This window comes from Aquabacter sediminis (assembly GCF_028863665.1).
GTDB lineage: Bacteria > Pseudomonadota > Alphaproteobacteria > Rhizobiales > Xanthobacteraceae > L1I39.
Map to the genome: position 1 here is coordinate 56483 of NZ_JARBFX010000009.1, position 54856 is coordinate 111338.

A 54856-nucleotide genomic window follows, 5' to 3' on the forward strand; every position below is an offset into this window, starting at 1 on the left:
CGGCTCGTATAGGCATCGAAGGCGGTCTTCAGCGGACTGGCATGAGCATAGTCGAACGCGATGTGGCCGTGCACGAAATCGCAAATGGCCTGCACCAGCGGCCAGCCCTTTGCCACATGGCCGAAGGTGGACCAGGCAAAGGGGCTCAGGCGATCGGTCTCGCAATAGCGGCTGCCCAGGAGATAGATGAGCACCTCCACGGGCAAGTCGCCGAGCGCGTGCTGGGGCGCGGCGGGGGCAATGTCGTCGGGCAGGCCGCTGTCGCGGATGACGAAGTCCGCGCGCAGGGTGAGCGGACCTGCGGGAGCCTGGATCACATGACAGAAATTGCCAAAGCTGTCGTGATAGGTGTTGGCGTCGAGCGGCGGGTCGAAATGCGCCCGGTCGAGACTGACCAGATCGTTGATCCGCGAGGGATGAACGCTCAGCGTCAGGATCATGGGCGTCGGCTGGGGGCAGGTGTAGGCAATCTCGTAGCCGGCGTGGATGAGCATCTGGGCCTCTGGAGCGGGCGGGCGCGGCCCACCCGGTGCGGATATGGTGCGTGCGACGGGACGGGCAGAGCCACCCGCGCGGCGTGAAACGGAACGCTGACGTGGGGCGAGCCCCGCCCCTTAAAGTGCGGCCGGCGGGCGCGCGTTCCGCGCCTTCCGATCCGGCCATATGGAAACCCCGGTCCCTTCGCCTGGGGCGCGCGCCAGAGGGCGCTGCGCATTCGCGGCGGATGGCGTCCGCCCTTGGCCTTCCGCCAAGTTTCTGTCTGCGCCTTTGCGGCCAGACCTATCCCAGAAGCGCAGGCTTCGACAGGCCAAAAGGTGAGCAGGTCGGGAGGCGCGTCATGTGGCTCGGCCCTTGGCCGCGACGCCGGCCGCCGTTCGAGCGGTTGGGAGGGCGGGAGGGGGGCGTGTCGAAGGGCGTGCGGACGGCTCCCGCGGGGCCATGGCGCTGGGATGCGAGCTTTTGTTATTGAAGAGAAATTTCAGAAATGAATTGAAAATCGCTTCACTGAAATGTAGCTTCCCGTCATACAATCAGAAAATATGGAGGATCCTTTGTCTCGTCGTCTCATCGATATATCGATACCGCTCCAAAATGACGTTCCGGCTGATCCGCCTGGCGGTCATCCGGTGATCGAATATTTGGATCATCAGGCCAATCTTGCCAGGATGCTGTCTTTCTTTCCGGGTCTGAAGGCCGAGGATTTGCCGGAAGGGCAGGGCTGGGCGGTGGAGCGTGTGACCCTATCCACCCATAACGGCACTCATCTGGATGCGCCCTGGCACTATCACCCCACCATGAACCGGGGGGAGCGGTCGGCCACCATCGACGAGATCCCGCTCGACTGGTGCCTTCAGCCCGGCGTGAAGCTGGATTTCCGGCATTTCCCCGACGGCTATGTGGTCACCGCCGCCGACGTGGAGGAGGAGCTCAAGCGCATCGGCCATGAACTGCAGCCGCTCAACATCGTGCTGGTGAACACGTCCGCCGGCGCCAAGTTCGGGCAGGCCGACTATGTGGCCTCCGGCTGCGGCATGGGCTACGAGGCCACCATGTACCTGCTGGAGCGCGGTGTGCGTGTCACCGGCACGGACGGCTGGAGCTGGGACGCCCCCTTCGTCCACACCGCCCGCAAGTACAAGGAGACGGGCGATGCGGCCCTGATCTGGGAGGGGCACAAGGCCGGGCGCCACATCGGCTACTGCCATATCGAGAAGCTCCACAAGCTGGAACAGCTCCCGTCCACCGGCTTCACCGTGTCCTGCTTCCCGGTGAAGATCGAGCGCGCCTCCGCCGGATGGACGCGGGCCGTGGCCATCATCGACTGACCGCAAGGCGTGGCGGCGTGACCCGCCGCCACGCCCGCGGGCGGTGCTCAGGCCGCCGCGCGCGCCTCCTGGACCTTCACGCTATTGGCCAGGATGCCGATCTTCTCGATTTCCAGCTCGATCCGGTCGCCATCCTTCAAGAGATGGCCATTCTCCAGCCCGCAGCCGAAACCCACCGTGCCCGAGCCGATGAACTCGCCGGCCATGAGGGTCTCGTCCTGCGACATATGGGCGATGATCTCCTCGAACGAGAACAGCATGCCGCGCGAGACGTTGTCGCACACGGTCTCGCCATTGATCCGCGCCTGCATGCGCAGGCTGTAGGGGTCGCCAATCTCGTCGGTGGTGACGATCCAGGGCCCGAACACATTGGAGCCGTTGAAGCTCTTGCCCTTGGCGGGGCCGAGGCGGCCGGCCATCTCCACGCGCTGGATGTCACGGGCGGAGAAGTCGTTGAAGATGGTGAAGCCGAATATGTGCTCGCGGGCCCGGGAGGCGGGAATGTCTGAGCCCTTGCGCGAGGTGATGCAGGCCAGTTCCAGCTCATAGTCCATCACGCGGCTGTAGCGCGGCCACATGACGGTCGAGCCCGGCGCGCCCACCGCGAAGCGATTGGTGATGTAGTAGATGGGCACCTTGCGATAGACCTCCGGCAAGTCGCCCAAGGGCTCGCTGGCGATCCGCTCTGCCTCCTCCAAATTCCCCTGCAGGCGCGCCTGCATGGCGGCACTGCCCCGCGGCGACTGGAGGATGTGCTGGGGAAAAGACATGCCGTCCCGCATCTGGCGCGGCACCGGCAGCGGCGCCAGGAGGCGCGCGTCGGCGAGGGCGAAGGACAGGTCCTGTTCGGCGGCATGCGTGGCGAATACCGCGCGGGCGAGGTCGAGGGCGCGCTCGCCGCCGTCGATCAAATCGAGCATGGAGGCAAAGGCCTGCGTGGGGCTGCCGCCCCGCTCCGCTGCCGCCGCCAGATCGAACAGGCGCGTATCGCCGTCATGGACGACGGCCACTTTCTCCAGGCCCTGGTGGACCACGGTGGCGAGTTTCATGCTTGCTTCCTTCCCCAAAATATAGAACAACAAAATATCGATAAAAAAGCCAAGTCAAGACATCCGTCGGGGCATTGGTGGCATAGGGAGTGAGGCATGAAGCGCGCATTTGGCGTGATCGCGGCGTCATTGGCCATGGTGCTGACCGCAGGCGCGGCGAGCGCCCAGCACAAGATCAAGATCGGCTGCACGGCCACCTCGGACTGCGTGTCCGCCATGGTGGCCACCGACGAAGGCATCTTCCGCAAGCACGGCATCGAGGCGGAGATGGTGCGCATCGGCATCAACTCCAACATCCCCGCCGCCATCCTGTCCAACTCCATCCAGGTGGGCGGTCCCACCTCCACCGTGTTCCTGCAGGCGGTGGATGGCGGGCTGCCCCTGGTGGCTCTGGCCGGCGCTTCCGTCATGTCGCCGCGCACCAATCCCAATGTGGCGGTGTTCGTGCGCAACGGGCTCACCATCACCAAGCCGCAGGATTTCGTGGGCAAGAAGGTGGGCGCGCCCGGGCTTGGTGCCTATCTCCACGTGCTGTTTGTCAAATGGCTGATGGACAAGGGCGTGGACCCCAACAAGGTCAATTTCGTCGAGGTCACCTTCCCCACCATGCCCGACGTCATGCGCTCGCAGGCGGTGGATGCGGTGGTCAGCTCCGAGCCGACTGTCACGCGCATGACCAATGCGGGCGTCGGTGCGGTGGCCTTCCGCTATGCGGCGGAACTGGATCGCAAGGACCCGGTGATCTTCTACGCCGCCGCACGGACCTGGGCCGAGCAGAACAAAGAGGCCGTGGCCGCCTTCCGCGCCGCCATCGCCGAGGGCGCGGTGATCGCCAATAATGACGAGGACAAGGCCGTGGCGGCGGTGGCCAAGTTCACCGGCCAGCAGCCAGAGCTGGTGCGCTCGGTGACGCGCAATCTCGCCGACCCCAACCTGAAGCCCGAGGATCTGCTGTGGTGGATCGATGTCATGAAGCAGCAGCACCTGCTCCAGGGCACGCCCAACGTGAAGACCCTCATCTTCCCCTGAGAGAGACCGCATGAGGCCAGCCCCCGTCCCCCCTCCCGCACCCGTCCAGGGTGAGGAGACGCTCACGGCGCGCGCCATCGTCGCGCTGGAACGGGACATCCTGTCCGGCGCGCTGGTGCCGGGCAGCCGTCTGGGGGTGGTGGAATTGGTCAAGCGCTATGGCATCGGGGCCACCCCCATGCGCGAGGCGCTCTCGCGGCTCACGTCCACCGGCCTCATCCTCGCCATCGGGCAGCGCGGCTTCCGCGTCGCGCCGCTGGAGCGCAGCGATCTGGCTGACATCACCCATGTGCGGGTGACGCTGGAGACCGAGGCGCTCCGGCTGTCCATCGAGCGGGGCGGCGATGGCTGGGAGGCGGACATCGTGGCGAGCCTTTACCGGCTCAAGCGTTATGTGGAACGCCATGGAACGGCCTTTGGCGAGGGGGCGGAGGAGTTCGACGCCCACCACAAGACCTTCCATTCCACCCTGGTGGGCGCCTCCGGCTCGCCACGTCTCACCCAGTCCATCTCCAACCTCTATGACCAGGCCTATCGCTACCGGCGCGTGATGATGCGGCGCTTTTCCGATCCGGCGCGCTTCAACACCTCTCACGAGACCCTCGCCCGGCTGGTTCTGGAGCGCGATTTCGAGCCGGCGCGCACGGCGCTGGCCGCTCATATCCGGTCGACCCTGAGATACATCTATCCCGAGGCGGACAAGACATGACCCTTGCCGGCGCGGCCCCGTCCGCCCCCTCTTCGCTCTACCGCTTCCAGAACGTGGATCTCTCGCTCGGCGGGAAGCTGATCCTCAACGATATCGCCATCGAGGTCCGCAAGGGCGAGATATTGTGCATCGTGGGCGCGTCCGGATGCGGGAAGACCACGCTGTTGCGCCTCGCCGGCGGCCTGTTCAAGCCGTCGCGCGGGGCCGTGCTGTTCGACGATGCGCCCATGACGGCGCCCCGGCAGGACGTGGCCATCGTGTTCCAGGACTATGGCCGCGCGCTGCTGCCCTGGCGCACGGCCACGGGCAATATCTCGCTGGCGCTGGAAGCGGCCAAGGTGCCCGCCGGGGAGCGCCCGCGGCGCATCGAGGCCTGCCTCGGCAAGGTGGGCCTGGCGGGACATGCGGATAAATATCCCACCCAGATGTCGGGGGGCATGCAGCAGCGCCTCCAGATCGCCCGGTGCCTTGCCCAGGAGCCACAGGCTTTGCTCATGGACGAGCCCTTCGGCGCCCTCGATGCCATGACGCGTCAGTCACTCCAGGACGAGGTGCTGGCACTGCATGCCGAGACGGGGGCGACCATCGTCTTTGTCACCCATGACCTGGAAGAGGCCATCTATCTGGGCGACCGGGTTGTGGGGCTGCTGCCCCATCCGGGCCGTGTGGGGATCGAAGTGCCCATCCATCTGCCGCGCCCGCGCAACCAGTTGGCCACCCGCGAGGAGCCCGAATTCCTGCGCCTGCGGCGGGTGCTGTTCGACTTCATCGAGACCTCCGAGGGTCACCGCGCATGAGGAGCGATCGCCTCAAGGGGCTGCTCCTGCCGGCCGCCTGCGTGCTGGGCATGGAGGTGTGGCTGCGCCTTTTCCCCATCGCCTCGGACTCGCTCGCCCCGCCTTCCGCGGTCCTGGTGGCGCTGGCGCGGGGGCTGGCGGACGGCTCCATCCTCGCCGCCACCGGCCAGACCCTTGTGGGGGCGGTCAGTGGCCTCTTCATCGGCGGGGCCATCGGTCTGGTCCTGGGTATCGCGCTCGGCCTGATGGGCTGGCTGGACCGACTGCTGGAAGTGACCATCGAATCCGTGCGCCCCATCCCCTCCGTGGCCTTGCTGCCCATCGCGCTCATGATCTTCGGCTTCGGCTATGCGATGGAACTGTCCATCGTCGCCAAGACCTGCCTGTTCACCACGCTCATCTTCACCCGCGCGGCGGTTCAGGGGGTCGAGCCGCGCCTCCTGGAGGTGGCCCGCGTGCTCAGGCTCTCGCGCTTGGCCACCGTCACCAAGATCATCCTGCCGGCCGCCTTGCCCAACATCTTCGTGGCCTTTCGCCTGGCCGCCGGATCGGCGCTCATCGTGGCGGTGACGGTGGAGATCACGCTCAATCCACAAGGTCTCGGCTATGGCATCATGACCGCCCAGCAGGCGCTTCGGCCGGACCTGATGCTCGGCTATCTCGTGTGGATCGGCATCGTCGGCTATGGCTGGAACGCTGTTCTCCTCTTCGCCCAGCGCCATCTGTTCGGTCGCGCCGCTCTGTCGGAGGCGATGCAATGACCGCCACGTCCAAAATCGTCTGGCGTCTCGCCAGCTTCGCCGTCGCGGCTGGGCTGATCGTGGTCTGGCAGATGGTCGCCAATGCCCAGCTCGTCTCGCCCATCTTCCTGCCCGGTCCCGACAAGGCGTGGGCGGCGCTGGTGAACGGGTTCGCCAATCGCGGGCTGGGCGACAAGCTCATCGGCACGATCCGCCATATGACGTTCGGCTGGTTCGCGGCCTCCATCGCAGCCGTGGTGCTGGGCTCGCTCATCGGCACGTCGCGCCGCGCGCGCCTCTATGTGGCGCCGGGGCTGGAATTCCTGCGGCCCTTGCCGGTCTCTGCCATCATTCCGGTGGCCATCGCGCTCTATGGCCTGTCCGAGAGCATGGCCATCTTCGTCATCGCCTTCGGCACGCTCTGGCCCATGCTGCTGGCCACCATTCACGGCTATGGGGGCGTGGAGCCGCGCCTCCTGGAGGTGGCGCAGGCGCTCAATCTGTCGCGCCTGAAGACCATCACCAGCATTTCGCTCCCCTCGGCCTTGCCGGACATATTGGCGGGCATGCGGGTGAGCCTCACCGTGGCTCTCATCCTCTCTGTGGTGTGCGAGATGGTGGCGGGGCTCGACGGGCTTGGCCAGTGGATCCTGGTCTCTGCCCGCATGTTCCGCGCGCCGGACCTGTTCGCCGGCGTCATCCTGCTTGGGGCCCTCGGCTATGTGGCCGCGACCCTCATCGGCGAGGTGGAGCGCCGCCTCCTCGCCTGGCGCCCGACCCGTTGATCGGGCGCCAGACAAGCCTCATAAGAGCCAGCCTTACAGAGGCAGGCCTTCGCTCTGGGCGATGGCGATCATGACGCCGCGCATCTCGGCAAGGCCGCGCAGGCGGCCGATGGCCGGATAGCCGGGATGGGTGGGCTTGCCCACATCGTCCAGCAACTCATGTCCATGGTCCGGTCGGAAGGGAATGCGCCAGTCGGCAAGGCCGGCGTCCTTGCGCCGCTTCTGCTCCCGCAGGGCTGCGCGCACCACGCCCACCATGTCCACGTCGCCGTCCAGGTGATCGGCTTCCATGAAGGAGCCGTCGGGACATTTCACCACATTGCGCAGATGCAGGAAGTGGATGCGGTCGGCGAAGCGCTCGGCCATACGCACGAGGTCATTGCCGGGGCGGGCGCCCAGCGATCCCGTGCACAAGGTCAGGCCGTTGCTGCGCGACGGATGGAGCGCGAGGATCGCCGCCAGGTCCTCTTCCGACGAGACGATGCGCGGCAGGCCGAGCAGGGGACGGGGCGGGTCGTCGGGATGGATGCCCATGCGGATGCCCACCTCCTCGGCGGTGGGGATCACTTCGTTGAGGAAGCGGCCGAGATTCTCCCGCAGCCGCTCCGCCGACACGTCCTTGAAGCGCGCCAGCATGCGGCGCAGGCCCGGCAGGTCGTAGCGGTCGAAGGCACCGGGCAGGCCGGCCATGATGTTGGCCAGCAGCTTGTCCCGGTCCGCCTGGGTGGAGGCCTCGAACCAGGCCTTGGCGCGGGCGAGCACGGCGGGGTCGTGGTCCGCCTCAGAGCCTTCGCGCTCCAGCATGAAGACGTCGAAGGCGGCATATTCGTCTGAGTTGAAGCGCAGCGCATTGGCGCCGCCGGGCAGGGGATGGCGCAGTTCCGTGCGCGTCCAGTCCAGCACCGGCATGAAATTGTAGCAGACCGTGGTGACGCCCTCGGCCGCCAGGTTGCGCAGCGAGGTGCGGTAATTGTCGAACAGCGGCTTCAGGTCGCCTTTGCCGATCTTGATGGGCTCGGCCACCGGCAGGCTTTCCACCACGCTCCAGCGCAGGCCGAGTGAGGCATCCGCCGCGATGAAGGCCTTCCGCGCGGCGATGGCCTCCCGCGTCCACACCTCGCCCGCCGGCACCTCATGCAGGGCATTGACGATGCCCGTGGCGCCGGCCTGGGTCACGTGCTCGAGGCGGATGACGTCATTGGGTCCCCACCACCGCCAGGTCTGTTCCATGGCGTACACTCCTTTGGCGCGTCCCGCCGGGGACGCTCAGATGTCGTTGACGATCAATTCGGCATGGGTGGCGGCGAGCGTGTCGGCCACCTTCAGCACTTCGGACAGATGTTCACGGGTGGCCCGCTCAGCCTGCGCCACGTCGCCGGCCTTCACCGCCGCCAGCATGGCCTTGTGCTGGGCGATGAGCGTGTCCACCGGGGTGACATTGGGCAGGGACAGGAAGCGCAACCGGTCGAACTGCACCTTCTCGCGCTCCAGCACGGACCACACATTGCCCACGTCGATGCCATCGGCGAAGGCGCGGTGGAAGGCATCATCCGCCAGGGTGAAACGGGCGGCGTCGTCACGGGCGGCCTCCTGGTCGGCGAGGGCCTCGTCGAGACGGGCAAGCGTGGCCGGCGAGAGGCCGCTTTCCGCCGCCTGGCGCAGGATCGCCACCTCCATGGCCTCGCGCACGAAACGCGCCCGCCGCACGGCGGAAAGCGAGATGCGGGTGATGAAGGTGCCGCGCTGGGGCCACACCTCCACCAGGCCTTCCTCCACGAGGCGCAGCAGCGCCTCGCGCACCGGCGTGCGGCTGGTGCCGAAGCGGCGCGCCAGCTCGTTCTCGGAGACCCTAGTGCCCGGCTTCAGGCGCAGCACGATGATGTCGGTGCGCAGGGCGTCATGGATGGCCTCCACGCTCATGGGCTGCATCGACCCGCGCGGCATCTCCTTCGCCGGCGACGTCTGCAGGGAGCGGGAGGGGCCGGTAGACATGGGGAAATCCTGCTCAGGCGTCCCAGCCAAGATGGCTCAGGAAGTCACGGGTGCGCGCGGCGAGCGGCGCCTCGAAGATCTGCTGCGGCGGCCCCTGTTCGATGATGGCGCCCTTCTCGAATACCACGACATGATCCGCCACGCGCCGGGCGAAGGTCATTTCGTGGGTGACCACCACCATGGTCATGCCGTCATCCGCCAGCGCCTTCATGACATTGAGCACCTCGCCGATGGTCTCGGGATCAAGCGCCGAAGTGGGCTCGTCGAACAGCATCACCTCCGGTTCCATGGCGAGCGCACGGGCAATGGCCACACGCTGCTGCTGGCCGCCGGAGAGGTTGGCGGGATAATTGCCAGCCTTGTCGGACAGGCCCACCTTCTTGAGCAGCACCTCGGCGCGGGCGCGGGCCTGATCCTCGTCGAGACCGATCACGGTGGTCGGCCCCATCATGATGTTCTCGATGGCCGTCTTGTGGGGGAACAGCTCGAAATTCTGGAACACCATGCCCATGCGCTGGCGCACCTTGCGGATGGCGGCCTTGTCGGTGGGCAGCGGCACGCCGTCGAACAGGATGGAGCCGCCATCGATGGTCTCCAGCGCGTTCGTGCACCGCAGGAGCGTGGACTTGCCAGAGCCCGACGGGCCGATGAGGCAAACCACCTGCTGGCGCTTCACCTCCATCGAGACACCGGAGAGCGCGACGAAATCGCCATAGAGCTTGCGCACGTCGCGATACTGGAGAACCGTATCGGGCGCGGCGGCGGTGGATTTTGCAGCGGCGAGCGTCATTCCGTGACCCCGAACTTCTTGTGGATCCAGTCCGCGAGCTTGGCCTGGGGATAGCCCAGCAGCCAGTAGATGGCAGCCATGGCGGTGAGCATCTCGATGACGCGGAAGGATTGCGAGCGGATCTGCATGGCGGTGTGGGCAAGGTCCCCCACCGCGATCACCGAGACCAGCGAGGTGTCCTTGAACAGCGCCACCCAGGTGGTGGCGAGCACCGGCAGCACGCGGCGCATGGCCTGCGGCAGCACCACCTTGCGGAACGCCTGCCCCTCGCTCATGCCCATGGCGAGGGCGGCTTCCGTCTGGCCCTTGCGGATGGACTTGATGCCGGAGCGGAACGTTTCCGAATTATAGGCGGTGTTGTTTAGGCACAGCGCCACGAGGCCGGTGACGAAGGGCGAGAAGCCGATGTCGAACACCATCGGCATCACATAGAAAGCCCAATAGACCACCAGGATGATGGGCAGGTTGCGGAACAGCTCCACGAAGCAGGTGGCCAGGAATGCCACCAGCCGGAAGCGGGACTCCCGCAGCATGGCCACCACGACGCCGCACGGCACCGCGATGAGCATGGTCAGCACTGTGAGCGCGATGGTGACCAGCGCGCCCTGCGCCAGTGCGCCGGCGCTGGCGGGAACGATCGACCAATCCAGATTCATGACCGCCCCAGGAAGCCGATCCGGCGATAGAGCATGTCGACGCCGCGGGTGATCGGGAAAAGGATGATGAAATAGAGGACCATGGCGGTCGTGAAGACCTCCACGGGGGTGTAGGTCTGACCGGCCACCGCGTCGGCGCGACGCATCAGTTCGGGCACCGCGATGACCGTGGCGATGGCGGTGTCCTTGACCGCCAGGGTCAGCATGTTGCCAAGCGCCGGCAGCATGCGCACCACCGCCTGGGGCAGGATGATCTTGCGCACGATCTGGGCGCCGGACATGCCGAGCGCGAGGCCCGCGCGCACCTGGCCGGGCCGCACGGACTCGATGCCGGCGCGGATGATCTCGGCCACATAGGCGGTCAGGTTCAGGGAAAGCGCCACCATGGCCGAGAAGAAGGGCGGCAGGTTGATGCCGGTGGCGATGGGAAAGGCGAAGTAGAACCACACCAGCACCACCAGCACCGGAATGGCGCGCATGGAATCGATGTAGAAGACGAGGATGGTGCGCAGCCAGGATGGCCCATAGCGCCGCCCCAGCGCCACCGCCGTGCCGCCGACCATGCTGCAGGCGGCCACCGACAGCGACAGCATCACGGTGACGGCAAGGCCCTCGGCCAGGAACCGCCAGCTGTCGATCACGGGAAGAAAATTCAGTTCCATCTCAAGACCCGATGCGGCGGCAGGCGCCGGGGGGCGGGAGGGCGCGCCGGGAACTGATCGTGATCAGAGCCCCGGCGCGCGCCGGTCGTCACATGGTGGTGACGATGCGTTCTTCTTCAGCCTGGAGCTGGGGCAGCATCGGCTCGGCCACTGCCGTCAGCCAGGCGAGGAAAGCGGGCTGGTTCTTGTCGATGGCGAGCCCGATGGCGTTGGCGGCCTCGGTGCTGTCCTGGCAATTGTTGCCCTGGGGCAGGGCGGTGAGGCCCTTCACCTTCTTGTTGAGCGCCACCCACGGAATGCGGTTGATGGGGGTCACGTCCGCGCGGCGGGCCATGATCTCCTCCACCGGGGCGGCGGTGCCAGAGCTCGACACGCCGCGCAGCTTGGCATTGGGGAAGCGCTCCTTCACCCAGTTTTCCTCGCCGCCGCCGGTGAAATAGGCGACCGTGATGTCCGGCTTGTTGAAGTCGTCGATGGACTTGGCGTTGGCGACCTTCGGGTTGTCGGCGCGGCCGAAGACGCAGAGCGCGGTCTTGGAATAGGTGACGAAGTCCACCACCTGCTGGCGCTGCTTGGTGACCGAGAGCGGCGAAATGGTCATGTCCACCTGGTTGGCGGCCAGCACTGGCACCTTGGTCTCATGGGAGACGTTCACGGTAACGAGCTTCACGCCGAGGCGCTTGGCATATTCCTTTGCCAGCGTCCAAGCCGGGCCGGCCCAGGCATCGCCGGAGCCGGTGGTGTTCTCGACCAGCCATGGCGGATTGGAGAGCACGCCTACGCGCAGTTCGCCCGCCTTCTTGATGGCATCGATGCGCGGGCTGACGCCGGGTGCGGGCACCTCTTGCGCCTGAACGGCGCCTGCGGCGAGGCCAAGGCCGAGCAAGGCTGCGGCCGCGGTGCGGGTGAGGGTCCTGAGCATGTTGTCTCCCTGGGTCCATCTCGGGGGTGGGCACCCCCTCTAGGTTCTGATTTTCCATGTACGCTAGTATACAAGTCGACAGGGTGCAAGATGGTTCGCGTGGAGTCCGATGGGGCCTGAGGATGCGCCACGGCGGTCGCTCAAGGGTCGGAGGAGCAAGGCAGCCGGGAACGGCGAGGCCCATTGCATCGAGACGCACAGTGCGCCTGACAGGCCATGCGCCGGGCGCGATTCTCGTTTCCCCGGTCCCGCCCTATAGCTTGCGCGAACGCTCGCTTCGCGGTGCGATTCGCAATCAGGCTCCGGCACCCGAACGGCACGATAGACGCGCACCGACGTGGCGCGCGCTGCCGCAGAACCGGTAGCCCTCAAGGGTCCGAGGAAACGTCATGTCGCTTTTCGCCAAGCTGAAGCAGAGAGCCGCCGAGAACCGTCCGGTGCGCGTAGGGCTCATCGGGGCCGGCAAGTTCGGCTCCATGTATCTCTCCCAGGCCGAGCGCGTGCCCGGCGTCCATCTGATCGCGGTGGCCGATCTCTCGCCCGCCCGTGCGCGCGCTTCGCTCGCCCGTGTCGGCTGGGTCGCCGAACGCTTCAGCGCCCGCTCCCTTGAGGAGGCCGCCAAGGCCGGCACGACCTTCGTCACCGACGATGCGGACGGCATGATCGCAAGCCCCTTCGTCGACATCGTCATCGACGCCACCGGCAGTCCGGCGGCGGGCATTCACCATGCGCTCCAGGCCTTCGCCGCCAGGACGCACATCATCATGGTGAATGTGGAGGCCGACGTGCTCGCCGGCCCGCTCCTGGCGCGGCGGGCGGCAGAGGCGGGCGTGATCTATTCCATGGCGGCCGGCGACCAGCCCGCCCTGATCGCCGAGATGGTGGACTGGGCACGCACCATCGGGCTGGAGGTGATCTGCGCCGGCAAGGGCACCAAGTATCACCCCGTCTATCACGCCTCCACGCCACAGACGGTGTGGGGCCATTACGGCTTTTCCGACGCCCAGGTGGCATCGGGCGACTTCAATGCCCAGATGTTCAACTCTTTCCTGGATGGCACCAAGTCGGCGCTGGAGATGGCGGCGGTGGCCAATGGCTGCGATCTCGTCCCGCCCAGCGACGGGCTCCTCTTCCCGCCGTGCGGCGTCGATGACCTGCCCCATGTCCTGCGCCCCATGAGCGAGGGCGGGGTGCTGGAGCGGCGCGGCACGGTGGAAGTGGTGTCGTCCATCGAGCGGGACTTCCGCCCCGTCTTCCGTGACCTGCGCTGGGGCGTCTATGCGGTGTTCGAGGCCTCAAGCCCCTATGTGCAGGAGTGCTTTGCCCAATATGGCCTGAAGACCGACGCTTCCGGGCGCTATGCGGCCATGTACAAGCCCTACCACCTCATCGGCCTGGAACTGGGCCTGTCGGTGGCCTCCATCGCGGTGCGCGGCGAAGCCACGGGCGCGACAGGGGACTGGCGCGGCGACGTGGTGGCCACCGCCAAGCGCGACCTCAAGGCGGGAGAGACCCTGGACGGGGAGGGCGGCTACACTGTCTATGGCAAGCTGGTGCGCGCCCCCGATGCCGTGCGGCTCGGCGGCCTGCCCATCGGCTTGGCCCATCACATGGTCCTGAAAAGCGACGTGCCGGCCGGGCGGATGGTGTGCTGGGCCGATGTGGAGTTTGATCCGTCGAAGGAAGCGATCCGCGTGCGCCGTGCGCAGGAAACCCTGTTCGCCGCCGAATGGGGCTTGGCGTGACGGGAGGCTGCGGCGCCCGCCCGGAATGATCCGGCGCGGGCGCCGCCGCCCTACTGGCGGAGCAATCCGCCCTCGTGCTGTGCGAACGCCTTCAGCGTCTCGGCGCGGATATGGGCGAAGCACTGGCGCTTGATGTCGAGGAACGTCTCGCAGAACTGAACCTCGGGCGCACGTGGGCGGGGGATGTCGACCCGGATGTCGGCCACGATACGCCCGGGATTGGCGCTCATCACCACCACCCGGTCGCCGAGGAAGATGGCTTCGTCGATGTCGTGGGTGATGAAGAGCACCGTCGTGCGGAACTCCGCCCAGATGTTCAGGAGCGCCTCCTGCATCATGGCGCGGGTCTGGGCGTCGAGGGCGCCGAAGGGTTCGTCCATGAGCAGAACGCGGGGATAGTTGGCGAGCGCCCGGGCGATGCCCACGCGCTGCTGCATGCCACCGGAGAGCTCGGAGGGATAGTGGTTCTCGAAGGCGGAAAGGCCGACCAGCGAGAGAAAGGTGCGCGCCGTCTGCGCGGCCAATGCCGTGCTGCCGGTGGACATAAGGGGCCCGAAGGCCACGTTCTCCAGTACGCTCTTCCAGGGAAAGAGCGTCGCCTGCTGGAACACCATGCCCCGGTCCGCGCCGGGGGCCGTAATGGCCTCGCCATCCACCTCAAGCAGGCCGCGCGCGGCCGGGACGAAGCCGGCCACCGCATTGAGCACCGTGGACTTGCCGCAGCCTGACGGGCCCAGCACACAGACGAACTCTCCCGGCTCCACATGGAGATCGAACCGCTCCACCACCGTGCGCCGCGCCGCCCCATCCCCATAGGCGATGGACAGGTCCGACAGGGTCAGCCGTCCCCGCCCCGGCAAAGGAGCGAGGCGGGCGTGGGCGGCGGCTGCCCCGATGGGCGCGGCGGACGGGCTCACTTGGCGAGCGCCTTCTGCAGGTAGGAGGGATCGATATAGGCGGCATAGCCCGCGCGATCCATGACGGAGGGCAAGCGACCCTGGTCCTTCAGGAAGGTGGCCGTGGCCAGCACCGTATCGGCGAACTGGCCGATCTTGCCTGGGGTGCCGAGATAGTCGGCGGTGAGCTGCTCTGGGCAGGGGACCATGGTGGTGCCCTTCATCATGCGCTCCGCATCATCGGTGGGCAGCGACAATTCCTTGGCGATGATCTCCACCGTCTCCTTCGGGTGCTTCAGCCAGTAGTCGATGCCTTCGCACTCGGCCTTCACATAGGCCACAACGAGGTCAGGATACTTGGCGGCGAAGTCGTTCATCACCACGCCCACGTCCCAGGTTGGATAGCCGCGCTTGGCCATCTCGCCGCTGGTGAGGAAGATCTCGCCGCCATTCTTCACGATCTTGTCCAGATTCGGCTCCCAGATCCAGGCGGCGTCGATGTCCTTGCGCAGCCAGGCGGCCACGGCGTCGGAGGGCGAGAGGTCAAGGAGCTTGACGTCCGTGGGGTTGACGCCGGCCTCCCGCAGAGCGGCGATGAAGAGATAATGGGTGGTGGAGCCGAAGGGGGCGGCGGCCGTCTTGCCGGCGAGGTCCTTCAGGGACTTGATGTTCTTGTCCGACCGCACCGCCAGGGACTCCACCGGCCCGAGCATGTTGAGCACGAAGATGCCCTTGTAGGGCAAGGCGCGGGTGGCGCCGATGGCGAAGGGCGGATTGCCGACCCCGCCGAAATCCACCTGATTGGCGGCCACCGCCCGATTCATGTCGCCGCCCGAGCCGAACTTTACCCACTTGATGGGAATGCCGGCCTTCTCGTGCAGGCCGAGGGCCTTCGTGACGAGCTGGGCGTTCACCAGGTTGAGATAGCCGATGGTGATGCCATCCGGCTTCTGCTGGGCCATGGCCCCGGCGGGAAGGCCCAGCATGCAAGCCGCGGCGATCAGGAAGGAAGCTGTGCGTCGGATCAGGGGCATCGGGATCTCCAGGGCAAAGGGGTCAACGAAACCGCCAGGGCGTGAGCGCCCGTTCGGCGAGGCGGATCAGGAAGTCGAGGGCCATTCCCGTGAAGGCGAGCACGAACAGGCCCATGATCACGATGTCGCCCAGAAGGAACTTGCTGGCGTCCCAGATCATCCAGCCGAGCCCGGCAGTGGCGGCGACGATCTCGGCCGCAACGAGCACGGTGTAGGTGAAGCCGAGCGAAATGCGCATTCCGGTGCAGATGCCCGGCAAACAGGCCGGCAGGAAAACGTGTCGGAACAACTGCCGCGGTCCCGCGCCGAGGCTTTTGGCCGCCTTCACATAGCGCGCATCGACGCTGGCGGCGGCCTGCATGCTGGAGATGGTCAGCGGCGGAAGGGCAGCCAGGAAGAGCAGGGCCACCTTGGAGGCATCGCCGATGCCGAGCCACATGACGATCAGCGTGTAGAGGGCCAGCGGCGGGAGGGGACGGTAGAATTCGATCAGCGGATCAAACACCGCCTTCACGTCCCGCGAGAGCCCCATGACAATGCCGAGCGGAATGCCGACGAGGCAAGCGAGCACATAGCCGGTGAGCACCCGGTAGAGGCTGGCGATCAAATGCTGGTGCAGGAGGCTGCCCTGGTAGCCTTCGGTGGCGGTGCGCACGAAGGCGGCCCATACGGCCTGGGGCGAGGGCAGGAAGAGCGGATTGACCCAGCCATAGCGCGTGGCCAGCCACCACAAGGCGAACAGAGCCAAGGTGGTGAGGGTGGTCAGGATACGGGTCCGGCTGAACACGGAGCGCCAGCGGCGCGGCGCTCGTTCCGGCCGGGCCGGTGGCGGGCGGGTGGTGGCGTCCGCCTCTGGCCGGGCTGCCTCCAATGAGCTCATTCCTCCACTCCCAGAAGGTCCATCACCGCCAGGGCCAGGATGCGGGTGGCCGCAACCGCCTTGCCGATGTGAATGCTCTCGTTCACGGGCGACCATCCATCCTCTCCCGGGCCGAAGGTGACGGCGTTGAAGCCGCGTTCGGAGAAGCGGATCGTGTCGTTGAAGGCGTTCTTGCGATAGAGCTTCGGCGTGCCGTTGAGCACCGCGCCATAGGCGTCGGACAAGGCGCGCACCAGCGGAGACTGCGCTTCCTGCTCACCCGTCCCATTGACGAAAAGCGCGCCGGGAAAGGGCTGGGCCTTGGCCTGGAGCGTGACATCGCTGGCGCAGGTGGCGTCGATCACGGCGCGAATATCCGCCATCACGCTCTCCTGCGTCATCCCCGGCAGGATGCCGACGACGCCGAGCACGGCTTTGCAGCGGTCGGGCGTGAATTGCATCTCGCGCGGCTCGCCGCCCTGGATGCGCAGCACCGTCACCATGGGCGGCGTGCCGCCCGCGTGGGGCGCTGGGATATGGCGGAAGCTCATGCGCTCCAGCTGCGGCAGCAGCTCCAGCATCTTGGTGACCGCATTGACGCCCGTGTCCGGCCGCCACAGATGGGTCTTGATGCCCTGCGTCTCCACTTCCACGAGGAAGTTGCCGCAATTGGCGATGGCGATGCCCATGCCCCAAGTGCCGTCGGGGGCAGTCCAGGCGGTGGGTTCGCAGACGATGGTGTAGTCGGCCTCAAGGCCGCATTCGTCCAGGAGGAAGATGGAGCCGTCCGGGCCGTTCTTCTCCTCGTCGGCCGTGTAGACGCATTTGAGCGTCCCCTTCAGCTTCACGCCCGCCGCCCGCAGCGCTTCCACCGCGAGCAGGGTGCAGGCGAGGTTGCCGCGCGTGTCCGAGGTGCCGCGGGCATAGAGCAGGTCCCCGTGGCGGGTGGGCCGGAAGGGATGGCCACCGGTCATGGTCCAGGCGGACCAGTCGCCGGCCGGATAGGTGTCCAGATGGTCGTTTAGGATGACAGAGGGACCGTCTCCTGTTCCCGGCAAGGCGCCGACCACATTGGGTCGGTGCGCGGTCCGCGTCTTCAATTCAACAGCGAAGCCAAGGGCGGTGAGCTTGTCCGCCAGCAAAAGCGCGATGCCCTCCTCGCGGCCGCCCGGAAGGTCTGGGTCCAGCGGATTTTCCGCTTCGGGCTGGCCAGCGGGAATGAGTTCGCAGGCCAGGTCGAGCCAGGCTTCCTCGGTGATATGCGCAAGCACCTGCTCGCGCAGGGAGGCGGACGACGCGACGAGCTGGGGAGAAAGGGTCAGGGTCATGGCATCCTCAGAGACAGGATGGCTTAGAGCAAGCGGGATGCCAGTTGCCGATGGGGCGTCAAATAATTGAAAATGAACGGAAATATGAGATGTAAAGGAATTGCATTTGAAGCGCGATCGCCCATTTTGGGGGCCGTCGGGAGGTCGCAGATGAGGTGGACGGCTATAAATCTATCAATGCCATTTTACTTAAGGGCGTTGCAATTAATTGCTTGAGAAGTCCTCTGTACGTGCATCGCATGAGGCCTATTACAGGAGCCGATGCGCGTAACGTGGTGGATGCCATCCATGATCGGCTCGCGGCGGGTCCGCGCCCGGACGCAGGGCCCGACGGCCCGGCGGTCAGCCGCCGCGCTCCAATTCCGCCGCGAGCGCTTCGGGCTTCACGATCACCATCAGCCCGCGCCGGTTGGTGAGGATGCCGTCTTGCTGCATGCGGCCGAGCTGGACTGTCACCCATTGGCGGGTGGCCCCGATCAGGGCGGCCAGATCCGCATGGGTGAAGGCGGCGGCGATCAGGATGCCGCGCTCGTGTTTGACCCCATATGCCTGCGCCAGGTGCTGGAGCAGCTGGACGAGGCGCTGCGTTACGGAGCGCGTCCCCAGCATCTGGGCGAAGGCGGAATAGCAGCGGGCCTTGAACACCAACGCGTCGATGAGACCGATGGCGAGGTCAGGAACCTGCCGGGCCAGGTCACGCAGCTCCGAGCCGCGGAGGAAGACGAGCCGGCTTGGCCGCATGGCCACGGCGGACCACATGTGCGTGCCGCCGCCGAAGACGTCGGGTCCGCCCACGAAGTGGCCGTGCGACCAGTAGGCGAGCGTGATCTCGCGGCCGGAGGGGGCGGTGTAGTAGCTGCGGATCTGGCCGTCCTCGATCACGACGATGCCGTCGTGCCGTTCGCCCTGGGCAAACAATTGCTCGCCGGCGTGCAGCCGCATCTCCACGCCATGCGCCCGCACCGTCGCCTGGTCCCCCTCAGACAGGCGCTCGATGAGGCTTGCCTCCCGCAGCAGCGGCATCTCCGCTTCCGCCAGCAGGATCGGTGAATCGAGGCGCCCGTCGGCGCTGCCGGATTTGACCATCGATCGATTATGACACCGGTCGGCCGGCGCTCAAGCCGGCTTGGGCCCGGTCCTGGGCGGCGTCAGGTGCCGGCCCTTTCACGCGTGCCCCCCAGACGTGGCAGCACGCGGATATAGACCAGCTCGCTAACCAGCTCGATGAGGGTCTGCGTCACGATCACCGCCGGCAGGAGGGGCATGGCACCGGGTACAGCCAGGGCAAGCGGAAGGATCACCAGGGAATTGCGGGTGGCCGCACTGAAGGCCAGCGCACGCGTCGCCGATGGATCGAGGCCGGCCAGACGCCCTACGATCCATCCGAGCAGCGGCGCGATGGCGGCAAAGGCCACATAGATGGGTGCGACACGCAGCGCCGTGTCGCGCGCGACCCCCAGTTGGGGCAAAACCGATGCCACCACCAGGAACAACACCAGTGCCGTCGCTGGCACTGGCAGGAGGCCCAAGGCGGCCATCAGTCTCCCGGCGCCATCATGCCTGGCGCCGGCCATCTGCAGCCCGGCCGCCACGGCGAGCGGGACGGCGATGAGCCAGGCAAAGGCGTGAAGGAACGGCCCGATCTGGATGATGCCGGCCGCCGCATGGCCCAGGAACAGTGCGAGATAGAGCGGCAGCAGCGCCATCTGGGCCACCAGGAGCATGGGCGTCGCCGCCAGCAGCGCGCGGGCGTCCCCCCGCCCGAGATGGGCGAAGGTCACCACATAGTCGATGCAGGGGGAGAGCAGCACCATAAGCACCCCCAGGCGCACCAGGGGCTCAGCCGGAAGCAAAGGCAGGAGGGCCGCCACAAGCAGCGGCACCAGGATGAAATTCGCCACGCCGAGAGCGAGGAGGAACCGGCCGCGCAGGAACGCCCGGCCCAGATCGGCCATGGGCACCTGGAGGAAGGTTGCGAACAGCATCACCGCCAGGGCGGGATTGATGGCGCCTTCGAGCCGCGTGGTCCCAGGCATGGCCAGGGCGGTGAGGGCGGCAAGGAGGATGGCCGCGAAGTAGATCGCGACCTGCCGTGTTTCCAGCACATCCCGCACACGCGCCATGACAAGGATTCCCGCACTCCGTCGGCGGGTCTAGGGGCCCTGTCCGTCCCGGGCAAGCCTTGCGGCCCACCTCATGTGCCCATTGACGCCGAAAACTATCTGACTAAAGTCAGATGATGTCTTTGGATCCCGTTTCCCGCATCCGCCGCTTCAACCGCATCGTGACCGCTCAGGTCGGTGCCCTCGACACCTCCTTTCTGGGGCGCGGTCGGCCCCTCGGCGCGGCGCGCGTGCTCAACGCGATCGGGCAGGGGCAGTCGGACGTGCTGGCCATCCGCTCCGCGCTTGATCTGGATTCCGGCCTTATGAGCCGTCTTCTGCGGTCGTTGGAGGAGGAGGGCCTCATCGAGACCACCCCACACCCCCAGGATGCCCGTCGCCGCGTCGCCCGGCTCACCCCCGCGGGGCAGGCGGAGTTCGAGGCCTATGAGCGTTTGTCCAATGCCCAGGCGGAGGGCTTTCTCGGGCGGCATGCGCGGCCGGAGGAACTGCTGCGTGCCATGGACCTGGTGGCAACCGCCCTCGGGCGGGCGCAGATCGTCCTGGAAGAAATGGACCCTCGGAGCGCCCCGGCGGTCTATTGCCTCACCGAATACTATGCCGAACTGGGACGCCGCTTCCGCACCGGCTTCGACGTGGCCTTGTCCTGCGATCCCCAGGCCGAGGACATGATCCGCCCGCGCGGCGTGTTCCTGGTGGCCTTGTCCGACCAGTTGCCCACCGGCTGCGTAGGCCTCAAGGGCCATGGGGGCGAGGTCGCCGAGATCAAGCGGCTGTGGGTCGCTCCCGCCGCGCGCGGGCTGGGGCTCGCCCACCGGCTCATGGCGGGCGCAGAGGCGGTGGCGCGGGACCTGTCCATCCAGGTGCTGCGGCTCGATACCAACAGCGCGCTGCCGGAGGCGCAGAAGCTCTATCGCTCCACCGGCTGGCAGGAAATCCCGCGCTTCAACGACGATCCCTATCCTGACACGTTCTTTGAAAAGCGGATCTGACGGGCCCGTTCAGAAGCGCTGCGGCACCAGGTTGCGGGCATAGTCCGCCTCCACATAGCCGTTGGATTTCTGGCGCTCGGGCAGCTCGATCTTCTCGCGCGGCGCCTCGCCATAGGGGATCTTCGAGAGAAGATGCGAGATGATGTTCAGCCGCACCCGCTTCTTGTCGTCCGAACGGGCCACGTGCCAGGGCGCCCATTCGGTATCGGTGGCGGCGAACATGGCGTCCCGGGCGCGGGAATAGTCGTACCAGCGCGCATAGGATTCCAGGTCCATGGGCGAGAGCTTCCAGATCTTGCGGGGATCGTCGATGCGCTGCTCCATGCGCCGGGTCTGTTCTTCCGGCGAGACCTCCAGCCAGTATTTCAGGAGGATCACGCCGGAATCCACGATGGCCTGTTCCACATAGGGAACGGTCACGAGGAAGTCTTCCGCCTGCTCCTTCGAGCAGAAGCCCATCACCCGCTCCACGCCGGCGCGATTGTACCAGGAGCGGTCGAAGATCACGATCTCGCCCGCTGCCGGCAGATGCGGGAGATAGCGCTGGATCAGCATCTGCGACTTCTCCCGCTCGGTCGGCGGGGGCAGGGCGATGACGCGGAAGATGCGCGGGTTGACCCGCTCCATGATGGCCTTGATGACGCCGCCCTTGCCGGCGCCATCGCGCCCCTCGAAGACGATGCACACCTTCAGCCCGGCATGCCGCGCCCACAATTGCAGCTTCACCAACTCGCCGTGGAGCAGCTTGAGGTGGGCCTCATATTCCTTGCGCTTCAGGGGTTCTGGCGTGTCCATCCGGCTCTCCCGTCCGTTGATTGGCTCCCTTTCGTGTGGGGCGAGGGTCAGGCCCAGCTGAGGAACATGCCCACGTCCCCCGGCATGCCGCCCGGCCAGTCGATGATCATGGCCTTGAGCTTGTAGTTGGCGGGCTTCAGGTAGTCGCGCCACAATTCATAGGCCTGATGAGGGCGGCCGATGAGCGTCTCGGGCCAGCCTTCTTCCGCATTGTTGATGGCGCGGCCCTTGTCGGTGCACAGGGTGTTGGGAAAGCGCATGACCATCAGCTCGGTGTCGCCCCGCTGGGCGGCGATCCGCAGCTTCGTCTGCAGGTCCTCTGCGATCTGCCCGAGCAGCTCGGGCGTCACGGCCAAAGGCTCGGACAGGGTCTTGGTCAGCTCGGCGCGGGCGCGGTCCGCGCGGTCCATGGCTGCCAGCTCGGAATTCAGCTTGGCGGATTCCAGCTCCTGCATATAGGCCCGCAGGTCGCCCGCGGACATGAAGGTCTCGTCGCCGAGATGGGCGTGAGGCTGGTCGGCGGCAGTGGTGGTGCTCATGGTGGCCCCGTTTCTGGGTTTTGCTCCACCGCCACGCTCATCTTCTCGCCGTGCCGTGTCCTTGCGCCGGATCAAGGCCGCGCAAATGGCGCAGCCGGCCCTGGCGCCTGCGGCTCAGGCCATGATGCTGAGGCCGCCATCCACATAGAAGGTGGTGCCCGTGAGACGGCGGGCGAAGGGTGTGGCGAGGAAGGCGGTGGTCAGGCCCACATCGTCAATGTCCACCAACTCGCCGATGGGCGCCCGCTGGATGGCGGAGTTGAGCAGGTGGTCGAAGTCCTTCAGGCCAGAGGCGGCGCGGGTCTTCAGCGGCCCCGGCGAGACCGCATGCACGCGGATGTCGCGATGCCCCAATTCATAGGCGAGATAACGCACCGCGCTTTCCAGCGCCGCCTTCACCGGCCCCATCAGATTATAGTTCGGCACCACCTTGTCCGCGCCGTGATAGCTCATGGCGATGAGGGTGCCGCCCGCCGGCATCAGCGGCTCCGAAAGGCGGGCCATGCGGATGAAGGAGTGGCAGGAGACGTCCATGGCCAGCTTGAACCCGTCGGCCGAGGAATCCACCAGCCGCCCCTGCAAATCTTCTTTCGGCGCGTAGGCAATGGAATGAAGGGCGATGTCGAGCCCGCCCCATGTGGTGCGCACCTGTTCGAATACCCCTTCCAGCTGGCCGGGCTGCGTCACGTCGCAGGGGGCAAGGATTGCGGCATCCAATTCCCGCGCCAGGGGCTCAACAAAGGGAAGCGCCTTTTCGTTCAGATAGGTGATGGCCAGCTCCGCCCCCAGCCGGCGGAAGATGCGGGCACAGCCATAGGCGATGGAATGCGCGTTGGCGATGCCGAGCACGAGGGCGCGCTTGCCCTTCAGCGCGGCACCAAGCGCGGCCTCTTCAGTCAGGCGGTCAGGCGGCGTCTCAAGCATTGCATCGGCCCTTCGGCGGGAGAAGACGGGCATACGCTCAAGCCTCAGGAGGCCAGCAGCGCACGCATTTCGCGGACGATGGTCCATTCCTCGTCGGTGGGGATCACATAGGCTTGCGGCCCGTCCCCGCGCGTGATGCGGGTGGCGCCAGAGGCATTGGCCTCCGGGTCCAGCTCGAAGCCGGCCCAGCGGGCAGCGTTCACCACCTCGGCGCGGGTCGCCGCGTCGTTCTCGCCGATGCCTGCGGTGAAGACGAGCGCGTCCAGCCCGCCGAGCCCGGCCATCAGCGAGCCCAGTTCGCGGTTGATGCGATAGACAAAGAGATCGATGGCGCGCCGGGCGTCCGGCTCGGCGTTGGCCTTCTCGCGCAGCTCGCGCATGTCGTTGGAAATGCCGGAGACGCCGAGCAACCCGCACTTGGTGTAGAGGAAATGCTCCGCCTCGTCGGCGCTGAGCCCCAACTCCCGCTGGATGTAGAACACGACGCCCGCATCGATGGTGCCGCAGCGCGTGCCCATCACCAGGCCGTCGAGCGCCGAAAATCCCATGGTGGTGGCCACGGAGCGGCTGGCCTCATAGGCGCATAGGCTCGCCCCATTGCCCAGATGGGCGGCCACAACGCGACCCTTGGCCAGGCGCGCCGTGTCGATGTGCGGAAACTGGGTGGCAAGATAGGCGTAGGACAGGCCATGGAAGCCATAGCGCTGCACGCCTTTTTCGGTGAGCGCCTTGGGGATGGCGAACAGCCGGGCGATCTCCGGCTGCGTATGGTGGAACGAGGTGTCGAACGCCGCCACCTGCGGCAACCCCGGCACCCGGCGGGCGATGATGCGCACCGGCTCCAGGCTGCGCGGCTGATGCAAGGGGGCCAGAGGCGAGAGCGTGTCCAGTTCGGCGATGACGGCCGGTGTGAGGCGCACGGCGCTGGTGAAATGCGGTCCGCCATGCACCACCCGATGGCCCACCGCCGTCAATTGATGTCCGCCGCGATGGGCGGTCAGCCAATCGGAGAGATGGGCGAGCGCATCCTCGAAGCCGAAGGTGCTGGCGCCGGGCCAGCGTTCTTCGCCGACCACCACACCGTCATGGTCTTTCACCTTGAAGTGCGGCTCGGTTCCCAGCCCCTCGAACAGGCCCCGATAAAGGCGGTTGGGCACGTCCGCGCCGTCATCCAGGAAGACCTGGAACTTGAGGCTGGAGGAGCCGGCATTGATGACCAGTTGAACGCGCGCCATGGGTCAGACCTTCACGATCGTCGCGAGGGCCACGCGCTGCGCCTGGGCCAGCAGGGAGGCCACCGCGCAGGAGGCGAGCCGCGTGGTGCGCGAGTCCGCCCGGCTTGTGAGAATGATCGGCACCCGCGCGCCAAGCACGATGCCCGCCGCATCCGCCGAGGCCAGGAAGGTCAGGCTTTTGGCCAGCATGTTGCCGGCTTCCAGATCCGGCACCACCAAGACATTGGCACGCCCCGCCACGGGCGAGCGGATATGCTTGATCTGCGCCGAGCCCAGGTCCACCGCATTGTCGAGGGCAAGCGGCCCGTCGACGATGCCGCCGGTGATCTGGCCGCGATCGGCCATCTTGCACAACGCGGCCGCCTCTATGGTCGACGGCACCTCGGGATTGACCGTCTCCATGGCGGACAGGATCGCCACGCGCGCCTCCTGGAACTTCAGGGCGTTTGCAAGGTCGATGGCGTTCTGGACGATGTCGCGCTTCTGCGTCAGGTCGGGGGCGATATTGACCGCCGCATCGGTGATGATGAGGGGCTCTGGATGGGAGGGCACGTCCATCAGGAAGCAGTGGCTGATGCGCCGCTTGGTGCGCAGGCCGGTGTCTCGGGCCACCACGGCGGCCATCAACTCGTCGGTATGGAGAGAGCCCTTCATCAGGGCCTCGGCCTCTCCCGCGCGCACCAGGGCCACCGCCTTGGCCGCAGCATCGTCGCTATGGGCGGCATCGACAATGCGCAGGCCGCTGAGGTCGGCCCCCAGGGTGGTGGCGGCTGCCACGATCTTCGCGGTCGGACCCACCAGGATGGGGGTGATCAGCCCGAGATCGCGGGCATCAAGCGCTGCGCCCAGCGAGGCGTCGTCGCACGGATGTGCCACGGCCACGGAGAGGCGCGGCAAGGCACGGGATTCCGCGATCAGACGCTCATATTTGGTGTGACGGGGCGGTTCGGCCGGCGTGGTGGTCTGCGCCAAGGGCATGAGGATCTCCCGCTTCGCGCCAACTAGCTAAGGGCCCGGGTCCGGGTGGGCCATGACCTGAGTCAAACCCATGCCGCAATGCAGCAGGCGTTGGTCGCCTGCCGCCAGCGGTCCTCAACGCAGCTTCGCCCTTCGCGCCGTCACGTCCGAAGGTCGGACCATTCCAGTCCTCCCGCATAGCGCCACGCCATCCTTCCCTGCGCGTCGAGCGCAAAGAGGGTGAGCCAGCCATTCTCGAACAGGTCCCGCACGCCGGGGTGCCGCGCGAGGACATCACAGATGGCCTCACGGGGCGCCTCAATGCAGACGCACAGGCGCAGCGGCTCGTGCACATAGTCGGTGCCGTCATGCACCGACTGCCAGGGCAAGCCGGTCCGCAAGAGGCCGCCATTCCCCTCGACCACGCCCATGCCCCCCGTGACGTTGTGCAGAAGCTTGTTGCCACCTCCAAACAGCTGTGGCGCCACGGTGGACCCGTAATATTGAAGCGAAATCCAACTTGCGACCACAACGGGGGCGGTGAGGATCAGTTCCAGCGTGCTAAAGCCCGTGTCGGCCCGCCAGTCATAGTCATGCAGGAAGGCGCGCCCCTTGAGATCCTTTCCCGCGGTGCGGCTGCGCGGGGCGGCGATGAAAGCCTTGCAGCCGGCAAGGCCCCATTCGGGCCGGGTTTCCGCCCAGTCGCGGCTGCGCTTCTCCACGTCGCTCTCGCCCTTGGCGTGGGGCAGGCGAAGGGCGCGCTCGGTCCGTGCCAGCCGGCCCGCCGCCGCCAGCCACGCCTGCGCCTGTTCCAGAAGCTGCGCATGGGCGCTTGAGGGCGTGTCCTGCGCATACAGCGTCATGGCGTCCGTGGTGGTGTCGTGGAGCGCGGCCACGAACAACGTGTCCTGCGGGATGAGGATGGCCGGCGCGAGGCCCGCCCGCACCTGCGGGTCGTTCAGAAGGCTTGCCAGCAAGCGTGCGTTCACATCGCCCGAATAGCCGCCGCACGCCCCGCACTGCAGGGCGCTGGCATGGGGATTGTTTGTCACGCGCGCGCCGTGGCCCGCCAGCAGGACGAGCGGAGCGAAGCCGGTGGTCAGCGACATGGCCTTGAGCACCGTCTCCGCCGCCTTGATCCGGCTTGGCAGGTCGAGGCCAGGGGACAGGCGGGGGGCGGGATCCTGTGCGTCAGCCTTCGACGTCAGCCCCAGTGCGTCCTTGGCGAGCTTGCCCGCATAAAGTGGCCCGGTCGCTTCCACGAAGGCGAAGGAGGAAACGGCGGCAAGCTTGAAGCGGCCCCAGGCGCGCTTGGCCCGCGCCTTCACCCGGCTGGTCTGCTCCGCCGCCGTTCCCTCGTCGCCGGTGCAGGACCAGATGGCGGGCGCCAGCAATGCGGGCAGCCGCCATTCGGCGACGTCGGAGCCAAACCGACGGTGTCCGGTCCGCAGGCCGAAGAAGCCCGCAAAGCCCAGGGTCGCAATGCCGGGATGGAGGCTCTCAAGGGCCCGCCGGAACACTTCCGAGCGCACGTCAATGCAGAACGCCGCCTGCAGCAGGGGCCGTCCCGGCGAGCGGAGGGGCTCCGGCTGTGCCAGAGTCTGCCCCAGCATCCTCTGGGCCGCCCGCTCGGCCGCGTCCTGAAGGATGGCATCCACCACCTGGTCGGCTGAAGGGACGAGCGGAGCCGCATGCGCGTCGCGCACCTGTGCCCACGGGGCGCCGATCTGCGCGCCATAACGCACGAACAGCGCCTCCTCGAAGACGAGCCGGATGGCCAGGAGCTCCGTGAGGGTGGCGTCGCTCTTTCCCTCCCGCTCCGCCTGCCACGACAGATAGCGCGCGTGCTGTGCCCAGCCGCCGAGGGTCAGGAGCATCTGGTGGAAATAGGTCTCCACGGCGGCCCCGCTCAGGCCGAGCCGGTTCACCACCCGCGCGATGGCGGCGGTGGCATTCTCGGGGGACCGGGAGACGTGAAGGGCAAAGCCGGAAAGGCCCGCGATTTCAGGGGTGAGGTCGTGCATGGCCACCGCCCGCCAGGCGGCATAGGCGCCCGTGCCGCGCGGGCCGGTCCAGATGGCTTGTCCCTCATCGAAATAGGCGCCGGCCCAGGCGCCGAACCGGTCGCGGATCAGGCCCGGCCAGTCCTGCCCGGAGACCTGCGCCGCGAGATCTGCGAGTGTGGGAAGGGACGGAGGGGGCGGCGCGTCCCGATGCACCGCCTGCTTCAGGGCATCGAGGTCCAGCGGCCGGTCCTTTGCCGAAGCGGCGGCCAGGGCCGAGAGCAGGTCGGCATCCGTGATGGACCCTTCCGCGATCTTCCGGGCGTACCAGCTGCGCGGCAAGGTGAGCGCGATGCCTGCCACCCGGGACAGGCGCGCCGCCGCTTGCGCCAACGGCTCGCCAGCCTGCCCCAGGAAGGGATTGACCGCCACGGTGGCGCTCAGTGGGAAGGCGGGGGGTATGGCTCCGGCGGCCCGGCCCGCGGCTTCGGCGATGGGCCCGAGGTCGGCCGGTGCGGGAAGCGAGGCATGGAACATTTCAGGTCTCCTTGTGGCACCGGGAGGATCAGGACGCGCTGCGGGTGGACCAGCCGCCCACCAGGCGGTCGAAGACGGCATTGGCGTAGAAGCCATTGGACAGGTGGACCCGCAGGCCGGCCGCGGCCGGGTGGTAGGCCCAGAGCGGGAACATGGCCTGCACCACCGCCACCAGCCCGAAGCTGGTGACCGCGAGGATCATCAGGCCCCATTCCAGCGCGCCCGGCGGTGGGGCGGCGGGAAGCAGCCCGGAGGTCACGTGCACCGCCGCCCATTGCAGGGCGAAATAGGCGGCCGAGGTGGCGAGCGCATAGGCGGCGGTGCGCCGGGTCAGCGCCCAGGGCGCGGCATCGGCAAAGCCTTGGGCCAGCATATAGGCGACGCCGAAGATGAGGATGGCGCCCAGCGCAATGGCCTGGGGCGACTTGTGGACGAGGCCGAAGCCGAGCCCCAACAGCACATAGATGCTGAGGCCCACCAGGAAAGCCCGTCCCACCGCCCGCGCATCGGGCACCGCGACCGGCCCCGGCCGGCGGATCGCCGCCACCCGTTCGACCGCACCGCCGGAGGCGAGGAAGGAATGGGCCTTGTAGAGCGAGTGCGCGAGGATGTGCAGCAGGGCCAGGGGAAAGAGGGCCAGGCCGCATTGCAGGATCATGAAGCCCATCTGAGCCACCGTGGACCAAGCGAGCGAGGTCTTCACCGCCGGCTGGGTCAGCATCACCAGACTGCCGAAGAGGGCCGTGAAGCCGCCGATCATGACCAGCCCCGCCAGCACCCATGGCGCCAGGAGAAGGACGTCGGCAAAGCGGATGAGCAGGAAGCCGCCCGCATTGATGACGCCCGCATGGAGCAGGGCGGAGACGGGGGTCGGGGCCTCCATCACCTCGGTCAGCCAGCCGTGGGTGGGGAATTGCGCGGATTTCAGCAGCGCGGCCACTGCCAGCAGGGCCGCCGCCGCCACCGCCAGGTTTCCGCCTTCCCCCAGCCGCGCTTCGGCGAGGATGTGGCCCACATCCGTGCTGCCATAGGCTGTCGCCATCAGGATCGCCGCCCCGACGAGGGCGGCGTCGCCGAGCCGGGCGGTGATGAATTTCTTGCGCGCCGCCCTCCGGGCGCCGGGGCGGCCGGGATAGAACAGCAGCAACCGATGCAGGAACAGGCTTGTGGCGATCCATGCGCACACCAGCTGGACGAGGTTGCCCGACATCACCAGCAGCAGCACCGCCGCCAGGGTGAGGCACAGCCAGCCGGTAAACGGCCCCTGGCGCGCCTCGCCGTCCAGGTAGGTCCGGGCATAGCGGATCACCACCCATCCGATGAACGTGACCAGGACCAGCATGGACAGGCTGACCACATCGAGCCGCCCCGAAAGGCCGAAGTTAAGGCCGCCGATCCCTACGCCAAGAAGCGGGCTCTCTGCGGCACCCGACAGAAGCAGCAGGGCGCCGCAGGCGAGGGCGACGGCGAAGGAAGCCAGCGCGGCCGCTTCTGCAAAAGCAGGGATGCGCTTGGGACGGGGCGCGGCATTGCTGAAGCTGAAGGCCGCGCACAGGATGAGCGGGGCGGGGGCGAGCAAGGGCAGGAACTGGGCGGGCACAATGGCTTCCCCTTCGATGCGAGGTTTGGTCGGCGATGACTCCTAAGGGGACCGATGCATCTATAAAAATTCATTGTTTTTGTTCTGTTGTTCGTTTTTATAGAAGGATGCGCGACCTTAACTTCAACCATCTCCGCTATTTCTGGGCCGTGGCCCATGCCGGCAGCCTGACGCGCGCGGCCGAGCAGATGCATCTGTCGCAATCGGCGCTGTCGGTTCAGATCCAGAAGCTCGAGCACCAGATGGGCCATGCCCTGTTCGAGCGGGTGGGCCGCAAGCTTGTGCTCACCGAGGCCGGGCAGATCGCCCTCGATTACGCGGATACAGTGTTCAAGGCCGGCGACGAGCTGATGAGCACGCTGCGCGGGCGGCCGGTGGCGAGCCGCCCGGTGCTGCGGGTGGGAGCGCTGACCACCTTGTCGCGCAACTTCCAGCTGGAATTCCTGCGTCCGCTGGTGGGGCGCTCGGACGTGGAATTGATCGTCCGGTCCGGCAACATCCGAGACCTCCTGGCGCAGCTGGAGGCCCATGCCCTCGATGTGGTGCTGGCCAACAGCGCCGCGCCCCGCGATGCGCGGTCCCCGTTCCGCAATCACCTTCTGGACGAACAGCCCGTGAGCCTGGTGGGCCGCCCGCGCGGCAGGCGGCGCGCCTTCCGATTTCCGGATGACCTGAAGACGGAGCCTGTTCTTCTGCCGAGCCTCGACAGCGAGATTCGCGTCGCCTTCGACCGCGTCGTGGAACTGGCCGGCATCCGGCCCACCATTCTCGCCGAGGTGGACGACATGGCCATGCTGCGCCTTCTGGCGCGGGAGCGGGAGGGCGTGACCCTGGTGCCGCCCATTGTGGTGCGCGACGAGTTGCAGGCGGGCATCCTGGTGGAGCATTGCCGCATCCCGGAGGTGTCGGAACGCTTCTATGCCATCGTGACCAAGCGCCGCTTTCCCAATCGCCTCCTCGCCGATGTGCTCGGCATTGCGACGGAGTCGGGCCAAAAGCCCTGATCTGGCTGTGAAAACGCCCTCTAGCCGGGACGGCGCAAGGGTGCCATATGGCTTCAACGCATGCCGACGGAGGAGGCACCCATGTCGCGTATCACCCTCAAGGGCCGCTCAGACCTGCCCGAGGCACTCCACCCGCTCTGGGACAAGATGGAGACCTATGGCGACTTCGCCGATCAGGCGGGCGTGATGGCCCACCGGCTGCCCATCTTCGAGCACACCTGGCGCCAGCTCACCGCGCTCGCGGACGAAGGCGTGCTGTCGAAGCGCTACCTGGAACTGGCCATCGTGACGGTGTCGCTGCTGAACCAGTGCGACTATTGCGTCTCCCACCACACGCCGAAGCTCGCGGTGCAGGGCATCTCACCGGAAGGCGCGCAGCGCCTCCTGGACTACCAGGATCATCCCGAACTCGATGCGGTGGACAAGCTGGTGGTGGAATATGCCATCGCGGTCACCAACAATTGGAGCCGCACCCGGGACGAGATTTTCGACCGCCTGAAGGCTCATTTTGACGAGGGCCAGATCGTGGAGCTGACCTGGCGCACGGCATTGTGCGGCGCCTTCAACCGCTTCAACGACATCCTGCAGGTGGAATTCGCGCAGCCGGCTTCCGCCTCCGCTCCGGTTGAGGCCCGCAAGCCCTCGCTGGTGGAGTGAAGACCGGCGAGGTCAACTCGGGTTGAGGTGCGGGGTCGTTCCCAGGAGCAAGAGAACCAGCTCGGCCTGACGGCTGGTGCCGGTCTTTGAGAAGATGCGCTTCATGTGCGTGCGGATCGTGGCCGCAGCGATCCCGAGCCGTGCCGCAGTGGCCTCAATGGTCAGGCCTTCCATCAGGGCCTGGGCCACCTTGGCCTCGGCGGGGGTGAGGTCGAACAGGCCGTGGAGCAGGTGGCGCGTGGGCACATCGGGGGCTTCCACCGGGGTCAGCGTGACAAGCGCTGTGCTGGTGGGGAAGAGGTCGTGCGCCTCCCTGCGGATGGGAACGAGATTGGCGATATAGGCGGGCCGCTCTTCCGTCGCGCGGATGGGCACCGACCTGACACCAGACGGTGCAGGCCGCGAGACCTCGTCCAGCCCGGCATGCAGCAGGGCATTGGCCGCCGGATCGCGCAGGACGAAGCGGTCGCCGCCGCCGGTGGTGAACACGTCCGTCCTTTTCTGAAGCAGGTCATTGGCCGCCAGGATACGCCCCCCTCTGCCGAGCGAGGCGGCGGGAATGCCGAGGGCCGCAAGAGTATTCACCCGCTCCCGCTCCCGCTGGAGGCCCAGCTGGGCGGAGATCAACGCGGCCCGCGCCATGTGCGGGCGCAGAGCGTCGAGCCGATCGAGCGTGGTGCGTTCGAAAGGGGAGGTGTCGAGGCCGCGGTTGAGGTCGAAGACGAGCATTTCCCCGGTGGGCAGCAGGATAACCGAGCCGGCGCTCCAGCCGATGCCATGGGGACGCAGAAGCTCGTTATAGATGGGGTCGCTGGCATGCTCTTCGGGGGTCAAGACATCCAGGTCCGAGAGCCAGCCGGCATGCATGCGGGCGAGGGAGCGGGCGGGGCGCACGTTGCGCTCCTGCATGCGCTGGTCGGAGGCCAGTTTCAAAACGGGGTCATATGCGGGTGTTGCGACCCAGCGCATCTCTCTCGCGCTGTCGATGGTCATTAAAGCTCCACCCCAGCACCCTGTCAGGGTGCAGAGCTGCGTAATCACCTTTGGCCAGTAAGCGGGAAGAACAGAAGCCTCATAAATGGCGTCTATTAACGCTGGGGAATCCTGAGGTCGCGAATCATACAAAGGGCATGTCCTCTGCGCGATCTGTCATCATGGAAGCCCGCTGCGTGCATATCCGGCACGGCTCGCGCACCCAGAAATCGGCAGGCTAAGGTTGCATTATGCGCGAGGGCGGACAGGGCGTTCAACCTCGATATGCTCCCCTGCAGGAGCTTGCGCGGGTCAGGCGGGCGCCACCATCTGGCAGCTCTGGCCGCCATCCACCGGCAGGCAGACGCCGGTGATGAAGCGCGCCTCGTCGGAAGCCAGGAACAAGGCGGCGTTGGCGATGTCCCAGGCATTGCCCATCCACCCCATGGGGATCATGGCCGCCCGCTTCTCCACCATCTCGGCCGTGGAGGCATACTGGCCCGCGATCTGCTTGTAGATGAGGGGCGTGTCCACGGCGCCAGGCACGACGCAATTGGCCCGGATGCCTTGCCGGGCATATTGCATGGCGATGGCGACGGTCGCCTGGTTCACCGCTGCCTTGGTGGCGCAATAGGCGAAATAGGGATAGCCGGTCCAGCGGATGGAGGCGATGGAGGAGATGTTGATGATCACCCCGCTCCGCCGTTCCGCCATGCCGGGCAGCACCGCCTTGCAGGTGCGGTAGACCGAGCCGAGATTGAGCGCGACGGAGGCCTCGAAGTCCTTTTCGCTCAACTCCGCCGGCCCGCCCATATGGGTGACGCCCACATTGTTGTGCAGCACATCAATGGCGCCGAAGCGGGTGATGGCGGCTGCCACGGCCCGGGCGACGGAGGCGCTGTCCGTCACGTCGGCTGCGATGGCCTCGGCGGCCCCTCCCTCGCCAGCGATGATGCTGGCCGTCTCCTCGGCAGCGGCGGCATTCAGGTCCACGCAGACCACCGAAGCGCCTTCCCGCCCATAGGCCACCGCGGCGGCCTTTCCGTTGCTCCAGCCGTCTCCCGATGATCCGGCACCGAACACGATGACAGTACGGCCGGCGAAACGCTGGCGGGACGTGGCAGTGTGGCTCATCGGCTGGACCTCCCTCGCACAGGCCCGCCAGAGGGAGCGGCCCATGCCTCTTATTCTCATCAAAAGTCCATAACATCCGGGCGCTGGTGCGGGCAATGTCGGGCAAGAGCGGGTGCAGGCTGCCTCGGACCTATGAAAATAAAAGAATTGATTGCCAATCGGATTGCCACGTATCACTCCATATTGTGGAGCATGTAGAATGAGTCAGCCGCTCGAGGGGGATGCGGAGGGGGCGCAGGATGCCGCCGGCGCGCAGAGCGTCGAGCGCGCAACCTCGCTGTTGATGCTGCTTGCGCGCTACCGCTCACATGGCGCGAGCCTGCGCGACGTGGTGGCCGATAGTGGCCTGAAGCAGCCCACCGCCCGCCGTTTGCTCCTTGCCTTGATGCGCACCGGCCTCGTGGAGCAGGACGCCGAGACCCGGCGCTATCTGCTCGGCCCCTCCTGCTATGTGCTGGGCACGCTGGCGGCGGACCGGTTCGGCATCCACGGCATGGCGTTGGAAGGGCTGGTTGCCTTGGCCCAGGCCTCGGGAGACAATGCCTTCCTCACCTTGCGCAGCGGCACGTACGGCGTGTGCGTCCACCGGCAGGAGGGGACTTATCCGATCCGCTCTCATGTCCTTTCTGCCGGGGATCGCCATCCCCTCCTGGTCGGCGCTGGAAACCTCGCCATCCTCGCCGCCCTTCCGGACCAGGAGGTGGATTTCATCATCGCCACCCATGGTGCGGCCTGTTTTGCCCGCTACCCGCATCTGTGCGAGCAGGGCCTTCGCGATGGCATTGCGGAAGCCCGTCAGCGGGGCTTCTCCGTCAATCGGGGAGCCATCTTTCAGGGGTCCTGGGGCATTGGAACCGTGGTGCGGGATGGCAGTGGCGCGCCGATCGCCGCGCTCTCCATCGCTGCCATCGAAGGGCGGCTGGATGAGGCGCGGCAAGACGAGCTGGGCGCGGCCCTGCTGAAGGAAGCCCGGGCGCTGGAGGCCCGGATGGCGGTCCTCTTGCCGCCAACGCTCCGCCAGGCGCCCGCGCGGGTGACGAAAAAATCCGATTTGAAGCACGGGGAAACGCCATGACATCGCCCTCCCGCCATATGGTCCATCCCGGCCCCGTCGCCGCGGAGCGGATGCCGAGCTTCGGCGGCCGCATGGAGCGGCTGGACCTGACGCTGGAACCTGGCCTCACCTTCTGCGAGGCCATTGCCCGGCCGCTGGTGGCGGCCGGGATCACCGCCGCCGGACTGGACCTCTCCGGTGTCGCCCTCGCCCCATTCCGTTATGTGCGCCCCTCCTTCTCGCCCGATGCGGAGCATGTGGCCTTCTATAGCGAGACCTTCGAGGCCCCCGCCGGCACTCACATCGAGGCGGCCCGCACCACGTTCGGTTATCGGGACGGCAAGCCCTTCGTGCACTGCCATGCCATCTGGGAGGAGGGCGGCGTACGCAAGGGCGGCCATCTCCTGCCCTTCGAGGCGGTCATTGCCGAGCCGGGAAAAGTGATTGCCTATGGCTGCCGGGAAGTGGCCATGGTGGCCTTGCCGGACACCGAGACCAATTTCACCCTGTTCGGCCCTACCGCAGCCGAGGGCATGCATCAGCCGGACGGCGATTGCATCATCGCCCGCGTGCGGCCCAATGAGGATCTGGTCGGCGCCGTCGAGGCGCTGTGCCGCCGGCATGGCGTGAGCGAGGGGCACGTGCGCAGCGGGGTCGGCAGCATCATCGGTGTGCAGTTCGAGGATGGGCGCAGCATCTGCGAGCATCCCACCGAGATCTTGATCGTCGACGGCACCATCACCCCCGACGCGGCCGGTCAGCCCAAGGCGCAGATCGGCATCGAGCTCATCGACACGCGCGGCGATGTGCACACCGGCACTCTGGCGCGGGGACAAAACCCCGTTCTCATCTGCCTGGAACTGGTGCTGGAGCGCACCGACGGGGCGCGCTGAGGCGCGCCGTCAGGCCTCGGCGGCGCGGGACAGGATGGCGCGGGCGCGGATGCGCACCGGCTCGTCCACCATGGCCCCATCCACCGCCGCCGCCCCCTCGCCGCTGGCCAGGACACGCTTCGCCCAGGCGATTTCCACCTCGTCCGGCGCAAAGCCCGAACGGATGGCGGAGATCTGCTTGGGGTGGATGGCAAGCTTGCCGGAAAAGCCCAGCGCACGGGCATAGCGGGCATCGCCCAGGGCTTCCGCCGCATCCTCGATGGACGTGGTGACACCGTCGATGGGTGCGCGGCAGCCGGCAAGCCGGGAGGCGAGCACCAGTTCCATGCGCGCCGGCAGCAGGGCCTCGCGCACATGGGCGCAGCCGAGGTCCGCGCAGAAGTCCACCGAGCCGAAGGCCAGCCGACCCACGGCCGGATGGGCGGCGAGCGCGCGCGCATGGGCGAGGCCAAGCGCGCTTTCCACCAGGGCGATGATGGGAATCTCGGGGCCGAGCCTGGCGGCAACCGCGTCCAATGTCTCCAGCTGTTCCGCCTTGGGCAGCAGGAGCGCGGCGGGCTTGAGGCGCGCGACGGCTGCCAGGTCGTCCCCATGCCACGAGGTCCCCGCAGCGTTGATGCGCACCAGGATGGGGCCTGTGCTGAAGGCGAGGGTGAGTGCCTCGCGCGCCATCTCCTTGGCATCTGGGGGCACGGCATCCTCAAGGTCGAGGATGACCGCGTCGGCCCCCGCTGCCGCTGCCTTGGCGTAGCGGTCCGGTCGATGTCCGGGAACGAAGAGGGGGATGGTGAAGTCCAGGCCGGGCTGGGGGGCGGGGAGGGGGCTCATCAGAAGGACCTCGGCAGGCCCAGCACATGCTCGGCCACATAGCTGAGGATCAAATTGGTGGAAATGGGCGCCACCTGATAGAGCCGGGTCTCGCGGAACTTGCGCTCCACGTCATATTCGCAGGCAAAGCCGAAGCCGCCATGGAACTGGAGGCAGGCATTGGCCGCCTCCCAGGATGCCTTGGCCGCCAGGTATTTCGACATATTGGCCTGGCTGCCGCAGGGCAGGTTGGCATCGAACAGCCGGCACGCCTCGAACCGCATGAGGTTGGCGGCCTCCACCTCGATGAAGGCTTCGGCGATGGGAAACTGTACGCCCTGGTTCTGCCCGATGGGTCGGCCGAACACGGTGCGCTCCTTGGTGTAGGCCGTCACCTTGTCGATGAACCAATAGCCGTCGCCGATGCACTCCGCCGCAATCAGCACCCGCTCCGCATTGAGCCCGGTGAGGATATATTTGAAGCCCTGGCCCTCCTCACCGATCAGGTTCTCCGCCGGGATCTCCAGATTGTCGAAGAACAGCTCGTTGGTCTCGTGATTGACCATGTTGAGGATGGGCCGGACGGTGAGGCCCTTGCCGATGGCGTCCCGCAGGTCGACGATGAAGATCGACATGCCCTCGGACTTTTTCTTCACGTCCTCAAGGGGGGTGGTGCGGGCCAGCAGGATCATCAGGTCGGAATGCTGGATGCGGGAGATCCACACCTTCTGACCATTGATGACGTAGCGGTCGCCCTTCTTCACCGCCGTGGTCTTGATGCGGGTGGTGTCCGTCCCGGTGGTGGGCTCGGTGACGCCCATGGACTGGAGGCGCAGTTCGCCGGAGGCGATCTTGGGCAGGTAGCGTCGGCGCTGCTCCTCCGAGCCATGCCGCACCAGCGTATTCATGTTGTACATCTGGCCGTGGCAGGCGCCCGAATTGCCGCCCGCCCGGTTGATCTCCTCCATGATGACGGAGGCCTCGGTGAGGCCCAGACCCGAGCCGCCATATTCTTCCGGGATCAGGGCCGCCATCCAGCCGGCCTTGGTCAAGGCATCGACGAATTCCTCGGGATAGCCGCGCGCTTCGTCCACCCGCCGGTGATACTCGGCCGGAAAACCCGCGCACAAGGCGCGCACTGCATCGCGAATGTCCTGGAACCTGTCGCTGCCAATGGTCTGCATGTGCCGTGGTCCTGTGCGCCTCGCGCGAAGGTGGCCGATGGCGGCCGGAGAGGGGAACGCATGCATACGGAGTGAGGCGCCATAAAGCGAATATCACTTTTCGTCGGGCGCTATAGCGAAACCCTATGGCGGGGGCGGATGCATTCTCCCCCCATAGCTTGGCGGCAGCGTCTTGAACCCGTCGTCCAATGGCCGATAGTGAGGACGGCACGAAAAAACCGGTGGGTGCTCAAAAAGACCAACCCCCGTCGCCAAAGAGGGAAAACCATGGCCAGCACCGTCGCCGACCTCATCGTCACCACCCTTCATCAAGCCGGCGTCCGGCGCATCTATGGCATCGTGGGAGACAGCCTCAACGGCTTGACGGAGGCCATCCGGCGCACCGGCGAGATGGATTGGATCCATGTGCGCCATGAGGAAAGCGCGGCCTTCGCGGCGGCCGGCGCGGCGCAGATCACGGGTGAGCTGGCGGTGTGCGCGGGCTCCTGCGGGCCGGGCAACCTGCATCTCATCAACGGCCTGTTCGACGCCCAGCGCAGCCGCACCCCGGTGCTCGCCATCGCCGCGCAGATCCCCTCTTCGGAGATCGGCGGCGGCTATTTCCAGGAGACGCATCCCCAGAACCTGTTCCAGGAATGCAGCGTCTACTGCGAGATGGTCTCCGACCCCGACCAGATGCCGTTCGTGCTGGAAAATGCCATCCGCGCCGCCGTCGGCAAGCGAGGCGTCGCGGTGGTGGTCATTCCTGGAGACGTGGCTCTGAAGCCCGCACCCACCCGCCAGCCTGCGCCGTGCCTTCTGCCCGCGCTGCCCGAGGTGCGTCCCGCCCAAGCCGAGATCGACAAGCTGGCGGCTGCCATGAACGCGGCCGGCAAGGTCACCTTGTTCTGCGGGCGCGGCTGCGCCGGCGCCCATTCCGAACTGATGGCGCTCGCCCAGAAGCTCAAGAGCCCCATCGTCCATGCCTTGGGTGGCAAGGAGTTTGTGGAGTACGACAACCCCTTTGATGTGGGGATGACAGGCTTCATCGGCTTTGCCTCCGGCTATGAGGCCATGCATTCCTGCGACCTGCTGGTGCTGCTCGGCACGGACTTCCCCTACAAGCAGTTCCTGCCCACGGGCATCAAGATCGCCCAGGTGGACCTGCGGCCCGAGCAATTGGGCCGGCGCTGCGCCATCGATCTCGGATTGGTGGGCGACGTGCGTCTCACGCTGGAGGCGCTGCTGCCCAAGCTCGCCGAGAAGACGGACGCCACCCATCTGGAGACCCATCTGGCGCACTACAGGAAGGTGCGCGCCGGCCTCGACGATCTCGCCCAGGGCACGGGCGGCCACCCGCCCATTCATCCCCAATATGTGGCGCGGCTCGTCAGCGAGGCGGCGGCGGATGATGCGGTCTTCACCTTCGACGTAGGCACGCCCACCATCTGGGCCGCGCGCTACCTGAAGATGAACGGTCGCCGTCGCATGGTGGGGTCGCTGGTGCATGGCTCCATGGCCAATGCCATGCCGCAGGCCATAGGCATCCAGGCGGCCGTGCCCAAGCGGCAGGTGATCTCGCTGTCGGGCGATGGCGGCTTCACCATGCTGATGGGCGACCTGATTACCCTGAAGCAGCACAAGCTGCCCGTGAAGGTGGTCATCTTCAACAATGGGGTTCTGGGGTTCGTCGCCCTGGAGATGAAGGCCGCCGGCTTCGTGGAAGTGGGGACAAACCTGGACAATCCCGATTTCGCCGCCATGGCGCGCGCCATGGGCATTCACGGCGTGCGGGTGGAGGATCCCGGCTATTTGGAAGGCGCCGTGAAGGAAGTGCTCGCCCATGACGGTCCCGCCGTGCTGGACGTGGTGACCGCCACGCAGGAACTCTCCATGCCCCCCACCATCGGACTGGAGCAGGTGAAGGGCTTCAGCCTGTGGATGATCAAGGCGGTCATGAGCGGGCGGGGCGATGAGGTGCTGGATCTCGCCGAGACCAACTTCCTCTCACGGTAGCCGGCCACTCCCACGTAGCCCCCGTCGCGACGCGCGACGGGGTCCCGTTCAACTGGCGGTGGCGGCGCGGTCTTCGTCCCAGGCGTCCGCTTCCGCCTGGTCGGCGATGAGAACCACCCGCGCCCGCAACACGTGGAGCCGGTGGCGGCTGACCCGTGTCGCCAGTTGCTGCTCGCTGGCCGCGCCGGCCCGGTGGCCGTTCAAGCGCTCATAGTGACGGCGGGAGATGAGCAGGCCTTGGCCGGCGCGGGCCCGGCCCAGAACTGCAAGCTGAAATGCACCGGCCAGTTCGCGAATGCGCGGGCGCAGCCCGTATCCGTCCACCGCCAGGCGGAACGTTGCCGCCACGCGGTCGGCGGCGCCCCGGCGCTCGGCCGTCTCCAGAAACTGCCCCACGTCGCGCGACCAGCCTTCCTCGAGCAGCGAATCAGGCTGGATGAACAGGAGCCATGGCGTGCGCACGGCCGACACACCCAGCCGCAAACGGTGGCCCAGGTCGGGGCCGCCCTGGATGAGCGCGCATCCCGCCGCATCGGCGATGGCGGGCGTGCCGTCGGTGGATCCGGCATCCACCAGCACCACCTCGCGTAGAATGCCCGCCGTCACACCCGGCACCAGGGCGGACAGCACGGGAACCAGTTCCCGTTCGGAGTTCAAGGTGGGGATGATGACGGAGATCAAGCCGGGGCAACCCTTTCGTTCCTCAAGCTATAAGGCCTGCTGCGGGTGGCGTCGATCCGTTCGCGCGGTTGCGAAACACATTTGCTGCGCCGCACCCTTGACAGGGCTCGGTCCCGCTGGCCTGCATCAGGTCCATGAACCTGTCTTCGCAGCAGCGGCCGGGACGGGCGGCGGCCCGGTTCCTGGCCATGTATTTCTGGCCGCGTATTTCTGGCCATGCATTTCTGGCCATGTGACTGCCGAAGCGGCACCCCGGCGCTCGCCTCAGGCGATGCTTCCTCAGGCACGAAACGGCGCCACCGGCTTGAGCGGCGGACCGCCCATGACATACGAGCCCGGACATCCGGGCAGGGAGGAGACTGAATGTCCTTCGACACTTGGGACAAGGACGAAGCCGGCCGCCTGAAGGTCTGGCCGCTTCACGCCTTCACCACCGCCATCTTCGACGGCAAGGCGGGAGGCGTGCGGTTCGAGGTGGGCATCGCAAAGGCGCCGGGGCTTCCCCTGCCGGCGGTGCAGATCGCGCTGGATCCCCAGCAATTGCGGGCACTGGCTGATGCGTTGGTGGAAATCGCCGACCGCATCGATCCGCCCGGACCCAGGAATTGAGGCGCGGGACGAGCCGGCTCCCCCTCTCGAGGGGGCCGTGTCGCGCGGCCATGCTGGCGGCCATGCTGGCTTTTGGTCACGTGGCCACCCCTGCCGGGGCGGAGAGCCTTCGGCCTGGCAGGCCTGTGGCCAATTTCTCGGAGCTCAGCCGGGCCCTGAGGGCCTGCTGGCAACCGCCCCCCGACAGCCCGGGGTCGGTCATCACCTTCCGCTTCGGCTTGGATGTGGCCGGCCGGCTGAAGGGAAAGCCGCTGGTGAGCTATTCTCGCCTGACTGGAGACGGTACGGCCCAACGACGCTTCGTTGCCGCCGCCCTCGGGGCGCTGGATGCGTGCACGCCCGTGCGCCTGTCGCCGGACTTCGCCCCCATTGCGGCCAGCCGGGTGCTGACCTTGACCTTTACCGCGCAGGAGAAGTCGCGGGAAATCCCCATCTGAGGCACAGGCCCGACCATCGCGGCCGAGCCTGCGCAGGACGCCTATTCGGCAGTCGCGATGACCGTCTCTGTTTCCTGCTTCTTGGGGGGCGCTCCCCGGGCCTGTTCCGCAGAGATCATCCGAATCAGGGACAATTCGGTGCGGATCACGCTCGCTTCGTCCGCCAGGGTCTCAAGCGCGAGGGCGACACGATCCACGGCGGTCAGGCCCTTGCGGGCCGTCTTGCGTTGATCCAGCACCTGCCGCAGCCCGTCAAAAATTTCCTTCACGCCCGCTGCCATTTGCCTTCCTATCCCACTTTGTCCGGAGGCCCGCCGCACCGTCCGGCCTTTGCATTCCATCTTGCCCGCTGCAAGTTCGCACAGGGCCGCCAGCGCAGGGGCCGCTCTCCCCATCGGATCGCGTCTGTGCATGCCGCCCGGCCGCGAGGGCATCATAGGAGAGCGAGAAGGGGGGAGGAAGGGCGTTGACGACAGGGCCTGTTCTTATTCCAGCTTGCGGCAAGACTGGCGCGGCATGCTAGCTTGCCGCGACTGCACCGGAATGTTCGGGGCATGGCGCGTTTTTGAAGGAAGATCATGGGGCTCGTCTTGTTCGCGTGGGAGCTGGGAGAGGGGATGGGGCATGTCTCCCGCCTTCTGCCGGTCGCAGAGGCGCTGGCCGAGCAAGGGCATACCTGCGTGTTTGCCGTGCGCAATCTGCTTCTGGCCTCGAAACCCATTCGCGACCGGGGGTTCTTCGTGGTTCAGGCTCCGTATGCCGTCACCCCCATAGGGCGGTTGCCTTACCGGATCGGCGCTTATGGCGACATCATGGGGATGGTCGGGTTCGACGAGCCTCAGCGCCTGGACGCCCTCGTGCACGGCTGGCAGGCGGTCCTGGACATGTTCAGGCCGGACCTCGTGGTCGGCGACTATTGCCCGGTGCTGGCACTCACCCTCTATGGCAGCGGAATTCCGCTGATGATCCTGGGGGACGGCTTCACCCTTCCGCTCCCCGTGGGCGATACCTTTCCCAGTTTCCCGGGCCGCACGGCGAGCCTGAGCGAGGAACAACTCCTCGCCAGCGTGGCCAGTGTCCAGAACAGCCGTGGCCGTCCGGTTCCTCCCACCTTGCCCGCCGTCTATTCCGAGGCGGACGGCGTGGTGGTGACGTTGCCCGAGCTTGATATCTACAGCGAGGGACGAGGAGAGGCGGCGCTCGGGCCGCTAGCCCCGCTCCCGCCTCCGGCGTCCCGCAGTCCGGTGCGCACCTGGTTCGCCTATCTGACCGCCGAATATGCCCACACCAGCATGATCCTGACCACGCTGGCCCAGCTCGACACCGACGGGTGCGCCTATGTGCGCGATATTCTGCCCAATGAGCGGGATCGGCTGCGGGCCATGGGGGTCAATATGCTCGACACCCCAGGGGACCTCACGCAGATCGTTCCCGAGAGCGCCATGGTGGTGCATCATGGCGGCCTTGGCACCATCGAGATGGCCCTTGCCATGGGGCGTCCGCAATTGCTGGTGCCCCGCCAGCTGGAGCAGACCTTGAATGCCAGCATGGTCGGGCAGTTCGGCCTCGCGCTCGGTCTGTCGGGATCCTTCAAGGCCGAGAATGTCCATACTGTCTATACGCGCATGCTGGACGACACGTCATTTGCGGCTTCGGCCACCCTGTTTGCCCATGGATTGACCTTGCGCGAGCCCGGCGGGAGCCTCGACAAAGTGGTGCAGAGGGCGGTCAATCATTTGGCGGGCGGCTGACCGGCCGGCGCGGAGAGTGTGCATCAACAAAAGGGCGCGGCCGGCCCGCGCTCCCGGGGCAGGACCAGTGAGGCGTACATGCACATCATAGCCATCGCGCAGCGCAAGGGCGGCGTCGGCAAGACCACGCTGGCGGTCAACCTTGCGGGAGAGCTGGTGCGGCGCGGCCGTAGCGTCACCCTGGTGGATGCCGACCCTCAGGCTTCGGCCTTCGACTGGGCGCTGCCGCGCCGGCTTGGGTTCGTGGTGCGCAACGATGTTCCCACCGTGGCGGGCGGCGTCTCTTGGGTGAAGGGCATCTATAAGTCCGGCACCGATTTCGCGGTGATTGATTCGCCCGCCGACCTGGGCTCGGTGTTCAAGCTGTGCGTCGAGGTGGCGGACCTCCTCCTGCTGCCGTGCGGTCCGTCTTCCCTCGATCTCAACGCCACCAAGCAGACCGTGGCGCGCGCAGCCGAGATCGCCCGCCCCTTGCCCGATGGCCAGCCGCCCACTTTGCTGGTGCCCACCAAGGTGGATATGTCGGTGTTGGAAGGCCAGCAGATCGCGCCGGAACTGGCTGAACTGGGCCATGAGGTGGCGCCGCACCTCAGCTTCGATATCTCCTATGTGCGTGCCTTCACCGTCGGGCAGACCATCAGCGCCTATGCGCCGGGATCCTCGGCGGATCTTGAAATGCGCGCGCTGGCCGAGGCCGCCCTGCGCACGCTGGGCCAGCCGGTGCGCCGCCCGTTCCGTACGCGCTAGGGCCGCTCGGCAGAAGGCGATCGGGCCGTTCCACCACCCCGCGCCGGGGGCAAAATGGGGCAGGGGGCAGCGCACCAATTTCCATGTGCGCAACTTTCTCCCCCACGCTTGACAGGCCGGGGGGCGAAACCCTAAATGGCGCCTCCCATGGATCGGGGCCGTAGCTCAGATGGGAGAGCGCTGCAATCGCACTGCAGAGGTCAGGGGTTCGATTCCCCTCGGCTCCACCAGCCCGATCTTCCCTTAAATGGATAAGTGCCGAACCCGCCGTCCGCCGCAGCGCGATGGTGAGGAGGCAAATGCAATCCGCGCGCGCGGCGTGACGCAGATACCGTCACTTGCTAGCTTCACCCTGGCAGTCCTGTATCGGACGTGGTCAAGCGCCTGGGTGGTTCATGACGTCGATGTTGGCCTTCAAGTCGCTGGTTACGCCGAATATTTTTGACGCCTACGCCAATCCGAACCTGCTGCTCTATCTGGTCGCCAGCAACCTCCTTTCACCGGCCACTTGGGAACTCTCCGAGAAGATCCAGCAGCGGGCTTTGAAGGCATGCGCGGCGGAGGGCGGCGCGAGCCGGTCGTCGATCGGGGAAATTCAGAAAGTCCTCGACCGCAGCTTCAGGCACCTACACGTGATGCAGGTGGCGGAGCTCTACGGCGAGCTCGATTTGGCCGACGAGCGGGCCCGTCTCGGCGAGGCCTGCGTCAACCAGGCCCTGGATCGGATTTTGCGCACCTTCGAATCCCGGATCCGGTCCGGCGACATTCCAGCCGAAGCGCTACAGCCGGTCATCGACCGGGCGGCGGCGGGGCGTTTCCCAGCCTACATCTACGGCACTATCGACCTGGTGCGTGCCAGACGGAAGCTTACGGGATTCTCCCACGCTTCCATCAAAGGCGTGACGTCGTGCGTGGACGAGACCGCCATTTTCGCCGCGCTCGCCACCACCCTGAAGAAGGGGGCGGTGGCCAACGTTATCGCCTTGAGCAGCCCATCCCACACCACCGCGTTCGGATGGACCTGCGAGGGTGAGCCATGGTGGTTCTACGGTAAAAACAGGATCTACTTCCCCGATACATGGCGATCCGTGGTGGCTCAGTCACGATCGGCAAACCCGCAAAGCGTGTTCGATGGATGGCTGGGCGACCTGAACCGCATCACCTCCGTCGCCGGGACGTTCGACCTTGAAACGGGGCAGAGCAATCTCCCCGCAGCGCATATCGAAGAGATCGCCTCCCATATGGAGACGTTTTTTGGGGTGCGCCTGCGACAGGTCGAGGCGGGGCTGTCGAAGCCGCGCAGCGTTTGGCCAGAAGACCCCCTCGCAGACTGTCTCAGGGGCCTCATGGGGGCCACTTCGCTCGAAATGGCACGGGAGATTCTGGCATCCGCTGTCGACGTGGCCGCCCAAGGCGTGCTCTACGCCTTCCGCTCCCTCTCTGTGCGGGACCTCCGCCCCTATTTGGAGGTCGCACGCGAACAGCCGAACTGCCGCAGCCTGGCGCACAGCTTGTCCAGCCTTGAAGAAGTTCTGGGTTTCGTGCGCGACCTTGATGGCGCGGGCTCTATTTTCGGCAGTCGCGACCGCATCGCCATGCCGGACGAGACCCTTAGTTTCCGGCTTGGGACCGATCGGGACAAGGCGCTGCTTCTGCATGCGCTTCTGGAACATCTGGGCCCGCGGGGTGGCGTGCACGAGCCCGTGGTTACCTGCTTCGGCGCAACCCGGAGCTTTGTGCGGACTGGGTCGCGTTGGTTCGATGCCGCGTTGGGCGCGCCGGTGCTGGAGCCGTGCGAGCCAATCCTCCTTCAACTGCCCTGACCTTCCTGGCGTGTCGGGCATATCGACGGCGCCGCATCCTGGTACCATGTTCCGAAGGTGCGGGGGCTGTCATGAACGATCAAGTTGCGTCGGTTGAATGTGGTGACGGGTTTCAGCGCGTTGACTTGTCCGATGGGCAGGCGCGCGAAGACGTCATTGAAATATCCCAGGCGTATTTCGACTGGATGAACGGGCAAATTTTAGCCTGTTGCGGGTTCTCAATTCCGGACATCGTCGGAATGGAACTTGACGCATATGTCAAATACACCACCGATATCGGAAGCCGCATCGGATCTGACGAGGGTGGCGTCTATGTGCGCCGCGCAGCGACGGGTGAAATCATGGCCATGTGCGGCCTTCGCCGTCTTCCCGATGGTGCAGCCGAGGTCGTGCGAATCTTCACCCGCCCCGCCTTTCGCGGGAAAGGTCTTGGCTTTCAGGCTGTCGCCCACCTGATGGAGGAAGCCCGAAAGCTTGGCTATAGGGTCATCCGGCTGGACACGGGGATCTTCATGACCTCCGCCCAGAAGATCTACCGGGCCGCGGGCTTTTCACCTTGCGAGCCTTATCCGGGGGCAGAGCCGCCGCCTCAGCTTCTTCCTTTCTGGCTTTATATGGAGCGTGACCTCTGACGTAACCTTTTCCATCCGGACGATGGATGAGGGATGAGTGCGTCGACCAAAGTGGCTCCCGGCCTCACCCTGCGGCTGCCGTTCCGCAGGGTGACGGGAAAGACACGCCACCGGCCCGATTTGCCGAAGTGCCGCCGCAATTGGACCGCGCGGATTGATTGTTTCGCCACTTTCACGCTTTATCCACACTCGCGGGCCGAGACTGAAACGTCGCTTGCCCCAGGAAAGCCAAGCCGTGAAGAAAGTCGTCGCCATCTGCGCAGCCGCCGTGACCGGAGCCATCGGGCTCGGGCTGGCCTTTAGCCTCATGCCGCTGTCCGCGTCCGAAACCCCGCCTGCGACCCCCGTCACACTCGCGACGCCAGCTTCCGCCAGCGCCCCGATGGCCAGCCATGCAAGCCTGCCGGCTCTGCCGTCGCCCGCCGTGACCGCCGCCATGTTCCAGCCGGCACCGGCGCCTGCGGCCGCCCCCCCGGCACTGGCGCAGCCTGTGGCCGCGCAGGCGAGCCCCGTTGCCGAGGAGCCCGCGACCCCCGGCAAGCGCCTGCCTGCCTATACCTATCTTGACGTGGACGCCCCCTATGTGGCGCTCACCTTCGATGACGGCCCCAATCCCGAGACCACGCCCAAGCTCCTGAAGATGCTCGCCGACCGGCATGTGAAGGCGACCTTCTTCATGCTGGGCAACCGCGCCGTCCAGGCGCCCGAGGTGGTGAAGGCGGTGGCCGCAGCCGGCCACGAGATCGGCAACCATTCCTGGAGCCATCCCCAGCTCACCAAGCTGCCGGTCGCCGCCGCCGACAAGCAGGTTGAGGACACGTCCGCTTTGCTGGAGCAGATCACCGGCACCAAGCCCGTCCTCATGCGTCCGCCCTACGGCTCCATGAGCCCGAGCCTGCAGGCCCATCTCTACGAAAAGTTCGGCATCACCCAGATCTTCTGGTCGGTGGACCCGTTGGATTGGAAGATCCGCGATCCGCAATCGGTCTATGACCAGATCATGAAACAGGTGCGGCCGGGGGCGATCATTCTCGCCCACGACATTCACCCCACCACTGTGGCGGCCATGCCGCGTGTCATCGATGCGCTGATCGCCAAGGGCTACAAGATCGTCACCGTCTCCGAGCTCATAGCCCATGGCCGCCCGCCGGCCCCCAAGGTGGTGGCCCAGGCCGAGCCGCAGGTGAAGAAAAAGCCGAAGCCGGCCCATTCCCCGGCCGCTCCCGCCGCAGCCCCCAAGCCGATCCAGGCTTCGGCGCCCGGTGCTCCCATGTCGATCACGCCTGCGGTCGCCGCGCCCACTGTTACGGGATCCATCACCCGGAACTGACGCCGATTGCCGCGCTAGAAAAAGAAAAGGGCCCGGACGGCGACGTCCGGGCCCTTTTTGCATCCCGATCTCTGGGCCTCAGCGCGTCACGTCGATGACCACGCGGCCGCGGACCTGGCCGGCGAGGATCTCATCCGCCAGCTCCGGCAGGCGGGACATGGGCTCCACGCGGGTCATGGCGGCAAGGGTGCCGGGGGCGAGGTCACGGGCGAGGCGTGCCCAGGCGCGTTCGCGCTTCGGCATGGGGGTGGCCACCGAATCGACCCCCAGGAGCGCCACGCCGCGCAGGATGTGCGGCAGGACGGTGGCCGGCAGGTCCGGGCCCCCCGCAAGGCCGCAGGCTGCCACCGCGCCGCCATAGGCGGTCTGCGACAGGACATTGGCAAGGGTGGTTGAGCCCACTGCATCCACCGCGCCGCCCCAACGCTCCTTCTGAAGCGGGGCGCCCTTTTCGGTCAGGCTCGCCCGGTCCACGAAGCCGGAGGCGCCAAGGTCCGACAGATAGGCATGGGTCTCAGGCCGGCCAGTGGCCGCGGTCACCGTGTAGCCGGCCTTGGCCAGCAGCGCCACGGCCACCGAGCCAACCCCACCCGCCGCGCCGGTCACAAGAACCTCTCGCCCGCCTTGGGCTATGGCACCCCAATCCTCCAGCGCATCCACGCACAAGGCGGCGGTATAGCCGGCGGTGCCGATGGCCATGGCCTGCTCGAAGCTGAAGGCATCGGGCAGGCGCACCAGCCATTCCGGCTTCACCCTCTGGTAACGCGTATAGCCACCCCACTCGGTCTCGGAGAGGCCGAACCCGTTCACGATCACTTTGTCCCCGGCGTTCCAGCGGGGCGAGCGGCTTTCCACCACCGTGCCGGCAAGATCGATCCCGGCCACCATGGGAAGCTTGCGGGCGATGCGGCCCTTGCCGCTCACCGCGAGCCCGTCCTTGTAGTTCAGGGTCGAGCAGGCAACCTCCACGAGGACGTCGTGGCCGGGCAAGTCATCAAGGGATAAGGGCTTGAAGGCTGCGCGGGGCTTGCCGCCCTGGTCCTCGATCAAGAGAGCCGTGAATGTCTGCGCCATGCCGTTCCTCCTTGTCGGCCCCGGTGAACCGGGGTCGCTTGCGTTCGTCGGTGCGGAGGCTGGCCCATCTCTCCCACGCCCGCAAGCGCGGAGCGCAGGGTCAGGCGGGCGTGGAGGGCAGGGGCTCATGCGGCAGGATGGCCCGTTCCACGAAGGCGACAAGGGCGTCGGCGAAGGCATCGGGGGCGATGCCGCGCCGCCGGTATTTGGAGCGCTTCACGTACCAGTCCTGGAGCATGGGCTTGATGAGAGCCGCTGTCATGGCCGCATCGTCGATCTCGAACACGCCCGCGGCCGCGCCCTGCGCCAGCGCGTCGCAGATGAAGCCCTCCGTCCGCCGCTCGCTTGCCACCGCCATGGCACGGGCCTCGGGCGGGAAGGTCTTGGCCTCCATATAGGAGAAGGTGAACCAGGCCAGCATGGCTTCGGTGAGCGCCACATGGGTGCGCAGGAGCCAGGTCAGATGGGCGCGGGGCCCGTCAAGGTCCGGCGGCGGGGCGCCGAGCACTTCCTCGACCACGGTGGAGACCGTGCCGAGAATCATGCGCAGCAGCGTCTCCTTTGAGTCGAAATAGGCATAGAGCGCGCCCATGCTGAGGCCGGATTGCTCCGAGAGGTCGCGCAGGCTCATGGACTGGAAGCCGGCATTGTTGGCCAGCGTCAAGGTGGTCTCGACGATGCGGGCAAGCCGCGCGGTGGCCACCTGGGGCTTCTTCACCCGGATGGTGGCGTGGTGGCGGGCCAGCATGCGGGCGGCCATCGCCTCCATGGACAGGTCGAGCCCTGTCATGGCGCGCTGGGCATCGCTGTGCGCGACGGCCGCTTGTGGATTGCCTGCTTTCATCCGGTTTCCTGCCGCCGCCATGGTCACGGGCGCGTCCTTAAGGTTTTCTCTTGCATGGCGCTCGCGCCGCTGTCTATAAAGCGAGCGCTCGCTCTATAAACATAAAATCAAATCTCCCGAACGGGAAGCGGGCGACGGCAAGCTGAGGGAGGCAGGGCCTATGGGATTTTCCGTGACTCTGGACGGGCGCGTGGCGCTCGTGACGGGCGCCTCCAAGGGCCTTGGCGCCTATTTTGCCACCCAGCTCGCGCAGTCCGGTGCCCGGGTGGCTGTCGCGGCCCGTAATAAGGCTGAGTGCGAGGTGGTGTGCGGCCGGATCCGGGACGCCGGCGGCGAGGCCCTTGCCCTGGCCGTCGATGTGACCCGGGCCGCCTCAGTGGATTCAGCCATTGCAGAGGTGTTGGAAACCTTCGGGCGGTTGGACATCCTGGTGGCCAATGCGGGCGTCACCGCCACCACACCGCTCCTGGACCTTGAGGAAGAGGCCTGGGACCGCATCCTCGACACCAATCTGAAGGGCGCCTTCCTGGTGGGGCGGGCCGCAGCGCGGGCCATGGCCTCTGCCAAGACCGGCGGCACCATCGTGACCGTCGCCTCCATCCTGGGCGAGCGCATTGCGGGCCAGGTGTCAGCCTATTGCGCCTCCAAGGCCGGCCTCATCCAGCTTACCCGCTCCATGGCGCTGGAATGGGCACGCCACGGCATCCGCGCCAATGCACTGTGCCCCGGCTACGTGGAGACCGACCTCAACCGCGATTTCTTCGAGAGCGAGGCCGGCAAGGCCTTGATCCGCCGCATCCCCTATCGCCGCCTGGCGAAGCTGGAAGATGTGGCGGGACCGCTCCTGTTCCTGTGCTCCGACGCCTCCGCCTACATGACCGGCTCCACCCTGGAAGTGGATGGCGGCCACCTCGTTTCCTCTCTGTGAGGCTTGAGACCCATGGACTTCACCATTTCCCCGGCGCTGGAAAGCCTGCGCGAACGCATTGCTGACTTCGTCGCCCGTGAGATCATCCCGCTCGAGAGCGATTCCGCCGCCTACGACGCCCACGAAAACATCGCCCACGCACCGCTCCAGCGCCTGCGCGCCAAGGCGCGGGAGGAGGGGCTGTGGTGCCTGCAACTGAAGCCGGAGAATGGCGGGCTGGGGGTGGGCCGCATGGGCATGGCGGTCTGCTACGAGGAGATGAACCGTTCCATCTTCGGACCGGTCGTCTTCAATTCGGCAGCGCCCGACGACGGCAACATGATGGTGCTGGAGGCGGTCGGCACGCCCGACCAGAAGGAGCGCTGGCTTGCTCCCATCGTCAGGGGCGACGTGCGTTCCGCCTTCGTGATGACCGAGCCTCACCCCGGTGGCGGTTCCGATCCGTCCATGATCCAGACCCGGGCAGAGAAGCAACCGGACGGCTCCTATCGCATCTATGGCCGCAAATGGTTCATCACCGGCGCGGAGGAAGCGGCCCACTTCATCCTCATCGCCCGTACCTCCGACGATCCACGCACGGGCCTGTCGGCGTTCATGTTCCATCGTGACCAGCCGGGCTGGCGCATTCTGCGCCGCATTCCCATCATGGGCCCTGAAGAGCATGGCGGCCATTGCGAGCTGGAGTTCGACGGCCTGACCATTCCCCCGGAGGATGTTCTCAAGGAGGAAGGGTGGGGTCTGCGGATCACCCAGATCCGCCTTGGTCCGGCGCGCCTCACCCATTGCATGCGCTGGCTGGGCCTTGCGCGCCGCTCGGTTGAGATTGGCCGTGACTATGCCGAGGTGCGTCATGGCTTCGGCGTGCGGCTCGCCGACCGGGAGAGCGTGCAGCTCATGCTGGGCCGCACCGCAATGGCCATCGAGATCGGCCGCCTTCTGGTGATGAAGGCCGCTTTCGAGTTGGACCAGGGCCGCCTTGCGCGCAAGGAGGTGTCCATGGCCAAGATCCAGGCTGCAAATACCCTGCACCAGGCGGTGGATATGGGCCTCCAGCTCAATGGTGCCCGTGGCTATTCCAAGGACACGGTGCTGGAATGGATCTACCGCTATGCCCGCCAGGCACGGCTGGTGGATGGCGCCGACGAGGTGCACCAGATGGTTCTGAACCGCTTCCTGGAGAAGGAAGGCGATGCCTTCTGGCGCTGGCCGGTGGCGACGGACGGCGCCGCATGAGCGAGGCCGCTCCTTCCACTCCCCTTGGCTTCGAGGAGGCCCGTCTCGATGGCTTCCTGAAGGAGGCGGTTCCCGGCCTTGCCGGCCCCATGCGGCTGGCCCGCATTGCCGGCGGGCAGTCCAATCCCACCTTCTTCGTCACCTATGACACCCGCGCTTTGGTGCTGCGCAAGCAGCCGCCGGGCGAACTCCTGCCCTCCGCCCATGCTGTGGATCGCGAATACCGCATCATGCGAGCGCTGGCCGAGACGGATGTGCCGGTGCCGCCTGCGCTCCTCTACAGCGACGACCGCAGCATCGTCGGCACGCCCTTCTATGTGATGGAGCGTGTGGAGGGGCGGGTCTTCCATGACTGCACGCTCCCCGGCGTCGATCCGGCGGAACGGGGCGAGATGTACCGGTCCATGGCCCGCACGCTGGCTGCCTTCCACAATGTGGATTTTGGCGCGGTGGGTCTTGGCGACTTCGGCAAACCCGGGAACTTCTATGCCCGCCAGGTGACCCGTTGGAGCCGCCAGTGGGAACTGTCCCGCACGCGTGAGGACGCCAATATCGACCGGTTGGTGGAATGGCTCCCCGCCCATATTCCGCAAGACGACGTGTCCTCGCTGGTGCACGGGGACTATCGCATCGGCAATCTCATGTTCCACCCCACCGAGCCTCGTGTGGTGGCGGTGCTTGATTTCGAGCTGTCGACCCTTGGCCATCCGCTCGCGGACCTTGCCCATTCCATGATGGCCTGGATTTCCAAGCCCGATGAATATGGCGGTCTCGCCGGCCTCGACCTTGAGGGCCTTGGCATTCCGAGCGGGGCGGACTACGAAGCTGAGTATGCCGCTGCCGCCCGCCACGGTGCGCGGATGACGAACTTTCACATGGCCTTCGCCCTGTTCCGCTGGTCCGTGATCTTCGAGGGGATCGCGGCCCGCGCCAAGGCGGGGAATGCGTCATCCGACAACGCTGCGGAAACGGGTCGGCTTGCGGCCGCTTTCGCCGGCAGGGCCGCCGATTTGATCTAGGGACGGAAACCGGCGCCACGGAGGGATCTAGACGATGCGCAAAAAGGTTTACCCGGACGCGAAAAGCGCCCTGGAGGGCGTGCTCGCCGACGGCATGATGATCATGGCCGGTGGTTTCGGCCTGTGCGGCATCCCGGAAAATCTGATCGCGGCAATCCGCGACAATGGCGTTAAGAATCTGACCGTCGTCTCCAACAATTGCGGCGTCGACGATTTCGGCCTCGGCCTGCTCCTGTCCAACGGCCAGATCAAGAAGATGCTGTCGTCCTATGTGGGCGAGAACAAGCTCTTCGAGAAGCTGTACCTGGCCGGCGACCTGGAGCTGGAATTCAACCCGCAGGGCACCCTGGCCGAGCGCATCCGGGCCGGCGGCGCGGGCATTGCCGGGTTCTACACCAAGACCGGCTACGGCACGATCATCGCCGAAGGCAAGCCCACCCGCGAGTTCAACGGCGAGCACTATGTGCTCGAGACCGGCCTCGTGGCGGACCTGTCCATCATCAAGGCGTGGAAGGCGGACAAGGAGGGCAACCTCATCTACCGCAAGACCGCGCGCAACTTTAACCCGATGATGGCGACTGCCGGAAAGGTCACCATCGCCGAGGTGGAGGAGATCGTGGAGGTGGGCGAGCTCGATGCCGATTCCATCCACACCCCCGGCATCTATGTGGACCGGATCGTCCTGAGCCAGAATCCCGAGAAGCGCATCGAGAAGGTGACCACCCGCAAGCGCCCCGAGGAGGTGAAGTGATGGCCTGGACCCGCGACCAGATGGCGGCGCGCGCCGCCCAGGAAGTCCGCGACGGTTTCTATGTGAACCTCGGCATCGGCATCCCCACCCTGGTGGCCAACTTCGTGCCGGACGGCATGACGGTCAGCTTCCAGAGCGAGAACGGCATGCTGGGCATCGGGCCCTTCCCCTATGAGGGCGAAGAGGATCCCGACCTCATCAATGCCGGCAAGCAGACCGTGACCGAAGTGGCGGACACCGCCTATTTCTCCAGCGCCGATTCCTTCGCCATGATCCGTGGCGGCCATATGGACCTGTCCATCCTCGGCTCCATGCAGGTGTCCGAGAAGGGCGACATCGCCAATTGGATGGTGCCCGGCAAGATGGTGAAGGGCATGGGCGGCGCCATGGACCTGGTGGCCGGCGCCAAGTCGGTCATCGTGCTCATGGAGCATGTGGAGAAGTCCGGCGCGCCCAAGCTGGTGGAAGCCTGCACCTTGCCGCTCACCGGCACGCAGGTGACCGACATGGTCATCACCGATCTCGCCCGCTTCGAGTTCACCAAGCGCGGCGGCACCCTGGTGCTCAAGGAACTGGCGCCGGGCGTGACGCTCGACGAAGTGCGGGCCAAGACCGCCGCCAAGTTCGAGGTCGGCCTCGACTGAGGCCCGGTCGGCTCGGCCCTCGCCGGGCCGACGGCACGCCTTTGCCGGGGCGGCATCGCCGCTCCGGCTCCTCCAGGTGAAGCGGCCGCGCGCCGTCCCTTGCGGCGGGCAGCGCCACGGCTTTGCCTTGCCCGGACGGGTCTTTCGGCCCGCTGCGGCACATCAGCTGAAGAGGCATTCATGACCACACGGCTCGCCATCATCGGAACCGGTCTGATGGGCGGTGGCATCGCCCTCGACGCGGCCCGCCATGGGCTTCCCGTCCAGGTCTATGACGCCCGTCCCGAAGGACCGGAGGCGCTCAAGGGCCGGGCCGCCGGGGTCTATTCCCGATGGGTGAAGAACGGCCGCATGAGTGAAGCGGACGCTGTCGCAGCGTTGGAGCGCCTGCGCCCCGCCTCAAGCCTTGCGGAGCTGTCCGGCGCCGACCTGGTCATCGAGGCGGTGTTCGAGGACATCAAGGTTAAGCGGGACCTGTTCGCGGCGCTCGAACCCCATCTGGGTGCGGAAGCGGTGCTCGCCACCAATACCAGCGCGCTGAAGGTGGGGGCGCTGTCCGATGGCTTCGGCTTTTCCGATCGCGTGCTCGGCTTGCATTATTTCAGCCCGGCGGAAGTCTCGCCCCTCGTCGAGGTGGTGCGCTCGGAACGCACCAGCGGGCGTACCATCGAGCGGGCGATGGCCTTCCTGAAGGAGACCCGCCGCACGGCGCTTCCCTGCGCCGATCGGCCGGGCTTTGCCATCAATCGCTTTTTCTGCCCCTATTATAATGAGGCGACCCGCCTCGTGGAGGAGCGCATCGCCGGTCCCGCCGACGTGGACAAGGTGGCGCGCGAGCGCATTGGTGCCGCGGCCGGGCCCTTCACGGTGATGAACCTGATCCGCCCCGCCGTGGCGGCTCATGCCCAGGCCAATCTGGTGCCGCTCGGCCCCTTCTATGTGCCATCCCAACTGCTCCAGGACCAGGGGCGCAGCGGCGCCGACTGGCCGGTGGAAGACACCTTGCCCGATGCCGATCTTGATGCGGTGGAGCGCCGCCTGCTCGGCGCCCTCGCCGTCCCGGCCCTGGAATTGGCCGAGGAGCGGGTGGCTGCGCCTGCGGCGGTGGACCAGGGCGCGGTGATGGCGC

At 66.7% G+C, this 54856-nt stretch carries 55 protein-coding genes and 1 tRNA gene (2 of these 56 cut by a window edge); 27 read left to right on the plus strand and 29 right to left on the minus strand.

Annotation, left to right across the window (positions count from 1 at the left end; genetic code table 11):
- Positions 1 to 494 carry the 5' portion of a transglutaminase-like domain-containing protein gene (locus PV781_RS17850; protein WP_274776993.1) on the minus strand. Its footprint begins 313 nt before the window's first position, so only the first 494 of its 807 coding nucleotides appear in the window; the start codon lies at positions 492 to 494; its stop codon lies off the left edge, out of view.
- A 558-nt stretch (positions 495 to 1052) separates the two neighbouring features.
- On the opposite strand from PV781_RS17850, the gene PV781_RS17855 reads away from it, so the two are divergent.
- A complete protein-coding gene (locus PV781_RS17855) occupies positions 1053 to 1826 on the plus strand; it encodes a cyclase family protein (RefSeq protein ID WP_274776994.1) in 774 nt (257 codons plus the stop codon).
- 47 nt (positions 1827 to 1873) lie between these two features.
- On the opposite strand, the gene PV781_RS17860 is transcribed toward PV781_RS17855, so the two are convergent.
- Positions 1874 to 2875 carry a fumarylacetoacetate hydrolase family protein gene (locus PV781_RS17860; RefSeq protein ID WP_274776995.1) on the minus strand — a complete coding sequence of 334 codons (1002 nt, stop codon included), beginning with the start codon at positions 2873 to 2875 and terminating at the stop codon, positions 1874 to 1876.
- A 96-nt stretch (positions 2876 to 2971) separates the two neighbouring features.
- On the opposite strand from PV781_RS17860, the gene PV781_RS17865 reads away from it, so the two are divergent.
- Genes PV781_RS17865 through PV781_RS17885 form a run of 5 tightly spaced genes read left to right on the plus strand, consistent with a single transcriptional unit; the run spans position 2972 to position 6935 of the window.
- The gene (locus tag PV781_RS17865) at positions 2972 to 3904 is read left to right on the plus strand and encodes an ABC transporter substrate-binding protein (RefSeq protein ID WP_274776996.1); all 933 of its coding nucleotides are present in this window, start codon (positions 2972 to 2974) and stop codon (positions 3902 to 3904) included.
- 10 nt (positions 3905 to 3914) lie between these two features.
- On the plus strand, positions 3915 to 4613 hold the full coding sequence (locus PV781_RS17870) for a GntR family transcriptional regulator (RefSeq protein WP_274776997.1): 699 nt from the start codon (positions 3915 to 3917) through the stop codon (positions 4611 to 4613).
- Positions 4610 to 5410 carry an ABC transporter ATP-binding protein gene (locus tag PV781_RS17875; protein WP_274776998.1) on the plus strand — a complete coding sequence of 267 codons (801 nt, stop codon included), beginning with the start codon at positions 4610 to 4612 and terminating at the stop codon, positions 5408 to 5410. The genes PV781_RS17870 and PV781_RS17875 overlap by 4 nt, the downstream gene beginning before the upstream one ends.
- A complete protein-coding gene (locus PV781_RS17880; RefSeq protein ID WP_274776999.1) occupies positions 5407 to 6171 on the plus strand; it encodes an ABC transporter permease in 765 nt (254 codons plus the stop codon). The genes PV781_RS17875 and PV781_RS17880 overlap by 4 nt, the downstream gene beginning before the upstream one ends.
- Positions 6168 to 6935, plus strand: coding sequence for an ABC transporter permease (locus PV781_RS17885; RefSeq protein ID WP_274777000.1), 768 nt, complete (start codon positions 6168 to 6170; stop codon positions 6933 to 6935). The genes PV781_RS17880 and PV781_RS17885 overlap by 4 nt, the downstream gene beginning before the upstream one ends.
- A 33-nt stretch (positions 6936 to 6968) precedes the next feature.
- Here PV781_RS17885 and uxuA read toward each other — a convergent pair whose 3' ends face one another.
- The 6 genes from uxuA to PV781_RS17915 form a co-directional block, all read right to left on the minus strand.
- Positions 6969 to 8165 carry a mannonate dehydratase gene (gene uxuA / locus PV781_RS17890; RefSeq protein ID WP_274777001.1) on the minus strand — a complete coding sequence of 399 codons (1197 nt, stop codon included), beginning with the start codon at positions 8163 to 8165 and terminating at the stop codon, positions 6969 to 6971.
- Between the two features lie 36 nt (positions 8166 to 8201).
- On the minus strand, positions 8202 to 8927 hold the full coding sequence (locus PV781_RS17895) for a GntR family transcriptional regulator (protein ID WP_274777002.1): 726 nt from the start codon (positions 8925 to 8927) through the stop codon (positions 8202 to 8204).
- A gap of 13 nt (positions 8928 to 8940) precedes the next feature.
- Positions 8941 to 9717, minus strand: coding sequence for an amino acid ABC transporter ATP-binding protein (locus tag PV781_RS17900; RefSeq protein ID WP_274777003.1), 777 nt, complete (start codon positions 9715 to 9717; stop codon positions 8941 to 8943).
- On the minus strand, positions 9714 to 10373 hold the full coding sequence (locus PV781_RS17905) for an amino acid ABC transporter permease (RefSeq protein WP_274777004.1): 660 nt from the start codon (positions 10371 to 10373) through the stop codon (positions 9714 to 9716). The genes PV781_RS17900 and PV781_RS17905 overlap by 4 nt, the downstream gene beginning before the upstream one ends.
- Positions 10370 to 11035 carry an amino acid ABC transporter permease gene (locus PV781_RS17910; RefSeq protein WP_274777005.1) on the minus strand — a complete coding sequence of 222 codons (666 nt, stop codon included), beginning with the start codon at positions 11033 to 11035 and terminating at the stop codon, positions 10370 to 10372. Before PV781_RS17910 ends, PV781_RS17905 begins: the two co-directional genes overlap by 4 nt.
- Positions 11036 to 11123: 88 nt before the next feature.
- Positions 11124 to 11957, minus strand: coding sequence for a substrate-binding periplasmic protein (locus tag PV781_RS17915; protein WP_274777006.1), 834 nt, complete (start codon positions 11955 to 11957; stop codon positions 11124 to 11126).
- 389 nt (positions 11958 to 12346) lie between these two features.
- On the opposite strand from PV781_RS17915, the gene PV781_RS17920 reads away from it, so the two are divergent.
- Complete coding sequence (locus tag PV781_RS17920; RefSeq protein WP_274777007.1) at positions 12347 to 13702, plus strand: NAD(P)H-dependent oxidoreductase; 1356 nt, start codon at positions 12347 to 12349, stop codon at positions 13700 to 13702.
- A gap of 50 nt (positions 13703 to 13752) precedes the next feature.
- Here PV781_RS17920 and PV781_RS17925 read toward each other — a convergent pair whose 3' ends face one another.
- The 6 genes from PV781_RS17925 to PV781_RS17950 form a co-directional block, all read right to left on the minus strand.
- Entirely contained in the window at positions 13753 to 14619 is an 867-nt protein-coding gene (locus tag PV781_RS17925; RefSeq protein ID WP_274777008.1) for an ABC transporter ATP-binding protein, read from the minus strand.
- Positions 14616 to 15632, minus strand: coding sequence for a taurine ABC transporter substrate-binding protein (locus PV781_RS17930; protein ID WP_274777009.1), 1017 nt, complete (start codon positions 15630 to 15632; stop codon positions 14616 to 14618). The genes PV781_RS17925 and PV781_RS17930 overlap by 4 nt, the downstream gene beginning before the upstream one ends.
- Positions 15633 to 15654: 22 nt before the next feature.
- The gene (locus tag PV781_RS17935) at positions 15655 to 16512 is read right to left on the minus strand and encodes an ABC transporter permease (RefSeq protein ID WP_274777010.1); all 858 of its coding nucleotides are present in this window, start codon (positions 16510 to 16512) and stop codon (positions 15655 to 15657) included.
- Positions 16509 to 17819 (minus strand): M20 family metallopeptidase, encoded by a 1311-nt coding sequence (locus PV781_RS17940; RefSeq protein WP_274777011.1) that lies wholly within the window; start codon positions 17817 to 17819, stop codon positions 16509 to 16511. Before PV781_RS17940 ends, PV781_RS17935 begins: the two co-directional genes overlap by 4 nt.
- A gap of 342 nt (positions 17820 to 18161) precedes the next feature.
- Positions 18162 to 18905, minus strand: coding sequence for a Crp/Fnr family transcriptional regulator (locus PV781_RS17945; protein WP_274777012.1), 744 nt, complete (start codon positions 18903 to 18905; stop codon positions 18162 to 18164).
- Positions 18906 to 18967: 62 nt separating this feature from the next.
- Positions 18968 to 19942 (minus strand): arsenic resistance protein, encoded by a 975-nt coding sequence (locus PV781_RS17950; protein ID WP_274777013.1) that lies wholly within the window; start codon positions 19940 to 19942, stop codon positions 18968 to 18970.
- Between the two features lie 116 nt (positions 19943 to 20058).
- Between PV781_RS17950 and PV781_RS17955 the strand changes: the two genes are divergently transcribed.
- Entirely contained in the window at positions 20059 to 20934 is an 876-nt protein-coding gene (locus PV781_RS17955; protein WP_274777157.1) for a bifunctional helix-turn-helix transcriptional regulator/GNAT family N-acetyltransferase, read from the plus strand.
- Between the two features lie 9 nt (positions 20935 to 20943).
- On the opposite strand, the gene ppk2 is transcribed toward PV781_RS17955, so the two are convergent.
- The 7 genes from ppk2 to PV781_RS17990 all read right to left on the minus strand — a co-directional run bounded on the left by ppk2 (position 20944) and on the right by PV781_RS17990 (position 29524).
- Positions 20944 to 21729 carry a polyphosphate kinase 2 gene (gene ppk2 / locus PV781_RS17960; protein ID WP_274777014.1) on the minus strand — a complete coding sequence of 262 codons (786 nt, stop codon included), beginning with the start codon at positions 21727 to 21729 and terminating at the stop codon, positions 20944 to 20946.
- A 47-nt stretch (positions 21730 to 21776) separates the two neighbouring features.
- A complete protein-coding gene (locus PV781_RS17965) occupies positions 21777 to 22268 on the minus strand; it encodes a hypothetical protein (RefSeq protein ID WP_274777015.1) in 492 nt (163 codons plus the stop codon).
- A gap of 114 nt (positions 22269 to 22382) precedes the next feature.
- Positions 22383 to 23192: an enoyl-ACP reductase FabI gene (gene fabI, locus PV781_RS17970; RefSeq protein ID WP_274777016.1), complete on the minus strand. Its 810-nt coding sequence runs from the start codon at positions 23190 to 23192 to the stop codon at positions 22383 to 22385.
- A 44-nt stretch (positions 23193 to 23236) separates the two neighbouring features.
- Positions 23237 to 24427, minus strand: a complete 1191-nt coding sequence (locus tag PV781_RS17975; RefSeq protein ID WP_274777017.1) for an acetate/propionate family kinase — start codon at positions 24425 to 24427, stop codon at positions 23237 to 23239.
- 3 nt (positions 24428 to 24430) lie between these two features.
- A complete protein-coding gene (locus tag PV781_RS17980; RefSeq protein WP_274777018.1) occupies positions 24431 to 25405 on the minus strand; it encodes a phosphate acetyltransferase in 975 nt (324 codons plus the stop codon).
- A gap of 140 nt (positions 25406 to 25545) precedes the next feature.
- The gene (locus tag PV781_RS17985; RefSeq protein ID WP_274777019.1) at positions 25546 to 27924 is read right to left on the minus strand and encodes a YbcC family protein; all 2379 of its coding nucleotides are present in this window, start codon (positions 27922 to 27924) and stop codon (positions 25546 to 25548) included.
- Between the two features lie 28 nt (positions 27925 to 27952).
- Positions 27953 to 29524 carry a proton-conducting transporter transmembrane domain-containing protein gene (locus PV781_RS17990; protein ID WP_274777020.1) on the minus strand — a complete coding sequence of 524 codons (1572 nt, stop codon included), beginning with the start codon at positions 29522 to 29524 and terminating at the stop codon, positions 27953 to 27955.
- 107 nt (positions 29525 to 29631) lie between these two features.
- On the opposite strand from PV781_RS17990, the gene PV781_RS17995 reads away from it, so the two are divergent.
- Together PV781_RS17995 and PV781_RS18000 are read left to right on the plus strand one after the other, a co-directional pair.
- The gene (locus PV781_RS17995; protein ID WP_274777021.1) at positions 29632 to 30528 is read left to right on the plus strand and encodes a LysR family transcriptional regulator; all 897 of its coding nucleotides are present in this window, start codon (positions 29632 to 29634) and stop codon (positions 30526 to 30528) included.
- An 81-nt stretch (positions 30529 to 30609) separates the two neighbouring features.
- On the plus strand, positions 30610 to 31185 hold the full coding sequence (locus PV781_RS18000; RefSeq protein ID WP_274777022.1) for a carboxymuconolactone decarboxylase family protein: 576 nt from the start codon (positions 30610 to 30612) through the stop codon (positions 31183 to 31185).
- A 12-nt stretch (positions 31186 to 31197) separates the two neighbouring features.
- Here PV781_RS18000 and PV781_RS18005 read toward each other — a convergent pair whose 3' ends face one another.
- The gene (locus PV781_RS18005; protein WP_274777023.1) at positions 31198 to 32178 is read right to left on the minus strand and encodes a helix-turn-helix transcriptional regulator; all 981 of its coding nucleotides are present in this window, start codon (positions 32176 to 32178) and stop codon (positions 31198 to 31200) included.
- Positions 32179 to 32469: 291 nt separating this feature from the next.
- Positions 32470 to 33291 carry an SDR family NAD(P)-dependent oxidoreductase gene (locus PV781_RS18010; protein ID WP_274777024.1) on the minus strand — a complete coding sequence of 274 codons (822 nt, stop codon included), beginning with the start codon at positions 33289 to 33291 and terminating at the stop codon, positions 32470 to 32472.
- A 199-nt stretch (positions 33292 to 33490) separates the two neighbouring features.
- On the opposite strand from PV781_RS18010, the gene PV781_RS18015 reads away from it, so the two are divergent.
- Positions 33491 to 34366: an IclR family transcriptional regulator gene (locus PV781_RS18015; protein WP_274777025.1), complete on the plus strand. Its 876-nt coding sequence runs from the start codon at positions 33491 to 33493 to the stop codon at positions 34364 to 34366.
- Positions 34363 to 35238, plus strand: a complete 876-nt coding sequence (locus PV781_RS18020; RefSeq protein ID WP_274777026.1) for a PCC domain-containing protein — start codon at positions 34363 to 34365, stop codon at positions 35236 to 35238. The genes PV781_RS18015 and PV781_RS18020 overlap by 4 nt, the downstream gene beginning before the upstream one ends.
- A 9-nt stretch (positions 35239 to 35247) precedes the next feature.
- Here the strand turns inward: PV781_RS18020 and PV781_RS18025 are convergent, their stop codons facing one another.
- Together PV781_RS18025 and PV781_RS18030 are read right to left on the minus strand one after the other, a co-directional pair.
- Complete coding sequence (locus PV781_RS18025; protein ID WP_274777027.1) at positions 35248 to 36066, minus strand: HpcH/HpaI aldolase/citrate lyase family protein; 819 nt, start codon at positions 36064 to 36066, stop codon at positions 35248 to 35250.
- The gene (locus tag PV781_RS18030; RefSeq protein WP_274777028.1) at positions 36066 to 37229 is read right to left on the minus strand and encodes an acyl-CoA dehydrogenase family protein; all 1164 of its coding nucleotides are present in this window, start codon (positions 37227 to 37229) and stop codon (positions 36066 to 36068) included. The genes PV781_RS18025 and PV781_RS18030 overlap by 1 nt, the downstream gene beginning before the upstream one ends.
- A 267-nt stretch (positions 37230 to 37496) precedes the next feature.
- On the opposite strand from PV781_RS18030, the gene poxB reads away from it, so the two are divergent.
- Positions 37497 to 39224, plus strand: coding sequence for a ubiquinone-dependent pyruvate dehydrogenase (poxB, locus tag PV781_RS18035; protein ID WP_274777029.1), 1728 nt, complete (start codon positions 37497 to 37499; stop codon positions 39222 to 39224).
- Positions 39225 to 39272: 48 nt separating this feature from the next.
- Here poxB and PV781_RS18040 read toward each other — a convergent pair whose 3' ends face one another.
- Positions 39273 to 39905, minus strand: a complete 633-nt coding sequence (locus PV781_RS18040) for a glycosyltransferase (RefSeq protein ID WP_274777030.1) — start codon at positions 39903 to 39905, stop codon at positions 39273 to 39275.
- Positions 39906 to 40268: 363 nt separating this feature from the next.
- On the opposite strand from PV781_RS18040, the gene PV781_RS18045 reads away from it, so the two are divergent.
- The gene (locus PV781_RS18045) at positions 40269 to 40514 is read left to right on the plus strand and encodes a hypothetical protein (protein ID WP_274777031.1); all 246 of its coding nucleotides are present in this window, start codon (positions 40269 to 40271) and stop codon (positions 40512 to 40514) included.
- A gap of 62 nt (positions 40515 to 40576) precedes the next feature.
- Positions 40577 to 40951, plus strand: a complete 375-nt coding sequence (locus tag PV781_RS24160; RefSeq protein ID WP_489667330.1) for a hypothetical protein — start codon at positions 40577 to 40579, stop codon at positions 40949 to 40951.
- 41 nt (positions 40952 to 40992) lie between these two features.
- On the opposite strand, the gene PV781_RS18055 is transcribed toward PV781_RS24160, so the two are convergent.
- Positions 40993 to 41232, minus strand: a complete 240-nt coding sequence (locus tag PV781_RS18055) for a hypothetical protein (protein WP_274777033.1) — start codon at positions 41230 to 41232, stop codon at positions 40993 to 40995.
- A 297-nt stretch (positions 41233 to 41529) separates the two neighbouring features.
- Here PV781_RS18055 and PV781_RS18060 point away from each other — a divergent pair, with 297 nt between their 5' ends.
- The 6 genes from PV781_RS18060 to PV781_RS18085 all read left to right on the plus strand — a co-directional run bounded on the left by PV781_RS18060 (position 41530) and on the right by PV781_RS18085 (position 47234).
- The gene (locus tag PV781_RS18060; RefSeq protein ID WP_274777034.1) at positions 41530 to 42702 is read left to right on the plus strand and encodes a glycosyltransferase; all 1173 of its coding nucleotides are present in this window, start codon (positions 41530 to 41532) and stop codon (positions 42700 to 42702) included.
- A 78-nt stretch (positions 42703 to 42780) separates the two neighbouring features.
- Positions 42781 to 43449 carry a ParA family protein gene (locus PV781_RS18065; protein ID WP_274777035.1) on the plus strand — a complete coding sequence of 223 codons (669 nt, stop codon included), beginning with the start codon at positions 42781 to 42783 and terminating at the stop codon, positions 43447 to 43449.
- Positions 43450 to 43603: 154 nt separating this feature from the next.
- A tRNA-Ala gene (locus tag PV781_RS18070) sits at positions 43604 to 43679 on the plus strand.
- Positions 43680 to 43844: 165 nt separating this feature from the next.
- The gene (locus tag PV781_RS18075; protein WP_274777036.1) at positions 43845 to 45272 is read left to right on the plus strand and encodes a hypothetical protein; all 1428 of its coding nucleotides are present in this window, start codon (positions 43845 to 43847) and stop codon (positions 45270 to 45272) included.
- A 71-nt stretch (positions 45273 to 45343) separates the two neighbouring features.
- The gene (locus tag PV781_RS18080) at positions 45344 to 45904 is read left to right on the plus strand and encodes a GNAT family N-acetyltransferase (RefSeq protein ID WP_274777037.1); all 561 of its coding nucleotides are present in this window, start codon (positions 45344 to 45346) and stop codon (positions 45902 to 45904) included.
- 235 nt (positions 45905 to 46139) lie between these two features.
- A complete protein-coding gene (locus tag PV781_RS18085; RefSeq protein WP_274777038.1) occupies positions 46140 to 47234 on the plus strand; it encodes a polysaccharide deacetylase family protein in 1095 nt (364 codons plus the stop codon).
- A 78-nt stretch (positions 47235 to 47312) separates the two neighbouring features.
- Here the strand turns inward: PV781_RS18085 and PV781_RS18090 are convergent, their stop codons facing one another.
- Positions 47313 to 48308, minus strand: coding sequence for an MDR family oxidoreductase (locus tag PV781_RS18090; RefSeq protein WP_274777039.1), 996 nt, complete (start codon positions 48306 to 48308; stop codon positions 47313 to 47315).
- A gap of 100 nt (positions 48309 to 48408) precedes the next feature.
- Positions 48409 to 49152 (minus strand): TetR/AcrR family transcriptional regulator, encoded by a 744-nt coding sequence (locus tag PV781_RS18095; RefSeq protein ID WP_274777040.1) that lies wholly within the window; start codon positions 49150 to 49152, stop codon positions 48409 to 48411.
- 160 nt (positions 49153 to 49312) lie between these two features.
- Between PV781_RS18095 and PV781_RS18100 the strand changes: the two genes are divergently transcribed.
- From PV781_RS18100 to PV781_RS18125, 6 genes are all read left to right on the plus strand, one after another.
- Positions 49313 to 50080 carry an SDR family NAD(P)-dependent oxidoreductase gene (locus PV781_RS18100; protein ID WP_274777041.1) on the plus strand — a complete coding sequence of 256 codons (768 nt, stop codon included), beginning with the start codon at positions 49313 to 49315 and terminating at the stop codon, positions 50078 to 50080.
- A gap of 12 nt (positions 50081 to 50092) precedes the next feature.
- Positions 50093 to 51313: an acyl-CoA dehydrogenase family protein gene (locus tag PV781_RS18105; RefSeq protein ID WP_274777042.1), complete on the plus strand. Its 1221-nt coding sequence runs from the start codon at positions 50093 to 50095 to the stop codon at positions 51311 to 51313.
- Complete coding sequence (locus PV781_RS18110) at positions 51310 to 52332, plus strand: phosphotransferase family protein (protein ID WP_274777043.1); 1023 nt, start codon at positions 51310 to 51312, stop codon at positions 52330 to 52332. The genes PV781_RS18105 and PV781_RS18110 overlap by 4 nt, the downstream gene beginning before the upstream one ends.
- A 34-nt stretch (positions 52333 to 52366) precedes the next feature.
- On the plus strand, positions 52367 to 53083 hold the full coding sequence (locus PV781_RS18115) for a CoA transferase subunit A (RefSeq protein ID WP_274777044.1): 717 nt from the start codon (positions 52367 to 52369) through the stop codon (positions 53081 to 53083).
- Positions 53083 to 53727 (plus strand): CoA transferase subunit B, encoded by a 645-nt coding sequence (locus PV781_RS18120; RefSeq protein WP_274777045.1) that lies wholly within the window; start codon positions 53083 to 53085, stop codon positions 53725 to 53727. The genes PV781_RS18115 and PV781_RS18120 overlap by 1 nt, the downstream gene beginning before the upstream one ends.
- 180 nt (positions 53728 to 53907) lie before the next feature.
- Positions 53908 to 54856: the 5' portion of a 3-hydroxyacyl-CoA dehydrogenase gene (locus PV781_RS18125; RefSeq protein WP_274777046.1), read on the plus strand. The gene runs 131 nt beyond the window's last position; the window shows 949 of its 1080 coding nt (coding positions 1-949); the start codon lies at positions 53908 to 53910; its stop codon lies beyond the right edge, outside the window.

Excerpts from the sequence above, each read along its gene's own strand:
- PV781_RS17860 (WP_274776995.1), bottom strand. The coding sequence starts at position 2,875 with ATGAAACTCGCCACCGTGGTCCACCAGGGCCTGGAGAAAGTGGCCGTC.
- PV781_RS17865 (WP_274776996.1), top strand. The coding sequence starts at position 2,972 with ATGAAGCGCGCATTTGGCGTGATCGCGGCGTCATTGGCCATGGTGCTG.
- PV781_RS17870 (WP_274776997.1), top strand. The coding sequence starts at position 3,915 with ATGAGGCCAGCCCCCGTCCCCCCTCCCGCACCCGTCCAGGGTGAGGAG.
- PV781_RS17875 (WP_274776998.1), top strand. The coding sequence starts at position 4,610 with ATGACCCTTGCCGGCGCGGCCCCGTCCGCCCCCTCTTCGCTCTACCGC.
- PV781_RS17880 (WP_274776999.1), top strand. The coding sequence starts at position 5,407 with ATGAGGAGCGATCGCCTCAAGGGGCTGCTCCTGCCGGCCGCCTGCGTG.
- PV781_RS17885 (WP_274777000.1), top strand. The coding sequence starts at position 6,168 with ATGACCGCCACGTCCAAAATCGTCTGGCGTCTCGCCAGCTTCGCCGTC.
- uxuA (WP_274777001.1), bottom strand. The coding sequence starts at position 8,165 with ATGGAACAGACCTGGCGGTGGTGGGGACCCAATGACGTCATCCGCCTC.
- PV781_RS17895 (WP_274777002.1), bottom strand. The coding sequence starts at position 8,927 with ATGTCTACCGGCCCCTCCCGCTCCCTGCAGACGTCGCCGGCGAAGGAG.
- PV781_RS17900 (WP_274777003.1), bottom strand. The coding sequence starts at position 9,717 with ATGACGCTCGCCGCTGCAAAATCCACCGCCGCCGCGCCCGATACGGTT.
- PV781_RS17905 (WP_274777004.1), bottom strand. The coding sequence starts at position 10,373 with ATGAATCTGGATTGGTCGATCGTTCCCGCCAGCGCCGGCGCACTGGCG.
- PV781_RS17910 (WP_274777005.1), bottom strand. The coding sequence starts at position 11,035 with ATGGAACTGAATTTTCTTCCCGTGATCGACAGCTGGCGGTTCCTGGCC.
- PV781_RS17915 (WP_274777006.1), bottom strand. The coding sequence starts at position 11,957 with ATGCTCAGGACCCTCACCCGCACCGCGGCCGCAGCCTTGCTCGGCCTT.
- PV781_RS17920 (WP_274777007.1), top strand. The coding sequence starts at position 12,347 with ATGTCGCTTTTCGCCAAGCTGAAGCAGAGAGCCGCCGAGAACCGTCCG.
- PV781_RS17930 (WP_274777009.1), bottom strand. The coding sequence starts at position 15,632 with ATGCCCCTGATCCGACGCACAGCTTCCTTCCTGATCGCCGCGGCTTGC.
- PV781_RS17935 (WP_274777010.1), bottom strand. The coding sequence starts at position 16,512 with ATGAGCTCATTGGAGGCAGCCCGGCCAGAGGCGGACGCCACCACCCGC.
- PV781_RS17940 (WP_274777011.1), bottom strand. The coding sequence starts at position 17,819 with ATGACCCTGACCCTTTCTCCCCAGCTCGTCGCGTCGTCCGCCTCCCTG.
- PV781_RS17945 (WP_274777012.1), bottom strand. The coding sequence starts at position 18,905 with ATGGTCAAATCCGGCAGCGCCGACGGGCGCCTCGATTCACCGATCCTG.
- PV781_RS17950 (WP_274777013.1), bottom strand. The coding sequence starts at position 19,942 with ATGGCGCGTGTGCGGGATGTGCTGGAAACACGGCAGGTCGCGATCTAC.
- PV781_RS17955 (WP_274777157.1), top strand. The coding sequence starts at position 20,059 with ATGTCTTTGGATCCCGTTTCCCGCATCCGCCGCTTCAACCGCATCGTG.
- ppk2 (WP_274777014.1), bottom strand. The coding sequence starts at position 21,729 with ATGGACACGCCAGAACCCCTGAAGCGCAAGGAATATGAGGCCCACCTC.
- PV781_RS17965 (WP_274777015.1), bottom strand. The coding sequence starts at position 22,268 with ATGAGCACCACCACTGCCGCCGACCAGCCTCACGCCCATCTCGGCGAC.
- fabI (WP_274777016.1), bottom strand. The coding sequence starts at position 23,192 with ATGCTTGAGACGCCGCCTGACCGCCTGACTGAAGAGGCCGCGCTTGGT.
- PV781_RS17975 (WP_274777017.1), bottom strand. The coding sequence starts at position 24,427 with ATGGCGCGCGTTCAACTGGTCATCAATGCCGGCTCCTCCAGCCTCAAG.
- PV781_RS17980 (WP_274777018.1), bottom strand. The coding sequence starts at position 25,405 with ATGCCCTTGGCGCAGACCACCACGCCGGCCGAACCGCCCCGTCACACC.
- PV781_RS17985 (WP_274777019.1), bottom strand. The coding sequence starts at position 27,924 with ATGTTCCATGCCTCGCTTCCCGCACCGGCCGACCTCGGGCCCATCGCC.
- PV781_RS17995 (WP_274777021.1), top strand. The coding sequence starts at position 29,632 with ATGCGCGACCTTAACTTCAACCATCTCCGCTATTTCTGGGCCGTGGCC.
- PV781_RS18000 (WP_274777022.1), top strand. The coding sequence starts at position 30,610 with ATGTCGCGTATCACCCTCAAGGGCCGCTCAGACCTGCCCGAGGCACTC.
- PV781_RS18005 (WP_274777023.1), bottom strand. The coding sequence starts at position 32,178 with ATGACCATCGACAGCGCGAGAGAGATGCGCTGGGTCGCAACACCCGCA.
- PV781_RS18010 (WP_274777024.1), bottom strand. The coding sequence starts at position 33,291 with ATGAGCCACACTGCCACGTCCCGCCAGCGTTTCGCCGGCCGTACTGTC.
- PV781_RS18015 (WP_274777025.1), top strand. The coding sequence starts at position 33,491 with ATGAGTCAGCCGCTCGAGGGGGATGCGGAGGGGGCGCAGGATGCCGCC.
- PV781_RS18020 (WP_274777026.1), top strand. The coding sequence starts at position 34,363 with ATGACATCGCCCTCCCGCCATATGGTCCATCCCGGCCCCGTCGCCGCG.
- PV781_RS18025 (WP_274777027.1), bottom strand. The coding sequence starts at position 36,066 with ATGAGCCCCCTCCCCGCCCCCCAGCCCGGCCTGGACTTCACCATCCCC.
- PV781_RS18030 (WP_274777028.1), bottom strand. The coding sequence starts at position 37,229 with ATGCAGACCATTGGCAGCGACAGGTTCCAGGACATTCGCGATGCAGTG.
- poxB (WP_274777029.1), top strand. The coding sequence starts at position 37,497 with ATGGCCAGCACCGTCGCCGACCTCATCGTCACCACCCTTCATCAAGCC.
- PV781_RS18045 (WP_274777031.1), top strand. The coding sequence starts at position 40,269 with ATGTCCTTCGACACTTGGGACAAGGACGAAGCCGGCCGCCTGAAGGTC.
- PV781_RS24160 (WP_489667330.1), top strand. The coding sequence starts at position 40,577 with ATGCTGGCTTTTGGTCACGTGGCCACCCCTGCCGGGGCGGAGAGCCTT.
- PV781_RS18055 (WP_274777033.1), bottom strand. The coding sequence starts at position 41,232 with ATGGCAGCGGGCGTGAAGGAAATTTTTGACGGGCTGCGGCAGGTGCTG.
- PV781_RS18060 (WP_274777034.1), top strand. The coding sequence starts at position 41,530 with ATGGGGCTCGTCTTGTTCGCGTGGGAGCTGGGAGAGGGGATGGGGCAT.
- PV781_RS18065 (WP_274777035.1), top strand. The coding sequence starts at position 42,781 with ATGCACATCATAGCCATCGCGCAGCGCAAGGGCGGCGTCGGCAAGACC.
- PV781_RS18075 (WP_274777036.1), top strand. The coding sequence starts at position 43,845 with ATGACGTCGATGTTGGCCTTCAAGTCGCTGGTTACGCCGAATATTTTT.
- PV781_RS18080 (WP_274777037.1), top strand. The coding sequence starts at position 45,344 with ATGAACGATCAAGTTGCGTCGGTTGAATGTGGTGACGGGTTTCAGCGC.
- PV781_RS18090 (WP_274777039.1), bottom strand. The coding sequence starts at position 48,308 with ATGGCGCAGACATTCACGGCTCTCTTGATCGAGGACCAGGGCGGCAAG.
- PV781_RS18095 (WP_274777040.1), bottom strand. The coding sequence starts at position 49,152 with ATGAAAGCAGGCAATCCACAAGCGGCCGTCGCGCACAGCGATGCCCAG.
- PV781_RS18100 (WP_274777041.1), top strand. The coding sequence starts at position 49,313 with ATGGGATTTTCCGTGACTCTGGACGGGCGCGTGGCGCTCGTGACGGGC.
- PV781_RS18105 (WP_274777042.1), top strand. The coding sequence starts at position 50,093 with ATGGACTTCACCATTTCCCCGGCGCTGGAAAGCCTGCGCGAACGCATT.
- PV781_RS18110 (WP_274777043.1), top strand. The coding sequence starts at position 51,310 with ATGAGCGAGGCCGCTCCTTCCACTCCCCTTGGCTTCGAGGAGGCCCGT.
- PV781_RS18115 (WP_274777044.1), top strand. The coding sequence starts at position 52,367 with ATGCGCAAAAAGGTTTACCCGGACGCGAAAAGCGCCCTGGAGGGCGTG.
- PV781_RS18120 (WP_274777045.1), top strand. The coding sequence starts at position 53,083 with ATGGCCTGGACCCGCGACCAGATGGCGGCGCGCGCCGCCCAGGAAGTC.